The following is a 57671-nucleotide window of genomic DNA, read 5'->3' as shown; positions in this document are numbered from 1 at the left end:
ACCACGCTGTGGCAGGCCAGGTGGACGACCTGGTGGCGGGGCAGCGCGGCGAGCGTGGCGTCCCGATCTGCCTGCTCCCCCCGCAGCACGGTCGTATCCGGCATGATGGCACGGACTTCCCGGGTCTCGAGGTCTGCGGCCGGCAGTGGGGCCGCTCCCGCTGTCTCGGGCATGCCCACCACCAGCGGTGGCGTAGTGCGCACCGCCGCGCTGGCGAACCGGCACGCGTAGTGGAGCGAGCGCACCGTGAAGCAGTACGACGAGACGACCCGGTCGAGTACGGTCGCGCCCGGCTGATCGGTGCCCGCCGCGTGCAACGGGAACAGGGCCAGCAATCCGGTCGGGCACCACCACACGCGCGGCAGGTCGGTTTCGTGCGATAGATCCAGTCGATCGAGGACAGGCTCGGCGACCACGTCCCAAAGCCAGCGGAGGGTGTCGAGCATCAGCAAGTTCGGCACCTCAGGGTCTAGGCCGTCGAGCGCGAGGTCATCCGAGTGCCGGAACAGGACGACGGTCTGGGCGCGCTCGATGAGGTCGTCGAACGTCAGACGGGGCAGGGCGACGACAAACGGGTCCTGGCCAGGCGCCAGGATAATCGCGTCGCAGCGTCGACGTGCCACGTTCAGCACGACGACCGGCCCGTCGGCGTGCACGCCCACCTGGGTCGGGTCAACCGCTTCGACGGTGTCTGCAAACAGCACGCCGCGGGCCCGTTCCAGCAACTCCAGGGCGCGCTCTGGGTCGTCTGTCTCGATCGCCGCCGCGGCCGCGTCGGCGCCCAACCCGAAGATGGCGGACAGACGGTATTCCCGGTCGCCGCGCTGCAGCGTCGCGGGCGCCAGCATCGGGATCAGCCGGATCCCGTACGCGTAGGCTGCCACGGCCTCGGCCGCGCTCGTCGTGGCATGACCCCAGCCCCGCGCCGCCTCAATCCGCCAGTGCACGGGCACGGCCGTGTCCCGGGCGGTCTCCTCGAACAAGCTGGCCGCCTCAGCGAGGACGGCGGCGTCGCCAGTGCGCCGACCGACCGTGTTGAGGATCCGTCCCAGGTTCGACCGGTACATCGGCGCCTCGTAGTATCCAGCCGGGACAAACGCCACGGCTGCCCGGTTCGACTCGAGTGCTTCCTCAAGCAGGTCCAGGTCGTCGTCGGTCTGCTCGCTCAGCAGCTGGAGAGCGCCAGAGAGGTTGGACAGCGCCCGCGCCCGGTCAATGGCGCCAGCTGGCTCTGCGGCCGCCTCCCGGCCCACCTCCACGGCCTCCCGCAGGGGCGCCAGGTCACGGGTGACCTGGTACAGGCTCACAAGCATCCCGGAGAGGTTGGCCAGCCGCAGGCTCCGGTTGGAGCCTGCGGTGGCGGCAAGTTTGCCGTTCTCCACCGCCTCGGCCAGCACTGCTGCGTCCTGGGTCCGTTCGCCCAGCAGACGAAGTCCGTTCGCCAGGTCGGCGGTTATTCTCCCGCGTTGGCGGTCGTTCTCGGGACAAGCCGCCAGCGCCTCCCGGCCCAGCGCGACCGACTCGGTGAGCCTGCGCAGATCGCCGGTCCGTTCATACTCCATGCGGCGCAGGACACCAGCCGCGGCCAGGGCCCGCACTCGCCCGTAGTGCCCCGGCGGAAGCGCCGCCGCGATCGTGCGGACCAATCCGATCGCCTCCTCGAGCAGACGCATGTCTTTGGTCTCCTCGAAGGCGACCCGCAGCGTCTCGGCCAGGTTGAAGGCGTGCAGCGGATAGTCGGGATGCGTCTTGGCGAGGGTGGCCAGCATCGCGCGGAGCTGGTCAATAGCCCGCATCCGCTGCTCGTGGTCGCCAGTGTGCTTGGCCAGTTCGAGCAGGTTATTGGTGTAGGCGCTCACCACGTTGGGATACATCGGGTCGTCGACCGGGACGGTTTCCAGCAGCCGCCGGGTACGCGCGACGGCCTCACCCAGCAGGTCGGCGTCGCCCGTGGCGACGCCGAGCATGCGGAGGCCGATGGTCAGGTTCGTCTCGTGCGCGGTGTGGTCCGCGTTACCGGGCTGGAACGTGGTTTTCCGGCCAGCGTCCACGGCGTCGGCAAGCACGGCCGGGGCATCGGTTCGCTCGTAGGTGCGCAGCAGCATTACGGTCAGTACCGACCAGGCTTCGGACAGCCTTGGAGCGTAGCCGGTCGCCTCGCGGGCGGTCGCTGTGGCCTCGTCGAGGCTGGCTGCGTCATTAGTACGGGTGAATCTGCGTAGCAGGGTGCGCGCCAGGACCAGCCGGGCCTGCGCTGCGGCCTCGGCCGTGTCACCCGCCGCTGTAACGGCCCGCCGCGCCCAGTCGACCGCCTCGCCGAGCATCTCGACGTCCCCGTCGGCCTCGCCAGCCAGGCTGGTCGCCTCTGCCAGGTTGGCCAGGTGCGCCGGCATGTCGGGGGAGTCTGTCCCGGCCGCGGCGACGGCCGCATGCGCCACCCTCACGGCCTCGGCCAGGTAGCGGCGGTCCGCGGTGCCGTCGTGCAGCCGGATGAGCTTGCCGATCCGGGTAGAGAGCTGCTCGGCCGAGCCGTCCGGCGGTCCGCCGGACGTACCCGCCTCGGTCTGCAGCTCTTCCGCGGCGAGCAGCACCCGGGTGCGGCTTGCCCGCTCGCTGTGTCCTGGCGGGGTGTCAGCGACGGCGGCCCGGGCCGCCTCGACCGCCTCGACCGCCTCGACCGCGTCGCCGGTCAGCCGGTACGACATCTGCAGCAGTTCGCTGAGGATCGCGCAGAACCGGGGTCGGTTAGGGTCCTGCCCGCTCGCCGCCAGCACCGCGGCCCGCCCGGCCCGAACCGCCTCGGCCAGTACCTCGGCGTTCTGCGACGCGATGTACAGGCTACGGAGAGCGACACTGTAGTTCGACACGTATCCCGGGTACTCCGGGTGGCGTTGCGAGGTGAGCCGGACCGCGTCCGCGCCCGCCTGCGCGCCCTCCACAATCAGCTCCATCGAGCCGGTGGCGCCGCCCAGCTCCAGCAGAGCCAGCTCAAGGTTGGACAGCAGGCGGCCCTTGCCCGGGTCGTCGTCCAGCACCGACGCGACGGCCTGCCGTCCGACGTCAACCGCCTCGCGTAATACGTCGACGTCGTCGTCTGCCTCGTACAGGGCGCGCAGCGTGATGGCGAGATTGGAGAGTGTGTCGGGGTGGGCCTTGGCCTCCCGGGCCTTTCGTCCGGCATCCACCGCCTCGAGCAGTGCGTCTTTGTCGCTGGTTCGCTCGTAGAGCTCGCGAAGCGTCATGCACAGGTTGGACAGCGCGGGGCCACGCAGTTGATGGCCCTCGGGCACGGCGGTGGCTGCTTGCCGACACACATCGGCGGCCTCGCGCAGTGTGTGGACGTTGCCGTTGTACCGGGACAGCTGCCACAGGGCGATGCCGCGGTCGGACTCCCAGGCGGCCGCTTCGAGAGTGCCGGGCAGCTCTGAGCCGGCGGCCCGCCTGAGGACCTCGACAATGTCCTCCAGCCAGGACTGATCGCCCGTGCCCCTGTGCATGGCCCGCAGCACCGCGCAGGTCACCCCGGGGTCCAGCGGCCCGTGGCCGAGCACCGCGTCGGTTAGGACGCGCTGTACCTCCGGACGCAGCTCAGCGACGGAACGCACGGCCACCGGATCGGGCACCGGGCTGATCAGTATGTCCGGTGTGAGTGTGCCGACCGGGGCGAGCAGCTCGGCGGCAAGCCGCGCATCCTCGGCGCCGCCCCCGCTCGGCGCCGCCGCAGTCCGGAGACAGAACAAGCAGCCGAGCACATGGCGGACGACCAGGTCATCGGAGTCAAGGAGCGTGCCGGCCGAGGTTGCCAGCTCTCCACCGTGCAGGGGCTGCGCGGATTGCGCCACCGCCGCCTCGTGGAGCCGGGCCAGGACAAAGGAAAGCGCATCGCCCCTCATGTATCCCCCAGCGTGATGCAGAATACTACACGTAACATTATCAACCCGTAGCGTTACCTCAAGCCGTCGAACTGGGTGATGGCGGCGATGGCGCCACCGGCGCACACCATCGCACCGGCGACCGCGGACACCATGGACCAGACCGGGGGCGCCGCACCACCGGCCGCCCACCGCCAGGCCACGCTGGCCACCAACCAGCCGAGGGGCGCGCCAAGCAGGGCGGCGCCGATGGCATAGCGCTGCCGAATCCGCCGCGCGGGCCGCTCCCCACGTGGCCAGTTCAGCGCCGCCGCAGGCAGCACCAAAGCCACCACCGCAAGCACGCACACCAGCGGCGCGAGCAGCGGCTTGGCCAGCGGCACCCGGTATTCGAAGCTCTGGATCGCGGCGAGCGCCGTGACAAGCGCTCCGAGCAGCGATGCCTGGAGCAGGGTGAGCGCCTCCTGTCGGCTGCGCCGCTGCTCGTCGAGCACGGTGGACGCAAGCCGGGCCAGCTCACCGGCCTTGCGCCGGGAGGATTCGAGATAGGCCAGCTCGATGCCGAGTTGCTCCTCCAGCCAGCGTGCGGTGGCTCGATCGGTGTCCACCGGCCCGCCTGGTCGGCAGAGGACCACTTCACCCAGCGCCGCATCCATGTTGCGGCGCGCTGCGCGCACCGTCTCCACCATGTCTGCGGCGTCCGCCGCCGCAGCGATCAGCCCGCCCTGCCCAGCCTGCAGGGTGGTCAGCGCCCGGCTGGCCTCCAGCAGTTGCCCAATCGGAGGATCCCCGGCGCGCAGCAGATTGACGAGTGTGTCGCAGGCCTGCTCGGCCTCCTCTGCTGCGGCCCGCAGTCGAGGCATAGCCTCGACCAGCACGCTTTCCTGATAGCGCAGCTTGGCCGAGTGCAGCAGGTAGCGGGTGAGCGGCGGCAGCGCCCGCCCGTCGGTTAACCAGGTCCACCGGTCCACGACCGCCTCGTCCCGCGCGTCACCCATGACCAGCAGCCGCCGCCCGGCGCCCGGCGGCAACTCCCCGAGAAGCAGCTCATCGCCGATCCGGCACCAGCCGTCCACGCCCTGCCCCCCAGGCAGGTACCGGCGCAGATCACCGGGATCACGCCGGGCTCCGTCCCGCCGCCTCCGCCGCCGACCACGATCGCCCCGGAGCCCTAGAAAGACCGTCGCCCCTCCAAGCGCTTCAGTCGGCACGGGCCTGGTCCACTGCTCAGCCAGTTCACCCCAGCCAACCTCATCGTCATTGGGTGCCAGCAGCAGGCTGATGCCCACGACGTCGTGGGACCGGTAGGCGAGCGCCTCATACACCGCGCCCGGCACCACCCGCCGCCGCGCAGCAAGCACTTCAAGGCGGTCTCCGCCCACCCCGTCAACCGGCGGCAGCGTGACCGGACGTCGCCCGATCGCGTCGTCCAACCCAAGCCGCCCGACCGCGTCCCAAAGACTCTCCACTGCGGCCGCCGTCTGCCGGTCCACCCGAAAAAACGTGTGGACGACCAGCGCGGCCTTATGCGGCGCCGTCGTCACGCGGTTCCCCGCTGACTCCACCGCCGGATTCTCCGCCAGCCTCGCTATCGGCCGATGGCGGGCCCAGCCGACGCAGCAGCCGGTTCACTAGCTCGCGAGTAGGCTCAGAAACCTGCTTCGGCCTCTGCGTATCCAGCACGTCGGCTAGCCCCTTCTCGACCCGGCGTGGCCCGGCCATTATCAGCATCCCCTCGGCGCGGTGCAGCAGCTCCGTCCGACCGTCGAGCGCCAAGTCAAGCAGCCCAAGCGCCTCGTCCACCCGGCGCCACCTGCTCTCCGGCAGCTCCCACACCACCACGCTCTCAAGCAAACCGATGAGGCGCTCCTCGCCCATACCGCTCCTTCCGCACAGGAAAGTGAGGTTACCCATCCACGGCCGCGAGCACCCGTGAATCCGCCTCTGACGGCTGCCACCCGCAAGCGCGGCCTTCACCCAGCCCGCAGTAGTGGACGAGCCGACGGACGGGCGGTGGCTCCAGCGGTGAGGTGGGAGCCGCGCGATGCGGCGGCGTCCTGCTGGCCGACTCCCGCAGTGAGGGATGTATCGCTGACGGTGATCCCTCGCTCGCGCAGTTCCATCAGCACAGCGGCTCGGGCGGTGGGACGCCGTCCTCGGTCGCCAGCTCCAGGACGGTCTTGCGGCTGATCTCCCGCCGCTCCAAGGTGTGCTCGGTCGCGGCAAGTTGCTCGGTGAGCTCGGCCATCTGCTCACGCAGCCGTTCGACGGTCTCGCGCACCAGCCGCTGCCGGATCTCGACCTTGTCCAGAAGCTGTCTCACCGGGCGCTCCCGCCCGGGCGGGGTGCATCGTGCCAGGTCGGGGTTGGCGGTGCGCGTGAGGCGGCGGAGCACGACGTCGCTCATGGACCAGTGGATCACCGCCGCCGAACTGACCGGCAGCGTCTCGTAGTCCCGCACGAGTCTGCGGTGGAGCATGAGGGTGCCGAACGTCTGCTCCACCACCCTTCGCTTCGACTCCGGCGTGAACCCTCTTGCCCCGGGCTCACGTTGGACGATCCCACGTCGATGCCGAGATCGGCGCCGTGCTCGACCACGGCCCGCTTGAACCCGGCAAGACAGGGATCGCCCTGCCCGCCGAGGTAGCCGATCGTGGAGTGCCTGCGCCGGTGGTTGTAGAAGCCGAACCAGTGGAAGACTGCGAGCCGTGCGGCTGGTTCGGTCGGCCAGCTGCGCCGGTCGGGCAGGATCTCCCCCTTGAGTGAGGCGAAGAACGACTCCGCGGCGGCGTTGTCCGCCGAGGTGCCGACCGCTCCCATGGACCGGCGGATCCCCGCCCGGTGGCAGGCGTCGGCGAACGCCTTCGACCCGTATTGAGCCCCGTGATCGCTGTGGAAGATGACGTCGTCCACCCGGCCGCCGCGGATGCGGACGGCCGCCTTGAGCGCGTCGGTGACGAGTTCGACCCGCATGTGATCGGCCATCGACCAGCCCAGTAGGCGACGGGAGTGCACGTCGATCACCGTGGCCAGATACAGGAACTTCCCGCCGGCGATGGGCAGGTAAGTGATGTCACCGGTCCAGGCCCGGTTGGGGACGGATGCGGTGATGTGCGCCGCAGCAGATCGGGCACCGCCTGGGCGTCGGGTTTCGGGATGGTCGTGCGGTGCCGGCGCTTCAGCCTCCGTCCCTGGATGGCGTGTTGGCGCATCAGCCGTTCGATGCGTTTCCGGTTCACCACCAGGCCGTTCGCGCGGAGTTCGGCGGTGATCCGCTTGGCCCCGTACGTCTTTCCGGACTCCGCGTGGACCTTGCGTATCCGCCGGGTGAGTGCAGCGTCCGCGGCCTGTTTCGCGGCGCGGGCCGGGGCGGTCTTCAGCCACCGGTAGAACCCGGACCTCGACAGGTTGAGCACGGTGCACAGCCGCTTCACGCCGAAGGCGCCACGGTGGTCGGCAACGGACTCGAAGCGGCTCACCAGTTCGTCTCGCCCGCAAAATACTTGGCCGCCCGGCGCAGAATGTCACGTTCCATCTCCAGCTCGCGCACCTGCTTGCGCAAGGCCGCGATCTCCGCGTCCTTCGCCGACTCCGCCACGGCCTCGGGCCGCGCGGCCTCGTCCGCCACCTTGATCCACTGCCGCAGCGTCTCGTGATTCACACCCAGTTCGGCGGCGATACGCGAGACAGACCGGCCCGACGAACGAGCCAACGCCACCGCGTCGGCCCGGAACTCCGCCGAGTACTTGTAGGTCCCCACCCGGGACTCCTCTCCCGGGACTCAAGATCCAGTGTCGAGGTGTCCACGATCAAGGTGGAGGGCCCTGTCTCGCAATGTGCCGACAGCCGTCTGCACCTCGTCTCGTTCTGGCGAGTACTGCGTGACCTGTGCGTGGCGGACGCGTTCATCGGCTGTGCGAAAGATCATCACGTGTGGCCGCTGGATCTGGTGTGCTCCGGGGACCGGCATTCTCGGTAGCGTGACCATCTGCTGCATGGAGTGTCCATGTGTCCGGCTGGTCCGTGCGACGGCTTCCGACGGAGAGTGATGAGGCTGCAATGAGTGAACTGACGAAGCCCGAGGTCGACGTTCCGGAGGGTGACGCTCCTACCGGGCTGACCATCCGGGACCTGGTCGTCGGGGACGGGGCTGAGGTGAAGCCGGGCATGGTGGTCAGGGTCCACTATGTCGGGGTGACCTTCGAGTCCGGGAAGGAGTTCGATGCCTCCTGGGACCGGGGCCAGCCGTTCAAGTTCGCCCTGGGCAGTGGCAAGGTCATCAAGGGCTGGGACCGGGGGGTGAGGGGGATGAAGGTCGGCGGTCGGCGCGAGATCATCGTTCCCCCGCGTCTCGGCTACGGCAATCAGTCGCCCTCGCCGTTGATCCCGGCGGGCTCGACCCTGGTCTTCGTGGTGGACCTGCTGGACTCGTATTCCAGCACAACCGGGTGGAGCAACGCCTAATGACCCTGGCCGCTCCTCCCCTACGACGTGCTGCGTCGTCCCTCGGGGTTGGCGCCGCCGCGCTCCTCGCTGCCGCTCCTGCTTCCGCCTCCGCAGCGTGAACCGCCCCGGGTTCGGTGGATTCGAACTGGGGTGGTTCGCCTGGCGCACCGTCAGTGACGAGGTCGAATGCGCTCACCGTCACAGCCCCCCTCCGGAGTTCAAACGTGGGGACGCGCTCCTGGGGGCTCCGTACCATACGGCGGGACGCAGCAGACTGGGATATCTGTCCGCGAGCTTCACAGGCTGTGCCCCGTGGCCACCATGAGCACCATGGCCTCGATGCAGCAACGTGCGGCGAAAGCGTCCTGCTGGTCCTCCAAAAGCACGGTCGGCATGACGAACAACAGGCACCAGGAGTTGAGCTCCTGTTGGATCCACCAGTCGAGCCCCATCAAGGCAGCGACCACCATGGCTGATTCTCGTGTGCGGACTCGCATCGGGTTCCTCGCCTTTCTCCTGGGGTGGTCCAGAGCCTTTCGGCGTCAAGAACGGCGATGGCCGCCAACGTGGGCGTTCTTCAACGGTGTGCCGTGTGCGCATTGCTGAATCGCCGTACCGCGATCACACACGTTCAACGCTTCCACCGGCCAGCCGCTCGGCGGAACCCGGACGAACCCGGACGGGCACGGAGGGGCTGAAGGAGGACTTCCGCAGCCTCTACACTGGTGGGCACGTTCGCACACGACACCGGGGAAGCCGAGGGGCGCAGGTGGCGAGTCCAGAGCCAGTAGATGACTTCCCCTTGCCGCAGGACGACATGGACGTGGCGGACTTCGTCCGCGGCCTGCGCTCGATCAAGTTCTGGGCCGGCGACCCGTCGCTCGAAGTGCTGCACCGCCGGACAGGCGTGGCCACCAGCACACTGTCCGACGCATTGAACCCGCAGCGGCGGCGCCTTCCTTCACTGGAACTGGTCCGGTCCCTGGTTCGTGCCTGCGGCGCCAACGCCATACAGGCAGCGCAGTGGGAGCGGGCGTGGCGTTCTGCCAGAGCCCGTGACAGCCGCTTCGCTGCAGCCAGACCGCTGACAACAAGGGGCTTGCTTCCGCTGGCCCAGGACTGGACGCCCCGTCAACTCCCCCCAGATATCAGTGGATTTACCGGTCGCGCCGACGCCCTCGTGTTACTCGCCGGGATACGTCGGGACGCGCCCGCCACCGTGATCACCGGCACGGCCGGCATCGGCAAGACGGCGCTCGCCGTGCATTGGGCGCACCAGGTAGCTGCCCACTATCCGGACGGCCAGCTGTATCTCGACCTACGCGGACGCGCCACCGATCCCGCGCTCACCGCCTCCGAGGCATTGTCGTTGCTGCTGCAGTCTCTGGGGGTGCAGGGCGAGCGGATCCCCCTGGACCTCAACCTGCAGATGGGCCTGTATCGGTCGGTGCTGGCCAACCGGCGGGTGCTGGTGGTTCTGGACAACGCTCTGGACGTGGCGCACGTTCGCCCGCTGCTGCCCAGCGGCCACAACTGCCACGCCCTGGTGACCAGCCGTGACACCCTGACAGGTCTGGTTGTCCGCGAGGGCGCGGCCCGGATCTCGCTAGACACCCTCGCCCCTGCGGAGTCCGTCGACCTGTTGGCGGTCCAGCTGGGCCGGGACCGCGTGGACGCGGAGCTGCGAGGCGCCGAAGAGCTGGCCGAGCTCTGTGCCCATCTACCACTGGCTCTCCGTATCGCCGCGGCCAACCTGGCGGCCCGCCCGGCGCAGAGCTTGGCAGGCATGGTCGCCGAACTGGGTGGTACGGATCTGCTGGCACGGCTGCAGGTGGTCGGCGACCCGGAGAGCGCGGTCGCGGCGGCCTTCGATCTCTCCTACCGCTCGCTCACGGCGGAGGCACAACGCCTGTTCCGCCTCCTCGGAGTGATCCCGGGCCCGGAAGCGAGCCGCGAGGCGGCAGCCGTCCTGCTCGGCCGCGAATTGTCGGCGCCGGTGCCGGAGCTCGACGAGTTGCTGGCGGCGCACTTACTGTCCGAGCCAATCCCGGGGCGCTACCGCAGCCACGACCTGCTGGCACTGTATGCAAAGCAACTTGCGGGCACCGAGCCGAAGGAGACGCGCGCGTCCGCACTGCACCGGCTGCTGTCCTGGTACCTGCTCAGTGTGGACGCCGCCAACAGGATCAGCATGCCGAGCGGCTGGGTCCTGTTCCCTGACGAGTTCCCCCTGACCGGTGAGCCTCAGGCATTCTCCGGCCCGCACGACTCCCAGGCCTGGCTCGCCGCCGAACACTCGAATCTCATCACAGCAGTCATCCACGTCTCGGAGCACGGGCCCTCCCCCTTCGCCTGGCACCTGGCCCACGCGCTGCGCGCACACGTCTATGCCCAACGCTCGGACGGGGGCGCGCTCGCCGCCAGCCAAGCGGCACTGCGTGCAGCCGAAGCACGCGACCACCCGCTCGGACGGGGAATGTGCCACATGTGTCTCGGCTTCATCGCATGGGACAAGGGAGCCCTGGACGCGGCACTGGAAGAGTTCAACTCCGCGAAGATCCAGTTCGATCGGATCGGCTACACCCGGGGACTGGCAGCCGCCTGGAACGACTCTGCGGAGGTTTGCACCAGAGCCGGCCGGGTCGCTGAAGCCCTCCATCACGCCTCCACGGCCCTGACATTCCACACGGATTACACTCCGAGTCGTGCTGTGCATCATGCCAATCTCGCCGAGATCTTCCGGATACAGGGCGACTACGTGGCCTCCCAGTGGCACGCCCGGGAAGCCCTGGCCATCGCCGCTGGGAACGGCAACCCTCAGACAGCCGCGGTCGCCAAGTTCGAAGCAGGCATGACGCATCTGGCCATGGGTGAATTGGCCACGGCGGAGGAACTGCTGTCCGAAGGCAGGACCGCCGCCGAGCTTGTCGGCAGCCAGAACAACCTCTACGACGCTCTCTCCGCCCTGGCTCTCCTCTGCGTTCGCGCCGGGCGTGTGGCCGAGGCACTGAACTGGATCGAGCCGCTTCAAGATCTGCTAGACCTGGGTACACCCGGCTTCGCACCGGAGGATCTCGCAGAAACGGCGATCGTCGAGACGTACCTCGCCGCAAACCGACTCGACCACGCAATCGAATTCGGTGCTACCGGGCTGGCCCGCCGCGTGGCCGCGGGCCACGGTCTGACGGTCACGCGTCTGCGCGTGGTCCTGGGACGCGCGCACGCTGCCGCAGGCGACTTCGTGGCCGCCCGGTCACTCTGGGAGGCCGCGCTCCCTCACACCATCGAAGAATCCTTACCCGAACGCGCTGACATCGAGGGCCTGCTGGCAGATCTACAGAACTGTGCAGGTGCCGAATAGTCATCCGACTTGGTCAGGCCGCATGTTGGTACTCGTGCAGGGTTCCGCTGAGTCGGTCTCGTCGGTGGATATCCAGGTGCCGGACCTGTGCCGGCACATGAATCGGTTCGGGTAGCGGGTTGAACGGAGCGGCCTGTTTGAGCGTTCGGTGTGGGCGGTGCCCGTTGTAGAGGTCCTCGAACTCGCGGAGCGCGTGGAGGAGGTGGCTCTGGTTCCAGATCAGGGTTCTGTCCAGGAGCTCGCGCCGGCAGGTTTGCATCCAGCGCTCGATGAGGGAGTTCATCCGCGGTATCCGGATGCCGGTGGTGACGACCTTCAGTGCGCCGTCGGACATCAGGGCGTCGAAGGCGGCGGTGAACTTGGAGTCACGGTCGCGGATCACGAACCCGGCCCCGCTGCCGGCGTCCTGGAGGTCCATGAGGAGAATCCGCCCGAGCTGCGCGATCCAGTCCTCGGTCGGGTGCGCGCCGGCGCCCAGGATCCGCACCCTGCGGGTGGCGTGCCCGATGACGGCGCAGACGTAAGCGTGCCCCGATCAGTGCGGACTTCGAAGAGGTCGCAGGCGAGCAGGGCCTCGGCCTGGCCGCGAAAGAAGTCGGCCCAGGTGGCGCTCTGCCGTTCGGGCGCGGGCGGGATGCCGTGCTCGCGGAGGATCACCCCGACGGTGGAGGCGGCGGTCTTGATGCCGAACGCTGCAAGCTCGCCGTGGATCCTGCGGTAGCCCCAGGAGGAATTCTCTCGCCCAAGGCATAGGACCAGGACGCGGACCGAGCGGACAGTGGGCGGGCGTCCGCGTCGTTTCGGCACACAGGTCGCAGCGTGGCGACGGTTGAGCAGGTCGCGGTGCCACCGCAGGATGGTGTCCGGGGCGTACCAGCAGCAGGAGGCGCCGCAGTCTCGCTGCCGGGAAGTGGTGGAACAGGCCGGCAAGGACCGCGCGGTCGGTGCCGGCGAACACAGGCCGGCCGACCTGGCACTGCAGAACGAGCAGCAGGTGCCGCAGCGCAAGGATCTCAATGCCTTTATCGCGACCGCTCATCGGCAGCAGGCGCAGGAGCGCCAGAGCACTGGCCGCGGCGAGGAAGGCCAGGCACAGCAGCACGACAGACCGTGATGCCGCCCGTGGGCCCGTACAGATGAAAACCCCGGGCGAGAGTCGCAGGCAGCCACACATCCAGCGATCAAGGCCTCGACCAACACGGATGCCTTACCAGCACCCGCAATGCCGGGTCGCCTGGTCCACCGCGCTGATGCGGCCTGACGTCGTCCGGGGGTTGTGGACTTCAGTGTCCCGCCGCCGCAGCGTGGGCCGGTTCCTCCACTGCAGGCGATGCGCGAGCGCTTCGGCGGTCAGTTCTCTGGAATTACTTCCAGGCACCCGGCGTCGCGGACGCCGAGCTCGCGAAGGACCCGCACCGCACCTTCCGCCGCGTGATGTACGGGCTCTCCGGCGACAATCCGCACAGCGACCCGCCGGTCGAGCCGTTCGTCCCACCGGGCAACGGATTCCTGGACCTCTTTGAGGACCCTGAGGAACTTCCCTCCTGGCTCGCCGAAGCCGACATCGACACGCTCGCGACCGAGTTCACCGAAGCTGGGTTCACCAGCGCCCTCAACTGGTACCACAACTGGCAGCTGACCGCCCCGTGGGAGGGCGCGCAGTACCGGATGCCCGGCCGCTACGTCACCCGCGACCGTAACCTGGTCTACGGGTTCCCGGGGATGGACCAACTGATCCCCGCCCTGCCCACGCTTCACCCGGGCATCGGACCGGCACACATCCTGCCCGACTGCGGCCACTGCATCGCCGAGGAGTACTCCGACCAGGTCAATGCGACGCTGCTGGAATTCCTGGGTTCGCTGAAAAGTTGACCGGCTGACAAGTTGACGGGCACCGGATAGCACGCTTCCGGAATACCGCCTCTCCACCAGTTCGCCAGTCACCCCGACCGCGAGGCGATCGTCGATCGCATGTGCGAGCCCGAAGCGCTCACCGCCGGCAGGGCCTGAACCATGGGCAGGTGCGCCGCCGCAACGACTGCCGCGCCCTGGATGGTCGCGGCGCCAAGTCAGCTGCATCACCGCCCGAGGTCGGATACGTTTATAAAGCACCTGGTCAGAGGGGGGTAACAAGCCGTAACCCACCCGGGACACTCTATGACCGGCCTGACCGTCATCCTGCTGCTCGTGGTTCTGGCCACCGCCGTGGCGACCGGTGCCCGACGCTGGAGCTTGCCCGCCCCCTCGCTCCTCGTAGTTGCCGGTCTGGTCGTGGGGCTGATGCCCTGGGTTCCAGAGGTGCGCCTGCCGCCTCACGTGATCAACGTGCTGGTGCTGCCACCGCTGCTCTACGCCGCGGCCGGGGAAATCTCCGTCCGCGACCTGCGCACCGTGTGGCGGCCTGTGACCGGCCTGGTCTTCGGCCTGGTCCTCGCCTCGGCCATCGCCGTCGGGTACGTGGCCCACGTGATCACCCCGCTCACGGCCGCGACCGCGTTCATCCTCGGCTCTGTCCTGGCCAGCACCGACCCCGTGGCCGTGACCGCGCTTGGCCGGCGCCTGTCTCTCCCACCGCGCGTGCAGGCCATGGTGCAGGCGGAAAGCCTGTTCAACGATGCCACCTCACTGGTCCTGTACAAGGTCGCCGTGGCCACCGCGGTGTCCGGCAGCGCCATCAGTGTGCCCGGGACCGTTGAGCAGTTCCTGATCCTTGCAGGCGGAGGAGGTCTCATCGGCGCGGCGGTCGCCGCAGTGGTGGCCCTGATCCGCAGACGGACCGAGGACCCCATGCTGGAGACCGTCATCGCATTGGTCACGCCGTACGCCTCTTACGTCATCGCGGAGCAATCGCACACCTCCGGCGTGACCGCCGTCATCGTGTCCGGGGTCGTCCTCGGCAGCACCGGCCACAAGCTCAGCAACGCCCCCGTCCGCCTCCAGGTCCACGCCGTCTACGACACCGTGACCTTCCTGCTGGAGAGCGTCGTCTTCGCCCTGATCGGCCTCGAGCTCCCCTCGGCCGTCCGTCATCTCGCGCGCGACGAGCACGGCTGGCCGCTGTGGGTGCCGGTGATCGCCTTCACTCTGCTGGCGATTCGCCTGCTGTGGATCTTCCCGCTGTCCGCCCTGATCCACCACCGGCACAGGGAGGTCGACAACCGCCTCTCCTGGCGCGTCCCGGCTGTCCTGTCCTGGGCGGGCACCCGAGGCGTCATGCCGCTGGCAGCCGCGCTCTCCATCCCCCTGGTCACCCACACAGGGGCGCCGCTGCCGCACCGGGCGCTCATTCTCACGCTCACTACCGGGACCATCGCGCTCACTCTGATCTTCCAGGGTTTCACCCTGGTCCCCGTCGTCCGCCGCTCCGGCATCGCTCTGGAACCGGAGCGCACCGCCCGCGAGGAGGCCCGGACCCGCCGACACATTGCAAACGCCGCTCTCGAAGAGCTCAAACAGCTTGGCGATCTGGATCAGCTCGCTGATCTGGGTGCCGCCGCCGAGGCCGCCTTGAAACAGGCCCGTCGTCATCTGGAAGCGCGCATCCACCAGGCTGAAGACGCCCACTACAGCGACCCGGACGCCCGTCCTGCCGACGCCTACCGCGAGATACGCCGGACACTCATCTCCATCGAGGCGGCCGAGCTCCAGCGCCTCTACGAAGCGAACAAGATCAGCAACGTCACCCGGCGCCGGATCCAGCACGAACTCGACCTCGAAGAAGCCAGTCTCCGTGACCGCGGCTGACTGCCAGTCCCGGTAACCCCTAGGTCGAAGCCTTCCGCCCCGACCAATGGACGAACGAGAGCGGCCGGCTTTGTCGGCCTCGTGCGACCAGCGGGCTGCTGACATGACCGAGGGCATGTCCTGCTGCTCGCATGGCGATGGTGTGCGGCCGATATCGACACCGGCACCTTGATCGCCGGCTCACTGCCCTGGCCGCCTCGCGCGCCCTTCCAGCATCGGAGGCATGCGGCGGCGACCAGGAGGAGGCTGGGAGTGGAGGTGATGGCCTGTGACGCGCGACGCCCCGCTTCCGGTTATCCGCGCCGGGTCGGGCGTCCGACCCGGCGGGTAGCCGGGCATGGCCGCTGCGCGCCGCTCCCAGCCCCGTGCCGCAGAAGTGCTGTTCAGCATCGTCGGCCGTCCACAGCCACCCTCGCTCCCGGGTGAAGCTCTTCGCGTCCGTCGAGGCGAACCGCGGCGCGACCAGCTGAGCAGGACATCCTGGCCAGTCGCAGCAGAACACCGTGACCTGCGTCTTCATGGACCGCACCATACGTGGATGACTCGCCGTCCTGGAGCAGTCGCGAACCGGTTCACCCGCAGAGGGGATGCAGGCCCTGCGAGCCGATCACTCCGAAGCGGTCACGCCTGCCGAAGCCGATGGTCGTGGCCCTCTTAACGTGCGCTGCTACCGCAGTCACGATCACCTCGCGTCTCGCCCCCGCCCGCCCGCGCTGATCGACCCGCCCTGGCATGGGCATCTGGCGATGCCCACCGTCTGGCAGTGTCCCGCGGATGGCATGGGCCTCACGCAAGAGCGGTCAGAACCTCCGAGTTGGCGGGCTGTGCGACTCAGTGACAGGTCCCGCTGCCGCTATAGCAGGGCGAGTACCCGACGCGCGGGGTAGGCGCAGGGCGTGGGTGGGTGCGGTCGTAGTCGTGCTGCGAGAGCACGAGCAGCACAGCCAGCGTTCCGGCAGCGAGGAGCTGCGACAGCACTGTCCACGGTGCGCGGGTCAGCGTTGCGAGCCCGGCAAGGAGGAGCGTGGCGAAGAGGACCTGTTCCGTCCAGGCGATACTCGCGAGTCGCGACGCGTCGATCTCCGCTTGCGCCCCCTGCGCAGCCCATATCTGCATGCCATAGCCGAAACTCTTCCCCCCAAATACAACAGCCTCGACTATGAACAACACAAGCCCAGCGGCAACGTCCGAGGCGAGAGATGTCCTGCTTGACCAGGGCCATCTGCGCCGAGGTGGAGGTTCGGGGAGTGCGTCCGTCATGGCCACACCTTGCCGGGCCGGTCGCAGGGTGCGCATGAGTACGCGCACTCAGCCCGTGTAGTCATCTCTGGAGTGGTGGCTGGCCGGTTCCGAGGTTGTGACCGCGCTTCCGTGATGGCTACGGCTGGAGGAGGATGCGTGCCCTGAGCAGCACGGCCGTACATCCCTGTTACGCCCCGCCTGTTCCGGGCAGGGCAACGTCATGCCTGGCCGTGTGCCATCAGGGCCGCATGCGGCAACACCAATACGCCGCCCGGACCGGTGAAATCGGCGCACAGCGACTCGAAGTGGTCTTTGATCTCGGCGATGACCATCGGATTCTGACTTGTCACGATCTGCCCGATCGTCGCCACTCCGGCGGCTGGTCCGCTCCACCACTCCTCCAGAGTCGTCCGATGGTCCCAGACCAAGGTGTCGCAGACGACATCCGACAGGCCCGCGTCGCCCAGCAACGTGGCCATGCCCTGTTCAGTGCGCGGAAAGTCCTCTTCAGGAGCAAGAGCCGGCAGGTGAGCCGGGCGACTGGCACCAGCTGCCTGGACAGCCCTGCCCAGCAGGGCCTGTCCGGCGGCCGCGGGTACCGCCCAGATGGTGACGGCTATCCGTCCGCCGGGACGCGTCACGCGGCGCAGTTCCCTCAGCGCTGCCCGGGGCCGTCCGACGTGGTTGAGAACGAAGTTGCCGACCACAGCATCGAACTCGTGGTCAGCGAAAGGCAGGCGGGGCAGAGCAGCAAGCCGCACGTCAGCTTCCGGGGCTGCCTGCGCGGCGCAGGCGACCATGCCCGGTTCGGCATCCACCGCCGCCACTCTCGCACCCCGCTCACACGCAGCAGCGGCGATACTGCCCGTGCCTGTCCCCACATCGAGGACCCGTGCACCCTCCCGAACCTCGGCAGCATCTAGAAGCCGAGGCACCGGATACGCGCAGAGTTTGGCAAAACTCGCAGCATAGGCATCGGCCTGCCCCGCCCATGTCCGCCGCTCGGACTCATCAAACGCCGTCTGCACTACCCGTCCCCTCCCTTGAGTAGCCACCACCGCGACAACAACACGGCAGGTCCTGACGCTAACCCATACCGCAACGGCGGCCAGGATCAGGTACAGGCTTCCGGCATCGATCATCGGACGTCCGAAACCCGGCTGTGCTCCGTCAGAGGTCGTAGTCATCACGGAAATGCGGTCACAACCCCCGACTTGGCGAGTTGAGCAATCTCGGCCGTACGACTGTCTGTGTCGGTTTCAGGCGGAATCACCGCCCACGTCCGAGGCTGCTTCGGATTTCCGGCCTAGCCTCCAGACATGACCGACGAAGCCCATCAGGCGTGGCTACAAAGCCAGCCGCCGCAGGTGCAGCGCCAGTTCGAGCCCGTCCCCGAAGCGGTCCGGGCGGAGCGGGCCCGGCGACGCCAGCTCCGCACCGCCGTGACCGAGCACCCGATGACCGAGGCAGAGGCGGAAGCGTTGACCGAGTTCCTCGAGGATTGGCGACGAGACGGCCTCGGTCAGCTCGTCGAACTTCCCTGCGGGCATGCCGGGCGCGGCGACTGCGAAGCAGGCTGCACAGTCCCGTAAGCCCGACGGAGCAGCGTGTTTAACTCACCAGGCCACGACAGCGCCCCGGCGGGCTGCCCGGCGTCCTTGGCCGCGGCCACGATGCTGCGCGGCGTCGTCACCAGCTGCGCGTACATGCCGAGGTACCGGGCGAGGTCCGCGGGGTGCATGGTCGGGATCTTCGGGTCGTTCTTGTCGTCCCACTCCCGCGCGTCCAGCGCGTTCCAGGACGGGATGCACAGCTGCACGCAGCGGCGCTTGGAGCCCTCGGGTTCACGGAAAACACGCGCCCACGGCCCGAACCCGCGCTGGGTGAGCTGCAGTTCAGCCTTCTTGATCTGCTTGACCACCTTGTGGCTGTCGTTGAGCCGGCCCGCGCGCCGCTCCTCATCCGACAGGGCGGCGGGCAGGCCATAGCGCTCCAGCGCGGACGGGGTGAGGACCAGGACGGGGTCTGCGTCCTTGCCGTTGCGGTGCAGGCGGGCCTGACCGAGTTTCGCCTCGGCAAGCGTCCAGTCGACCAGGGCCGGGAGGGACTTGGCGGGCACGTCCAGGACCAGGCCGCCGACGCAGTACGCCGACACCTGCCCGTCCTCGCAGTCGACGACCGCCAGTGGGCCGTTCTCGAAGCGCGGGTCGACCGCGGCCGCCGTCGGCGCGGTGGCCTTGGCCGCCTTCTTCGCGCCCGGGCGTCGCGACGTCGACGGCGGCCTGGCGGTCGTCGCCGGTCGGGCGGGCGCCTTCGGGGAGGCCGACGGAGCCGCAGTCGCAGGGGCGGGCGCGGGCGCGGCGGTGAGCGTCTCCGGCACGGCGGGCTCGGGGGCCGACTCTCGCTGAGCTTGGAGGAGTCTCACTGATCTGAGTAGGGCGGCCTCGAATCTCAAGTTCGGTGGCTGTTGTCGAGGGTGCGGTCACCCACGGGGGAGACCCGCGTCCCGTTCCATGTGGCTTGTCTCACTGCATCCGTGATGGTCGAGTCATGGGCGGGGTACAGGTCCTGCAGGGTGGGGCTCCGCCGGAGGTCTCCCTCGCCGAAGCGGCGCGGCGGCTTGGCATCGCTCCTCAGAAATGGGTGGCGATCCCGAAGACTCGGCGGAGTTGAGCCATGTCGTGCCGATCGGGGTCCGTGGGCTCGTATCCCTGATGGAAGTAGACCTGCTGCTCGGCGGACAGACACGGGACAGTCGTCCCCTTGATAGTGCCTGTCACGAAGCATGGGGAGGGATAGGTGAAAGGACGTTCCGGTTCGGGTGATGCCTGCATCGCCGAGCCGTCGTCTCCAAAGACGAGGGGATGAAGGTCGATCTCTCGGCCGTCCGGAGCCGTGACGACGAATCGGATGGGCCTCCAGCTCAGGCTCTCCACGAAACCCGCCTCAGAGAGAGCTGTCATGACGGCGGCTTCTTGGTCTTGTCGATGCATCAGGTCCAAGTCGCGGTGGTCTCGGGTCTGTTCGCCGATCAGAGCGTCGATCCCCCATCCTCCACCGATCCAGACATCTACCTCTGCCCGTCGCAGCAAAGTCAGGACAGACAACACGTCTTCAGCCGTCATCACGCGACGCAGGCTAGAAGCGATCGCCTCGGACAGCGAACGAATTCCTCCCGAGCCCACCAGGAAACTGCCACCTTCAATGAGAAGGCCGGAAGCCAGCGTCTCAGCATCCTGACGCAGCCCAGCTCAAGGCCCACCGACCTCGACATGATCGACGAGACGCGTCCCCGGAATCCGTGAACCGGCAGTCGAGACGTCCCTCGGCGAAGCGGCTGGAGCAGGAGATCAAGGCCAGGATGCCGGAGCGCTCCCTGATGGGGATCGTGGCCCGGACCGCGTACTGGGTGGAGTGGTGGCGCCGCTTCTGCCCGGCCTCGGGCAACGAGCCCAAGCTCACCGACCCCGTGGGCCTCTACGTGATCACCACGTTCGTCAAGGGCACCAACACGGGCCCTTACGAGGCCGCCTGGCACATCCCCGGCGTGAGCGGGCACGAGCTGTCGTACACGGGTCTGCCCCGGCGGCTCGATAGGCCGAACATGCCCTGTTGCCGCTGCACGAGGCGGAACCTGACGAGGCCGACTGACGGCCCCGGTTCAGTCGCCGCCGGTCTTGTCCTTGTCCAGCTCCGGCGCGTCCGGGTCGCGCAGCGGGCGCAGGGCGCCGGCTTTTCCGGCCTTCCGCCTTGGCCGCCCCGCGCAGGCGCTTGCCGTCGGCTGCCATGCCGCGCAGTGCGGCGGGCGCGGTGTCGACGGGACGGCGGTCCGCCAGCCAGCAGCCGACGGCCCGGTCCAGCGCATCGCCGTCGATGCGGGCCAGCAATCGGCGGACCGTCGACTCTGTGGGCAGGTGCCTGCGGGGAAGGAGTGGATCGGGACGGATGCCGAGGTGTTCCAACATGCAGGGCGGGGTGTCGGCAATCCATTCGCCGATCACCAGGAGCGAGCTGGCTCCCGACAGCACGGCGCACGCGGTCAACGCGAACCCGAGGGGCAGGGCATGCCGGATCCGCGCGGATCACGCGGATCCGGCACCGGCAATCGCTCCAGCAGGCCCGGGACTTCCTCGGGAGCGCCCGGAGTGCGCGCGCCCTCATGCGGGATGATGAGACCGAAGCCCTTCGCGTCGTTGAACCACTTCACCGTGCTAGTAGCCATGTCCCCTCCAAGAAACGCCAGTGGGCTGCCGCGGCCGGGTGGCCCAACAGCTGCGCCCGGTAGGCAGTTCAGGTCAAGCGTCGCCGTACTGACCGCAAGATCGGCATCACCACCGTCTACATGGTCACCAGCCTGACCGCCGAGCCGGCCTCCCCGCCCAGCCCGGATCGCGAGGCTCATCCGCGACCGCTAGAAGATCGAGACCCTGTATCACGTCCGCGACACCACCTTCGCCGAGGACGTTTCCCGCCTGCGGACCGACAACACGCCCCGCACCATGGCAACCAGACACAACCTCGCCATCGGTGTCCTGCGGCTGAGCGGCGCCAACACCATCGCGGCTGGTCTCCGCCTCACCGCGTGCGGTGCCGCCGACCCCTCGCGCTCCTCGACCTCGCCGGACGTCAGCCAACTACGCCGAAGCCCTGCCAGTGCTCCCTGCGAAAACGCAGCAGGGAGCACTGTTTAGGGCGGGCAGTTAAACCCGCCCTACAACCGGTTGGAGTTGCCTCGCGGTCGTTGGTCAACGCCGGTACCGGACGCTGCGGTAGGGACCGTCGGGTGTGGATCCTGACTGCGCCGGCCGCTCGGGGAGCGGTGTCATCAGAGATGACTAATAGGGCTGCGAGTGTGATCTTGCAGTGGGACCCGGGGATGGCGTGGATCAAGATCAATTAGTTTACGTTTCCTTGACATCCAGTCACCATGGAGGACGTACGGTCATGCCTTCCCCTCGCTGGACCTCACGCGCCGCCTTGCTCGTTGCCGGCGCCATGACCGTGCTTGTTTCGAGCGGCGGTTTCACTCATGCGGCTCCTGGACCCGAAGTGTTCAGCTGGGGGGCCAACAACAGCGGTCAGCTGGGCAACGGCACCAGCACCGACCGGTGGGCTCCCGGCCCTGTCACCTCACTCGCGCGGGGTGACACCGCCCAGATCGCGGCCGGCGGTTCCGGCGACGACAACGTCTTCGCGGTCGCCCGGCTGGAGGACGGCACGGTTCGGGCGTGGGGGCACAACTCGCTGGGGCAGCTGGGGGACGGGAGCCGCTCCGATCAGGCGGTGCCGGACACGGTGCCCGGGCTGACCGGCGTCACCGATGTGGCGGCCGGGGGCGGGCATGCGCTGGCCGTCCGGCAGGGGCGCGTCCTGGCGTGGGGCGACAACAACTTCGGGCAGCTCGGCAACGGCCGTACCGGTGACGACGCCACGATCCCGGTCCGCGTCCAGGAAATCACCAGCGCCAAGCAGGTCGCCGCCGGCTGCGACTTCAGCCTCGCCCTGCTCCAGGACGGATCGGTGTGGGCGTGGGGACGGGGCAGCCAGGGCCAGCGCGGCCAGGGCGACGCCGACCTCGCCACCGATGCCGTGCCGCAGCCCGTCACCGGGCTGACGGAAGAGGTGGCGCAGGTCGCCGCGGGCTGCCACCACGCCCTGGCCCGTACGGTCTCCGGGAAGGTGTATGCCTGGGGTGACAACCTGTACGGCCAGCTCGGCAACGGAACCAACACCAACAGCGGAACCCCGGTGCAGGTGCGGCAGCTGACCGGTGTGCGCACGGTCGTCGCGGGCGCGGACCACAACTTCGCGATCCGCAACGACAACACCGTCCTGGGCTGGGGCGCCGGCGGCTCCGGGCAGTTCCTCGAGGATGACGCGACCAACGGTCCCAACGTCACGCGGACGAACCGCAATTCCCCCGTGCCGGTCGACGCTCTCGCCGGTGTCCAGAAGCTGGCGGCCGGCCGCGACCACGATCTGGCCCTGTTCGACCACCGGGTGGATGCCTGGGGCGACAACGGGCACGGCCAGCTCGGCAACGGCACCAACGAGCCCCGGTACCGCCCGGTGACCGCGGTGCGCGGGAGTTTCGAGAATGTCGCGGTCTCGCTCGGCGGCGACAGCAGTTACGCGTACTGACCGCGTCCCGCCTCGAGACCACCGCCCCTACCGGCGCCCCTTTTTGCCCGCATCAGCAATTCCCGCCTCCTCCGCGGCAGACCCTGGTCTGCCTCTGCGGATTCCCGCCCGCACCGGCAGATCGGCAGTTCCTCATGCGCACAGCACCCCTCGCCTCCTTCGCCGCGCTCGTGGTGGCCGGCGTCACCGCCCTCGGCACAGCCCCGGCCGCCTCCGCCGGACCGTCCGACCCCTGGGTCTACAGCTGGGGGCACAACGCCAGCGGCCAGCTGGGCAACGGCTCCACCACCAACGCGACCACCCCGGGCCAGGTCCTCGGCCTGGCCCGGCAGGACGTCAAATCGATCAGTACCGGAGGCTGGCTCACCACCACCAACTCCTTCACCGTCGCCCTGCTCAAGAACGGGACCGTGAAGTCCTGGGGCAACAGCCAGTACGGGCAGCTCGGCAACGGAACCACCACCACCGCCACCGCCACGCAGAACGTGCCCGGCTCGGTCGCCGGCCTGACCGGCGTGCGGGCTGTCGACGCCGGCTGCTACCACGGCGTCGCGCTGCGCAACGGGCGGGTGTGGACGTGGGGCCGGAACAACAACGGGCAGCTCGGCAACGGTCAGCCGTTCCCCACCGGAGCCAATCCAGCGGAGCTGACCGCCGCGACCGTTCCGGCGGAGGTCCAGAGTCTGGATCATGTCAAGGCGATCGCGGCGGGATGCCAGTTCACCATGGCCCTGCGTGAGGACGGCACGGTGTGGACCTGGGGCTACAACGACTGGGGCCAGCTGGGCAACGGGACCAACACCCGGGCCAACACTCCCCAGCAGGTACAAGGGCTGAGCGATGTAGAAGCCATCGACGCGGGCAACGGACACGCAGTGGCCGTGACCAAGGATCACAAGGTGATGGCCTGGGGCCTCAACACAGAGGGTGAGCTCGGCGTTGACAGCACCACCCACAGCAACAAGCCGGTGGAGGTCAAGCACCTCACGTCCGTCGCCCGCATCTTCGCCGGCCCCTACAACACGTTCGCCCTGCTGGCCGACGGCACGGTCAAGGCGTGGGGCTGGAACGACAAGGGCCAGCTCGGCGAGAACACGACCACCAACCGCACCACACCCCACCTCGTACCCGCCCTCGCCGGAGCACGTGAGATCAGCCCCGGCCACAAGCACACCCTGGCCGTCCTGGAAGACCAGTCGGTGATCGCCCTGGGCAGCAACGACCAGGGCCAGCTCGGCAACGGGACCACGACGGACAGCCCCCTGCCCGTTACCGCCCTGCCGCCGGGCAGCGGAGTCGTCCACGTGGCAGGCGGCAACACCACCCCCGTCATCTTCGCCTACTGAACCCGCCGACCGGCCCGACAGCACCGAAGGGACACCGCATACCCCGTGGGAACCAACCGTCACCGCAGAACCACTCTGATCCTGCTCGCCGCGCTGGCCGCCGGCCCCGCTCCCCTCGCCAGCGTCGTCACGACCGCCCACACGGCGGCAGCGGACTGCCCGCAGAACGACACTCAGTGCGAAGAGAACGACAAGGACCAGAAGGAAACCGCCAAGGAGCGCCAGGAGGTCAACGACAGCACCAAGGACGCCAAGAAGGACATCGCCAAGGCCCAGGCCCAGGTCGACGAGTGCAGGCCGGAGTCGGCCGCCTGCATGCAGAAGCTGGCCGGTGACGGCGCCGAGGAGAAGAAGGGCATCACCGACACCGAAGCCGAACTGGCCGACTTCGAGGGCGCGCCGAAGAACAACGCCGCAACCGCCGTCGCGGGCTCCTGTGACGTCTACGCCGCCACCCTGCCCGTCTCCGGTGCCGACGCCAGGGACCTGACCGAGCTGTGTGAGGTGATGTCCCGGTGAGCGCGCCCGCTGCCCGTACGCTCCTGGCCGCCACTTCCGCCTGCCTCGCCCTGGTGCTGCCCGCCGCCACCGCCGCGGCCGACGGCGGTCTCGCACTCGGCCCTGCTCAGCCGGCCATCCCCACCGCGCGCGCCTATGGCAAGGACGGCCGTCCGCTGAAGTCGTTGCGGCCGGTTTTGGAGTACTGCCGTTCCAAGCGTGGTGGCTGCCGGTTCGCCATCGACAAGAAGGCCCTTCCTCTGCAGTTCTTCAGCGCGGTGAAGTCCTTCGGGAACTCCGTCATCAACTGCACCAAGTCCGATATCAATGTCGACCGGCGTGTGGACCTGGAGACCGGAAGCCAGGACAACATCCTCGGCGAGATCACCGGCAGCATCGCCCTCGAAGGGCAGGTCCAGGTCAGCGGCGAGGTCTCCGCGGGTGTCAGCGGCGAGGGCGGTATCACCTTCAAGACACCGAACATGAAGGAAGGCCCGATGTCCGAGACGACCGCCAAGGGCGGCGCGCAGGGCAGCGGCAAGATCGGGGGCTCGCTCTCCGCCAAGGCCGCCTTCCAGATGGCGTTCAAGGCCCAGTACCAGCGCGCCTGGACGACCAAGCACACGGAGTCCACGACCTACAGGATGACGGTCAAGCCCGGCGATGCGCTCGTCTTCGGGGCCAGCGCCGCCATGCAGCGGATCCAGGGCACCCTTACCACCAACCAGGGCCAGGCCGTGCACAACGTCACCGTGGACAGCCCGTCGACCGTCAACACCTCGTCGTTCATCGCGACCACCATCACCGCGCCGGGCAACACCTGCGACCGGCTGCGTCCCTCCGGCAGCACGCCGTGACCGCCCCCTGACGACAAGGCCGGAGTATCATGCGAACGACAGCACACCCCGCGACCCGCCGCGCCCCGGGCCTGCTCGTGGCGGCCCTGACCGTGCTCGGCACCCTGGGCACCGCCCTCCCGGCCGCCGCCGCACTCCCGGCCCGCAGTCTCACGGCCCCCCATGCCCGGGGCGAGTCTGCCCCCGGACCCGTTCAGGTGGCGGTCATCAACGGCGACTTCAGCCAGCCGGCGTTCACCGCCGACACTGACACCAGCCAGGTCAAGGGCTGGACCATCCGCTACCCCTACCGCTACAGCGGCACCGCCTCCGGCCATCCCGACAAGGCACCGGCCATCCTCCTGCGCAACCGCAACACCGACGATCACACCGTCAGCCAGCGGCTGCGCGGAGTACGGGCGGGTGCCGAGGTCACCGTCACTTTCGACGACGGCTTCGGAGGCGCGGCCGGCAACTGCCCGAGCGACCAGCTCACCCAGGGCCAGCCCTTCACCGTGCAGGCAGAGGGCGGCGCACGCCAGGAGTTCCGCACCGAACCCAAAGACCGGGGCTGGCATCTCGGCCGCGAGTACACCTTCCGGGCCTCCGTCCACGAGCCCCTGATCATCTTCGCCTCCACCCGCTCCGCCGGCAGCTGGAACTGCGGCCCGCTGCTCGCCCGGGTACGCGCCACACAGGTGCCGCCGCCGGTGGACAAGTCCGTTACCAAGGACCGGCTGCCCGAGTCCGTCGCCTACATCGGCAACGACACGGCATCCACGAAGACGGTCGCCGATTATTGCGCGACGGGAGCGCAGGCGTGTGTCTTCCGGCCCGAGGAGGCGTACTCCTACCGCTACTACGACACCGCCCGCACCGTCGGCGAGACGTACATCAACTGCACCCGCAACACCCTCAAGCAGGACCGGCCGGTCGCCTACGGCGACCAGACCCTGGACAGCCTCAGCCAGAGCGCCGGCATCGACCGGCTCGCCAACGCCCAGGACAACCTGCGCCAGCAGTTCACCCGCGGCACGGCCTGGCGCTGGTCGTCCACCTCGAACCGGAAGATCACCGAAACCATCGAGCCCGGCGAGGTCTCCTGGATCGAGGCCCAGGCCGGACGCCAGCGCACCGAGGGCTGGTTCGTGAGCACCGGCGACAACCCCGACCAGCAGTACCGGCTGCATGTCACGGTCGACGGCCCCTCCCTGTTCCTCTCCGACCGCATCTATCAGCGCACCGGCCCGATGACCACAGCAGAGAAACAGCGCTGCCGCGCAGACCGCCCCAGCGACACCACACCCAACGGCGCGGACGCCCCCGCCAGTTCAAACGACCGCGGCGCCTGAGCCAGAACGGATTCCCTCCCTCCGCTGGAAGCTCGTACGACGTGGAGAAGGTCGCCGAAAAGATCCACCAGGGCACCTTCCACACCCCGACCGGCGACCTGAGCCTCGACGAGAAGGGTGACCTCAAGGACTTCCGCTTCGTCGTCCACGAGTGGCGCTTCGGCAAGAAGACAGAGGTGGCCCCCTAGTTGGAGCCGGTGCCCGGTTCGCCCCTGGACCGACCGATGCCATGTCGGCGGTGCCCCGCTGTCACGACTCGACGGCGGGGCGCCAGCATCTGCATCAGTCCGGCTGGAGTACTAGCCGTAGTTAACACCCGTTCGGATACTCGCCGTTCCCGGTCCTGTCGGGCCGTAGGAGAATCCGAGACCCCGGGGCCTGTCGTTTCCCTTTCCTTCGGCCTTCACGTCACCCTGGGCGACGGGGGTGAGGGGTTTGGCTTCGGGCGAGTAGCGTCCGGCGGTTCGGGACCAGTCGTAGTTGCCGCGGATCAACGCGCTCATCAAAGCCGCGTACTGCCGGACCGCGGCGCTCTGCACCAGGGAGAGGGACAGCCTCTCGCACAGCTGTGGGATCTGCCGCTCGTGGTCGAGGAACCGCATCACCGCGGTGTCGGCCTTCTTCACGAGCTTGTCGATCGCCTGGGTCCTGGTGAGGTCGTGATGGTCCATGAGAGTGAGGATGAGGTTGGCCTCGCCGGCGGCCTCCTCTTTCTCCAGGGAGACGACCTCGTTGACGAAGATGGTGTGGTCGGTGGTGATGAGGCGCATCTGTTCGAGGTGGCTGCTGGACCAGGCGAGAGCGGGTACTTCGAAGTGTCCGACGCGCTCGCCCATGGCGAGGGAGATCCGCACCCCGACTGTGCTGCGGTGCAGTTCCATCATCGCCCCGGGGCCCAGGACCGTGCCGCAGCGGGCGTCGGCGACCTCGGTGAGGTTCCCCCACAGGTATTCCAGGAGGGCCTCGGCTGTCCTGGCGCGCCACAGCGGTGACATTCCGCTGGCCATCCGAGCCCAGACGTCAGCGAAAGCGGCGACGAGCGGTGAATCATCCTGGCCGTGGCTGCTGGGGGATCCGATGGTGTGGCGGATCATTTCCTGGCAGTCGGCCGCCGCGGCCGTGGGGTGCTGCCCGGCGGGGACGGTGAACTTGTCGTCGAGCTGGAAGAACCATGTCATCAGGTCGTAGGCCAGAGCGAGGTCGTCGGCGTCGGCGTCCGGGTAGTAGTAGGCGGCGAGATCGGTGACCTGGGAGAACAGATACCGATCGGCTGCCTCACTGCTGCTGATGGCGCCCAGGGTTCGCGCCCACTGCAGGTTGCGTTCGCGTACGGCAGCCAGGTTCGGGTTGACCTGGAAAGGGAACGGAACGGAGAACTCCACGTCCTGCGGCATTGAATCTTCGCTTCCTTCCTGGGTGCGGCCCTGATACGGGCCGCCTGGCGTACTCAGGGGTGCGGCACGCCGACGTGGCGCTCGCGGTCAAAGGCGCGGTCTCGGCCGGTTCCGTAAACCCCCTTGCTCCCGTGTCGGGGGCAGGCGCTAGAGCCCGATGTGTTGCGTGATGCTCACAGCAGCCGTACAAAGAGCGCGGCCGGCCTCCGGATATCCGGGGCAGCGGGGCCGCGCCATTCCCGTGGGGGGAATCCAGCAGTGAGAACACGCTCTTTGGTGTCGGCGGCCGTGTCCGCCGCACTGGGCGCCGGTGTAGCTGCTCAAGGGGCGTGAGCGCGCGGATGTCTGCCCGGGGCGTGCACTCGGGAACCGGCCACTGCCGGCACCACACGTCTGCGTGCGTGCCGGTTCCTGAACGGGCATTGGCAGGAAAGGGACGGTATGTGATCAACGAATGGGGCGGCTCCAGTCCGGCCGCAAGTGCGCCTCCAGGCCGTGAGGCCCACTGCCTCGGCGCAGAAACGTTCGCGCGTTACGCCCCTTGAGGGCAGCGGACCCTGTTGTCCGGAAGTTGCCGATTCGCAGCCTGAAGTCCTATTCCTTACTCCCTCGCCGACATGTTCGCCCCGCCGCCCGTCCGAATTGAAAGCGGAACTTTCGCGTCGACCGTCAGCCGGAGCCAGGACGATCGGCTGTGGCGCAGTGTGGCCCGGACGTCCGGCTTGGGTGGCCCGGCGTGCCGCGCCGTCGGCAGACGTTGGTCTCTGGAGCAGAAGGGCACCATGCATTTCACTCCCCATGAGCAGGAGCGCCTGTTGGTCCATGTGGCGGCCGGCGTGGCGCGGCAGCGCAGAGAACAAGGAATCAGGCTGAACTACCCGGAGGCGGTGGCGCTGCTCACTGCCTACGTCTACGACCAGGCGCGGATCGGCCGGAGCGTTGGCGAGATCATGGACTCGGGGCGGGGGGTTCTGACACGGGACGACGTCATGGCCGGTGTTCCGGAGATGATCGACAACGTCCAGGTCGAGACGACGTTCCCGGACGGCACGAAGCTGGTGACGATCCACGACCCGTTCGACGAGCCGCGCGAGGAGATCGAACTCCACCCCGGCAAAGTCGACTTCGTCGACGAGTCAGTGCCTTTGAACCCGGGGTTGGACGTCACCGAGATCGAGGTGCACAACCCGACCGACCGCCCGGTGCAGGTCGGGTCGCACTACCACTTCTATGAGGCCAACGAAGGCCTCAAGTTCTGCCGGGCGCAGGCGTACGGCAAGCGGCTCAACGTCGCGGCCGGCACGTCCGAACGGTTCGAGCCGGGTGATCGGCGCACGGTGGAGTTGGTGCGCATCGAGGGCGAGCGGAAGGTGCTGGGGCTGCGCGGGCTGGTCGGTGGGGAACTGCAGGACCACGCCCCGGACGACTCCAACGATGCGGGAGCTGATGACCGTGGCTGAGCGGAAGAACACCAGGACGACCGCGCGCGAGGACTACGTAGACCTGTTCGGCCCGACGACCGGGGACGAGATCCGGCTGGCGGACACCGCGCTGCGTATCAAGATCACCGACGACTGGTCAGGCGGTCTCACCAAGGATCTGGCAGACCCTCCGCCAGATCCTGCGCCCGAGAACGAGAGCAAGGTCAGCCTGCTGGCGAGCAGGAGCGGGCACGAGATGGTCTTCGGCGGCGGCAAGGTGATCCGTGAGTCGATGGGCCAGTCGGCGGCGCCACGCGATGACGTCGAGGCCAGTCCTGCGGACACGGTGATCACCGGCGTGGTGATCCTGGATCACTGGGGCGTGGTCAAGGCGGACGTCGCGATCCGGGACGGGGAGATCAGAGCCCTCGGCAAGGCGTACAACCCGGAGACCATGGACAAGATCCACGAGGGCCGGACGGACGGCCCGACGGATTTCGTGATCGGCCCGGACACCGAGGTGATCTCAGGCAAGGGCCGCATCCTGACCGCGGGCGGGGTCGACACCCACGTCCATTTCATCTGCCCGGAACAGATCGGCGAGGCCCTCGCGTCCGGTGTGACGACCCTGATCGGCGGTGGCACCGGACCGGCCGAGGGATCCACCGCGACCACCGTCACCCCGGGCAAGTGGCACGTCGAACGGCTCTTCAAGGCGCTGGATGAGTTCCCTGTGAACATCGGGGTGCTGGGCAAGGGCAGCACCATGTCCCGCGAGTCGATGCTCGGCCAGGTGAAGGCCGGCGTGATCGGCTTCAAGATCCACGAGGACTGGGGCGCCACCCCCGCGGTCATCGACACCTGTCTGAAGGTGTGCGAGGGCAGGAACAACCCAGGGGACGACGACCGGACGGTCGTCCCCCTCTCCAACAACGTGCAGCTCGCCCTGCATGCGGACTCGCTGAACGAGGCGGGCTTCGTGGAGTGCACCAAGGCCGCTTTCCAGGGCCGTCCCCTGCACATCTTCCACATCGAGGGCGCCGGCGGCGGCCACGCCCCCGACATGATCACTCTGTGCGGGGAGGAGAACGTTCTGCCCGCCTCCACCAACCCGACGCGCCCTCTGACGGTCAACACCGTCAAGGAGCACATCGACATGATGATGGTCTGTCACCACCTCAACCCGGAGCTGCCCGCCGACCGGGCCTTCGCCGACTCCCGGGTACGACCTTCGACGATGGCGGCCGAGGATCTGCTGCACGACATGGGCGCCATCTCGATCATGTCGTCCGACGCGCAGGCCATGGGCCGCATCGGCGAGATGATCATGCGGACCTGGCAGACCGCCCACGTGATGAAGACCCGCTACGGCCAGTTGCGCGAAGGCACCGCCGATCAGCAGGAACAGCAGCGCAAAGAGGCGGACAACTTCCGCGCCCGCCGTTACGTCGCCAAGTACACGATCAACCCGGCCATCGCCCACGGCGCGGACGGCCTGATCGGCTCCGTGGAAACCGGCAAACTGGCGGACCTGGTGCTGTGGGAGCCCAAGTTCTTCGGGGTGAAGCCGCACCTCGTCCTCAAGGGCGGGCAGATCGCCTACGCCCAGGTCGGCGACGCCAACGCATCCATCCCCACGCCGCAGCCCGTCCTGCCCCGCCCGATGTGGGGTGCCAAAGGAAACGCGCCAGGCGTCAACTCGGTCAACTTCGTCAGCCCCCAGGCCACGGTCACCGCGCAGGGACTTGGCATCAGCAAGTCCCTGTACGAGATCAAGGACACCCGCCAGGTGTTCAAACGGCACATGGTCCTCAACGACGCCACCCCCGACATCCAGGTCGACCCGAACACCTACGAGGTGTTCATCGAGGACACCTGCATCACCGAACTGCGCCGGCAGAAGGAGGAACAGGCGCAGGCCGACGAGGAGCTCTGCCCACAGCGGCCCGCCCCCACGCACTACGCGTCGGAACTGCCCATGGCCCAGCGCTACTTCATCTTCTGACCGTGTAGCGGACCACGGGGCGGCCGGCCCAGCAAGCCGGACATCACCCGCCCCGACTTTCCCGCCGCACCCTCGAAAGGCATGGCCGCCCGTCCATGAGCCGTACTGCTCTCCTCGTCCTCGCCGACGGCCGTTTCCCGGCAGGAGGCCATGCGCATTCCGGCGGCGTCGAGGCCGCCGTCGCCGCCCGCGCCGTCCACGATCCCGCCACCCTCTACGCGTTCTGCCGTGGCCGCCTGCACACCGCGGGCCTCACCGCCGCCGCACTGGCAGCCGCGGCCGCCGCCGGATGCGACCCGCTCGTCCTGGAGGAGGCCGCCGACGCCCGTACACCCGCCCCGGCCTTGCGGGCCACGGCCCGCAAGCTGGGCCGGCAGATGCTGCGGGCGGCCCGCGCAGCCTGGCCGTGCGAGGCACTGGAGCGGCTTGCACGCGATCTGCCGGGCGGCGCCCACCAGCCCGTCGTGCTCGGTATCGCCGCACACGCGGCCGGCCTCACCGCGTTGGACGCGGCACACGCCGCGGCCTTCGACAGCATCGGAACCCCCGCCACCGCGGCCGTGCGGCTGCTCGGCCTCGACCCGTTCGACGCCACCGCGGTCCTGGCCCGTCTTGGCGACGACGTCGACACCGTCGCCCGCCGGGCCGCCGACGCCGCCGCTCGCGTCGCCGAGGAGGGGGTCGGCATCCTGCCGGCCGCGGCGTCGCCACTGCTCGACATCACCGCCGAACAGCACGCCGCCTGGCCGATGCGTCTGTTCGCCTCCTGACCGAAAAACCCGGACTCTCCGCACACACCCGAAGGAGCTCACGCCCGTGCACCTCGACCACACGCACGACGGCCCCGGCGCCGTCTCCGCCGACGTCCACCGCCCTGACGGCACCCGACGCGCCCTCAGGATCGGCCTCGGCGGTCCGGTCGGCTCCGGCAAGACCGCTACCGTCGCCGCCCTCTGCCGCACCCTGCGCGAGCGGTATGCGCTCGCCGTCGTCACCAACGACATCTACACCCGCGAGGACGCCGACTTCCTGCTCCGCGAGGCCGTCCTGCCCCCCGAGCGGATCACCGCCGTGGAGACCGGAGCCTGCCCGCACACAGCGATCCGCGACGACATCTCCGCCAACCTGGAGGCCGTAGAAGAGCTTGAGGACCGCCTCGGCCCCCTGGACCTGATCCTCGTCGAGTCCGGCGGCGACAACCTCACCGCCACCTTCTCCAAAGGCCTCGTCGACACGCAGATCTTCGTCATCGACGTCTCCAGCGGCGACGACATCCCCCGCAAGGGCGGACCCGGCATCACCACCGCCGACCTCCTCGTCGTCAACAAAACCGACCTCGCACCATACGTCGGAGCCGACCTCAACGCCATGGCCTGCGACGCGGCCCAGCGGCGCGGCGACCTCCCCGTCGTCTTCACGTCCCTCACCGGCGACGACGGCGTCCGGCCCATCGCCGACTGGGCACTGGAACGACTCACCGCCTGGCGCCAGGAGACCACACGGCCCGAACCCGCCGTCGCCACGCACTGACCCCGCTCGGACCCGGCAGGAGACATGAGCACCCTCGCCCAAGACCTCACGCCCCTTCCGGACGCATACAACGTGGTGGCAACCGCCCGGGTGCGGGCCGGCCACAACGGCCGTACCACCACCCTTCCGCTACTCAGCAGCGACGGCCCCTTCCACCTCCAAAGGCTCCGCCCGCGTGGCGGCCTGGCCCGTGTCGACGTCATCGGCGCCATGAGCGGCCCCCTCGGCGGAGACCGGCTCGCCCTCCATGCCGACGCCGGCCCGCACGCCCGCCTCCAGATCACCTCAGCCGCCTCCACCATCGCGCTGCGCGGCCCCACCGACGACCCCGCCACCTACGACATCCGCCTGACCGTCGGCGACGACGCCACCCTGAACTGGCTGCCGCAGCCCCTGATCAGCACCGCCGGCAGCAACCTCCGCCAGACCTGCACCGTCACCCTCGCCCCCACCGCACGCCTCGTCCTGAGGGACGAACAGATCCTCGGCCGCACCGGCGAGACCAGCGGCAACCTGACCACCCGCCTCACCCTGCTCCGCTCAGGCCGCCCCCTTCTCGACCAGCACACCGCCTACGGCGACCCCCACCCCGCCTGGGACGGCCCCGCCGTCGTTGGCTCGCACCGCGCGTGCGGCCAACTCCTCATCGTCGACCCGTCCCTCACCCCGGCAGCCCACCCACCGGTCCTCCTCGGCCACCCCGACACCCCCGCCCACGGAGTGCTGGCCCCCCTGGCCGGCCCAGCACTCCTCGCCACCGCGGTGGCCGACACCGCAACCCAGCTACGACACCTCCTCGACGAGGCACTGCGACGAGCACTCACCTGCTCGCTCGCGGCCTCAGGACCGTCTCAGAGCTGAAATCGCGTTGAGTACATACCCTTCCAATCGAGAGAAACTCGGCACAATGAAGTCTGAGGCCGCGAACGTTCTCCCCGTCGCCGTAATCCCGCGCTTCGGTGGGCCAGAAGCCAACGGAACACCCGGCCACGACCTGAAGTCCCACCAACGATGGATGACGGCGTTCTGGGCGTGTGCGAGGGCGGTCTGGAACACCTTTCGTGCTTGGACGACATGACCGGTCAGGGCGAGAGCGTGGGCGAGCCAGAAGGTGCACAGCAGGAAGGCTCCTTCCGCTTCCTCGATCTCGTCGCCGAGGTAGCGGCGGACCAGGCCGTTGCGGTCGGTGAGGTGGGAGGCGATGGCCAGCACGGTCGACAGGACGCGCGGGTCGTGCGGAGGCAGGAAGCCCGCGGCCGAGCGGCAGTCGGACAGCAGGGCATGGTCACCGATCGGTCGCGCGCTCACCGACCGCGGCCCGTCTGCCCCGGACTCGGCCAGGACGGTCCGAGCCGTTGCCATCGGGGCAGGCCCACATCAGGTGCCGGTCGGTGATCCATCACAGCCTCCCTGCGCAGCGAACTGACCTCACTCGAGCGGCACCACCGGCGGGCCGCACCTCCCGCCGCCGCTGTTGTCATGACGGAGTGCCACGATCCGGCGAGGCCACCTGCGCGCTAGTCACCGGAGCCCGACCGATGTCCTCGCAACCGGATCGCCGATCCCCCATCAGCTGGGACGCCCCCGGGCAGTGCACCGAGGGCTGAGCGCAAGGAAGCTCCGGTGATCGCTCCGCCACTCGTCGGTGACGCCGAGGCCGAGTTCTGGCGCGATGCGGCGGAGCGCCGGAGCGCCCAGACGTGCCCAGGGAAACGGTGGACCCCGATGGCCATGGGTGTCTTCCACCCATGCGGTACAGCGCTCTGCCACGTCGATCTGCTCGACTTCGACGAGCAGGACACCCGTTGGTGCGATGAGCTGTGTACACCGTCGGAGCAGGGCCCGGGGGTCGCCGCCGATACCGATGTTCCCGTCGGCCAGCAGGAGCGTTTGCCAGGCTCCCTCACCAGGAAGGGGGGCGAACACCGACCGGCACAGTGCCGTCCCACCGAGAGCGATGGTGCGGGCGACCGCCCGCGGGGCAACGTCGATACCGACGGCGAAGATGCTCTGGTGCAGGAGTGCCCTGCACAGCCGGCCCGGTCCGCAGCCGACGTCCAGAACGGGGCCGGCGCAGCGCTCCAGCAGGGTTTCGTCGGCCCTGGTGGGCTGTGCGTACCAGCGGTGCACCGGCAACCAGGTCCACCGTCCGTCCGTCAGCCGTAGGTACACCGGCCCGCCGGTCCGCAGGGCCAGTGCGTAGGGGTCCCGGCGTTCGGGTCTGTTCTCCTCGGTCGTCACGGGGGGCCATCACGATCGGGCGGTGGGCGTTCCCCGTCGGCGCGGGCGGCCAGGAGGACACGGCGCAGTCTGAGTGCGAAGGCCAGCGCCGAGGCACCGAAAAGCACACCGGTGATCGCCAGCCATCGGCCGAGGTAGACGCTGTCGGACAGCCCGGTGTCTCCGGGGTAGGGGACCGCGAGGCGGAAGATAAGGGGGAACCAGACCAGCAGGAGCAGACCTGACAGGAAGGTGGGGACGCGAAGATAGTTGATCCATGGCACCGTCGGGCTGTCGGCGGCGCGGTGACGGAGTACGTAGAGGGCCGACAGGTCGGCCAGCGAGTACAGGGGCAGCAGGATCAGGTCGTGCAGGATCGCCGCCCCCACGAACCAGATCGCCACCTCCCAAGGCTGGACCGCGAACAGGCGCACCATGGCGTAGCCGGTGAGGGCGAACGAGGCGATCAGGACGAGAAGGTGCAGGGGGCCGGAGCCGTACCAGTGGACGAATCGTGCCATGGTCACGCCCTGAAGGTGAGCCGGTGGACCCACTTGGTGTTGTTCACGCCGGGGTTGGCCGGGACGATGATGCGGGCCGGGTATCCGTGGTCGAGCGAGAGATGTGCGCCGTTGACGCGCAGGGCGAGCAGCGCTCGGGGGTCGTGGATCTGGTTGCCCCGCAGCACCACCCTGGTGAAGGGGCCGGGGGGTTGAATCGACTGGACCAAGACGCTTCCTGCATCGGGCATACCGGCCATGGCGGCGAGGTCGGCCAGCCGGAGACCGCTCCAGTGCTGGTCGTCGGTGGACCATCCCTCCACGCAGGCGATCGGGAGTGCGGCGGCATGCTGCGGCATGGCCAGGAGCTGCTCGCGGGTGAAGACCTGTGGCGCTCCGCGCCCGTGGACCTCCAGTCGCCAGGTGGGGCCGACGAGTGCGGGGGTGACGCCCACTTTCGCCGCCGTCTTGTTGATCTGGAAGGCGTTCGGGCCACTGCCGGGGTCGCGGTTGTGCGGTGCGAGGAGCGCGGTGGCGCGCATCCAGCCGCCGATGCTCTGTCCGGCGGTCATGGCGAGGAGGAGGAGCGAGCCCGCTCCCACCATGCCCACCGCGCCGCGGCGGGTCATCGTCGGCGGGGCGGGGGCGGCTGCCACCAGGCCGTCGGGGTCGGGTGGTTCGGGCACGGTGTGGGCGAGGTCGGTGCGCAGTTCGGTACTCAGGCTGCGCGAGCGCAGGGCCCGTGTCATCCGGGCGAGTTTGAGGCACACGTGGACGATGAAGGCGGCGATGAACACCCAGGCGCCGTAGAAGTGCAGGCGGTAGAACGAGCCCGGGAAGACGTAGTAGAGCTGGATGTTGATGATCCCGGTGACGAATTCGAAGATGACGCCGCCGACCAGCAGCAGCAGGGACAGCCGCTCGAGTCCGTGGGCGACGGAGCGCACCGGCAGCCATTCGAACAGCTTCGGGATCACCGACCACAACTTGGCCAGCAGCACCGGCACCAGAACCACACCCAGCGTCACGTGCACGCCCTGGAGCAGCCGGTACAGCCAGTACGGGTGGGTAGGCCAGCTGAAGAGATAGAAACCCAGTACGCCCTTGTCGGGTGTCTCGTCATTGAGGGGGCTCAGCCCTGGGTTGTAGGAGGCGTAGGAGAGTAGCCCGGTGACGAACAGCAGCGGAATACCTACCAGGAGGACCAGGCCGAACACCGAGGTCAGCCAGGGCCCGCGGATCGGGCTGCGCCAGAATCCGGGCCGGAACGGACCCGGTGGCGGGGGCAGCTGCCCGACACGCTGTGCCGTTGCACGAGTCCGAGCACGGCCCGCAGCCGCGGCGGCAGCCACAGCTCCACGTACGCGCTTCAGTCGCTTCGGCGCCGACTTCTCTTCCGATCTCCTGCGTCGCCACCCACCGGACGGTGCCGGCCCCGACGGCCGTCCGCCACTTTCCATCGGCCCTCGCCTCCAGTCGCTGAGCGGCCCCAACGACGGGGCGGTTCCATGCCTGGCCCCGTGCCTGACGGACAAGACATTCACAAGCTGACACACACCAGGCCGGCTGACCGGGCCTGAGGTGCAAGCGGGTGTCTGCCACCAGCCGAACGGTCGAACAACTGCTTCAGGCAGTCCCCCAGATCCCCCGTGCCCCGGGTCATGATGAAAAGGTGCGACGCCCCAGCGCCTCCGACCGGCCCGGCCACGCCACCCTGACCAGACAGGCCGGCTGGTTCGCCGTGATCGGCGTCGCCTCCACAGCCGGTCAGGCCCTGCTGTACTGGGGGCTGCGCCACTGGTCGCCTCCTCTCGTGGCCAATCTCGCCTCGCTCGGCGTCGTCACCGTCCTCAACACCGAGGCGAACCGGCGGTTGACCTTCCGCGGCTCTCCAGTCCGTGCCGTCCGGGCACACCTGGTGGCAGGCGTCCTGTTCGTCCTTGCATACCTGGTCACATCCGGAGCAGTCCTGCTCTTCCGCCACTACCGGCCCACCGCCTCACCTGCACGCGAGACCCTGGTGCTGGTACCCAGCTTCGCCCTGGTGACCGTGGTGCGCTTTACCCTGCTGCGACTGGTCATCGGCGGAGGCCACCGCCGCTGAGTCCTCACACATACGTGCCCGCCACACCGTCAGGTGGTTTTATCAGTGAGTCCAGACACCGGTTGTCGATGGGCGGCGACACCAGCCGGTGTTGTCGGAGAGTGATATCGCTGAGTTTTGGTTCTGGCTCAAGTTCCGTGACCTGCGCACGCTGAGTCACGGTCCGTGGTCGTGATGGGCTCCTGAAAGTCGCCCGAAAATGATCAGTGGTGACCTCAGGTACCTGACAGTTCGGGACCGTGGAAGAAGTGGTCCTCCGGCTGGACGAGTTGCTGTTCCCGTCAATCGCGGACGTGTCGGTGGACGTGAGCAACGAGACGATACGAGTCGAGGCCCGCAGCACAACGACCGGTTCGGCGTGTTCAGGCTGCGGGAACTGGTCGATCCGGGTTCATAGCTCCTACATGCGGTTTCCTGCGGATGTTCCCAGCGCGGGGCGCCGGGTGGTGCTCTGTCTGCGGGTCCGCCGCTTCGCCTGCCCGGTCGCTTCGTGCGGGCGACGGACGTTCGTTGAGCAGGTGCCGGGATTGACCCGGAGGTACGGCCGGTGGACCGAGCGTCTGCGTTCGACGCTGGCGGCGGTCGGCCTCGCCCTGGCCGGCCGGGCGGGAGCTCGGATGGCTGGCGTCTTTGGAGTGTCCGTCAGCCGCAGTACGGTGCTGCGGCTCGTCGAGGCGCTGCCCGAACCGGATCTGCCAGCCCCGAGGGTGGTCGGCGTCGATGAGTACGCGACGCGCAAAGGGCGGCACTACGGCACGGTGCTGGTCGACGTCGAGACGCGACGGCCGGTTGACCTGCTGCCGGACCGGGAGGCATCGAGCCTGGCCGCCTGGCTGGCCGAGAGGCCAGGGATCGAGGTCGTCTGCCGGGACCGAGCCCCGTTCTTTGCCGAAGGCGCCACCGCTGGGGCACCTCAAGCGGTGCAAGTCGCGGACCGCTGGCACCTATGGCACAACCTCAGCGAAGCCGCTGAACGGTGTGTTGCCGACCATCGGAAGTGCCTGCGTGGCACTGCGCCCGAGCCGCCCCGGCAGGTCAAGGAACCGGAAGAACCGGCCGACCCTACTGGCTCACCGTGGCCGACAGGCCACCGGTTCGCCGACAGAACCCGGGCCAACCACGCCGCTGTCCACGCTTTGCTGGCCGCCGGCCACAGCCGCCGCGCGATCCAACGCCAGCTCGGCATGACCTACCGCACGGTCAAACTCCTGGCCGACGCCACTGCCCCGGAGGACCTCTTTCACGGCCAGTGGCAGGGCCGCCCCTCCGTTCTCGACGAGTACAGGCCCTACCTGGACGACCGCTGGAACCAGGGCTGCACCAACGCCTGGAAGGCATGGGAGGAGATCGTGCCACTCGGCTACACCGGCAGCTACCAGCGAGTTCGCGCCTACTTCCGCACCAAGCGCCTCTCAGCCGACCCGGTCACCGCACCCCCGCCCTCACCCCGCACGGTTGCCGGCTGGATCCTCCGGCATCCCGAGTCCCTCTCCGAGGGCGAACAGCTCCGGATGAAGGCCGTCTTGGCCCACTGCCCCGAACTGGAAGCCCTCACCAGACACGTCCGTTCGTTCGCTCAGATCCTCACCGCGCGACAGGGCCAACGGCTGCCCGAGTGGCTCAATGCCGTCCGCCAAGATGACCTGCCCGGTCTCCACACCCTCGCCGCGGGCATCGACCGCGACCGTGACGCCGTCGTCGCCGGCCTCACCCTGCCCTGGAGCTCGGGAGTCGTAGAAGGGCACGTCAACCGCATCAAGATGCTCAAGCGCCAGATGTTCGGCCGCGCCGGCTTCAACCTCCTCCGGAAGCGCGTTCTCTTGGCGTGATGAGCCCCGGGAGAAATTGCGAAGCGGGCTGAACCGCCCCAGGCGAGAATGACGCGGTGTTGATCGTGAATGCCGTCCTGGAAACCCCAGACACCGTTGACTTCTCTTTCTGGCCGGTGGCTGACCTGCCTCCGTACCAGTTCATGGCTCTGTCGAGCAGTATGTCCCCGCTCGAAGTCGGCAGCGCGCTGGCCATGCTGGCTGACTACAACTCGCGGACAGGTGACGACGATCGCCCTTTGATGGACGCCAGCGAGGCGATTCGCCGCCTGCTGGAGACAGACAGAGTCATCGCACCAGGAGGGCTGCGCGTCCACGACACCCGTACCAACGTCACCGTCCAGCCAGGATGTTGTTGTGGGCTGGAGGACTGGCGCGAGTGGCTCGATGTCGCAGACGGAGAGACCCTGTGGCTCGGCCATGACCCTTCACCAAGACTTGAGCATGCCGACGAGGTCGTGCAGCTGTGGCCGGACAGCGTAGACGCTCAAGAAACTCCTTCCGGGCAGCCCATCGAGATCGTGGTGGGTGACCTACCGGGGATCCTGCATTCCGTGCAGGAGGGACTGCAAGGCTTTCTCTCTCTGACCAAGCAGTGGGCCACTCGCCATGTTCCGACTCTCGCCGAGGACCTGGCAGCCAGACTCGACGAAGATCTGGCCATCAGTGCACCACTGCCGGGTACCAGTGGCCAACACGCACCGTAACCGATCACGAAATCTGTGCCAGAGCCTGAGTTTTGACACCACTTGGGCTCTTGCGGTGGGAGGCTGGCCTCGCGTGGTGAGGGGGCGCCGATGCCACCGAGGTCCAAGGTCGATCTCGCACCCGGCCCTCTCCCGTAGATCGGCTGATCGATCACTTGGCCAGTCCTCGGGAGAGCGATCATCATGTGGGGATGTCTGAGAATCAATCCTCTGTAGCACCAACTGCAGTGCGGCTCCCTCGGTACACAAAGACAGACCAGGACGAGATCCTCGGCGACGGCGATGATCCCTTCGGTGTTGCCGCGGCCGGCTTGATCTGGCTGCCCAAAAAGGAACACTTCGGCATCAGACACGGCGACCGGCTTGTGGCACACGCCGGCCTCCTACGGCTGCCTGTTGCGATCGGCGATGTCGAGACAGAGGTAGTGGGCGTCGGTGGAGTGGCTGTGGCACCCGACCTGCAGGGTCAGGGGTTGGCCCGGCGTGTGGTCACAGCGGCACTTGACCACGCTCGCACGATGGGTCCTCAGCACGCGCTCCTGTTCTGCCGGCCTCCCCTTGTGCCGCTGTACCAGCGCCTCGGATGGCACCCCCTCGACAAGGCGGTACTTGTCGAACAACCCGAAAACCGCCTGGTGACCATGCCGCTGCGGACCATGGTGACGCCCCTGCGCGACAACGCGCACTGGCCTTCAGCGCCAGTCCGTCTGTTCTCCCTGCCGATGTGACGGGCCCCTTCCGCGACGGCCGTCCGGCGTGGCGACAAAGGCCCCGCCCCGGCGACACCGATGTCAGTTCTCGCTGACATTTTCCGGCTCTGTGATCAACAAGTGCTGCTCGAACTCGACGACAAACGGTGTCAGCTCTCGATTACGAAGCCAGTCAGGAGACCCCGCGAGTGAGAGCCCGCGCCGGTTGGCGTGTGGTCATGGTCGGCGGTTCGGGCGTTCGGCCCAGCGGTGAGTCGTCTGGCTGTGGCGGTCCCCTCGGGAGTCGTTTCGCGCTGACTCTGGGAGTCATTCGGTGACCCGTTTCAAGGTCAACACCGATGAGATGTAATGTCGCTCTGATGTGCGGAAATCGGGTGTGGACCGCGCGGCAAGGCCTGGTGGTTCGTCGGCGAGGTCACCGGCGGCAACCACAAGCGGGTGGATGCCCTGTACTGCTCACCGAGGTGCCGCAGCCGGGCCTACCGCCACAGGCAACCACGTTCAGAAGGCGTCACGCCGTGACGCCTTCATATGACGCTATGGGGTTCAGGAACCGGCACTGCCCGCACCCCCCCGTCGCTCGGGGCGGTCTCATAGTTGCTCGGCTTGATTCCCCAGGCAGTTCCGCGCCGATCTGCGGACAGGCGTCCCTCCTTTGTGGCGTCCGTGCGCAGACCGGCGCCACACAGGAGGGGCCACTCGATTGCCCGCCAACACCGAGGTTGTGGTGGCCAGTTCGTCAGGAAGTCCCCCGGACAAGGGAGCCGGCCGACTGGCGGTTGAGCATCGGATCAAGTCCCCCTCACCGTTCGAAGCTGGAGGGCACAGAGCAGGGCTAGCGGGGGGTGACTTCTGCGGTGAGGCGGCCGGTCCAGGGGCACCAGTAGAGGCCGGGGAGGAAGGGGCCGCCGGCTTCGTCCAGGTGGTCCTCGACGTAGGGGATGGTGGCGTCGCAGACCTCGATGGCCGCGTCGGCGAAGCTGATGGTGTCCGGGTTGTAGTGGAAGTCCCACTGGGGGTTGTAGAAGGCCGTGCGCTTGATGATCCGGCCGATGACGATCTTGGGTTCGCCGCCCTTGACGATGTCGCGGGCTTCTTTGATGACTTCCGGCCTGGTGATCTCGATGACGAAGTTGTGGCCGGTGATGTCCCGCATGTTGAAGTACGCGGCGTCTCCGGCGGCTCCGGCCTGTCCGCTCTGACCCATGGTCAGAGCGAGCAGGGTGGCCGCGAGGATGCCGATCCGGGTGGTGATACGTCGCATGAGGGCAGCTCCGTGCCTGGGGGTCGTGACACTCACGACCAATCATGACGCAAAGTAGCCGAATGACTACACTAAGTAAACGATCACACTCGGAACCCCGTTTCCCAGGATCCCGACAGCCCCACCGCGAGCGGATCGCCGCGTACGGGAAGGAACCAGGAGCGCCAATCACCCCGGCCGGCCTCGGCCTTGCCGATCCCCGGCGGGGTGGAAGGGGCCGTAACCACCTGCCGGACGGCCCCTTGCTCAAGTGAGCCTGGCGACGTGCCCACCGTACGGCGCCAGGCTTCCCGCTACCCTCCGGCCAAGAGCCGCCCTTACGATGATCACCGTGACCACCCGCCGCACTCTTGGCGCCGGCCCCGAGGCTCCCACGCAGAACATCCGCGCCGCCCAGGCCGACCTTCTCGACGCACTGCCCGGCGTCCGTCTGCCAGACCTCGGCGAGTTGCGAGCTCGCGGAGTCCTCGGAGCCCACCCCGCAGCGCCGCCGAGCCCGCGACGAACCCTCGGCGCTGGCCGCACGGACGACGCGGTGCCGGATCCCTCCGACCCGCTCCACGCGGGGTAGAAACGACGGCGGACCGCCTCTCCCCGCCGCCCCGGACGGCCAGCCGTCCGGGGCGCTGCTGCGTCTTGGTGCCCTCACGCCCTCAGGGCGTGCTGTGCCGACGTTGTGGCAGTACCTGCGCGAGCAGGCCGACGCCGGACAGAGGTCACCCGAACGGCTTACACGCCCTCGCCTCGCGCATGCGGCCCTCACCCGTTCGGCCCACACTGACACTGGACCTTCTGCCGTCGCGCCGTTCCCGTGGTCACCGCTTCGTCGGGAGGCATCGTGGTCGTGCTGGCTCTGCTCGTGCCGGGAATGCTCCTGCTCCTGATGCTGGCGCTGGACCTCTTCGAAGACGTCCTGTTCCCCTCACCACCACCGCCCCCTCCAGATGACAAGTCCACGAAGCAGGTCGACAGCCACGATCACGGACAGCAAGACACCTAGCGATCAACGCTCCCGGGTTTGCGAACCTCGAATCCGCAGTTCATGCGGATTGCCCCGTCTCATTTGATCTTGCCGCCGAGCGGTGCCCTGACCTGCGGCGGGAGCAAGGTCGAGTCTGGCGAACGGCTCCCTTGCGCAATGGTTGCCGTCAGGCCAGCCAGAGTCAGGGCCAGATGTGCTGCAGAGTGAATTCAGGCGTCGCATATGGTCCGGCCTGAGGCGCCGAGGGATCGGCAGGAACCTCGGCGTCGGTTACGCGTGAGGCATACGCCTCGGCGTTGTCGACAGGTGTGTAGGCCAGCACTGACTCGTCAGGGAGTTCCCAGAACCGTCGGGAGTTGGCGGAGACCGCATACACCGTGGCGAAGCGGGTGGACTGCGGGGCGGTAAGTGCCGCCCGGACATACCCCACGGTGTCACGCGGGCTGAGCCAGGTCGCCAGGTGGCGAGGTTCTGTGGGCGCATCCTCGAAGCTGCCGATGCGCAGGCATATGACTGAGAGGCCGAACTTATCCGCATACAGCTGACCCAGGGCCTCAACGGCTACCTTGCTCACGCCGTACAGGCCGTCAGGCCGCGCAGGCTCCAGCGGACGTGTGCGATGAGCCGTGGGATAGAAGCCTGTGATGCGGTTACTGCTGGCCAGCACCACACGCCCGCTTCCCACACGCCGCGCTGCTTCCAGCACATGGTGGGTGCCCAACACATTCGCTTGCAGGAGATCGGCAAGAGGCGCCTCATCCGGCACTCCGCCCAGGTGAAGCACCGAATCCACACCGGCCAGCGCCGACTCCACAGCTGCCGCATCCCGCAGGTCGACGATGCGCACCTCTTCCGTTGCCGTCTCCGCCCGGAGCGGAACACGGTCCAACAGGACCAGCCGATCCGCATCGCCTCTCAGAGCCACCCGGACCACAGACCCGATGTTGCCCGCTGCACCGGTGACCGCCACCGTTCCCAGACCCACTACGCCCCCACAGGCTCGACAATGCCCCGATTCTGCCAGCCACCCCATCCATTCCTCATCCCAGTGCGCCGTCCCGGAGTGGTGTCAGTTCTCACCGATATTTCGCTGCCCTGTGATCGACAAGTGGTGCTCAAACCCGTCGACAAGTGGTGTCCGTCCTCACGAACGAAACCAGCCTGTCGACGGCGGACGTCGTTTCACAAGAGATCGCGCACTCGAGCCCGATGCGCGACGGCTGAGGACCTGACTTCCGCTGCCCGGTCTAGGGTTCTCAGCCGTAGCCCGGCCCCCGGTGTCGCTCTGGCGGGGCCGGGCTACTTGCTGCGCCGGCGGCGTCCGAAGACCGCTTGGCGCAGCGTCGGGTACTGCTGGCGCAGGTCGGTGCGGCAGGAGGGGCAGTGTCGGCCGTCCTCCGGTGGGGCGAACTCCAGGTCGTAGCCGAGCGGGCCGGTGATCGGCCCTCCGCATCGCTCACACGACGCGGCCTCGGGGGCCGGTTCGGGTTCCGGGTCAGGTTCCTGTGCCCAGCGTTCCCTCTCCGCTGCCCACTCCCGGTGTTGCTGCTCGCGCTCTTCGTCGCGTTGGCGGCGGCGTTGCTCGTCGTGGGTGTGCCAGGCGTCATGGTCGGCGGGGTTGGCGAGGGCGTTGGGGAGGGTTTCCCACTGGCCGTGTCCGCATCGCCACCACACCGCAGTCCGGGGGCCGCTGGGCTGGAGGCGGTCGAGGGTGGTGAAGAGGAGGGGGATGGTGTCGTCGTAGTCGTGGTAGCCGTCCCGTTCTTCGGCGCCGGACCCGCCGCCGGCGCCGTGGTAGCTGCCGGACCAGACGGGACGGGTGAGCTCCATGACGGTGTTCATGCGGTTCTTCAGGGCCTGCGGGCCGGTTCGGGTGCCGGGGTTGAAGACGACCACGACCGGCGGGTGTGCCTCCCGCTCGGTCGTGGGGTACTGGGTGCGCCACACCGGACTCTCGCTGCCGAGCGGGTTCTTGGACTTCAGACGGAAGTGGCGCAGGTACTTCTCGGACTTGGCCGCCAGGGTGTCGGCGGACTCGGTGCGGCTGTCGACTTCCACGAACAGACAGCACCGGCAACCCGGCTTCCGGCGCCTGGAGGACGGGATGAGACCCGTCCCCACCATTGACCTAGACATCGGATCTATGGACACTCTGCTCGGAGATCTGACGGGGTAGCGGGCGGCAACTCCGCCTATTCGTTGGGTGTTTCGTGACTCATGGATGCTCCGGAGGGGCTATGTCAAAGTCTCGGTTCGTGTTTCTCGGGTTGGCACTCGCCTTGCTCGGAGGTGCTGCCAGTCCTGTCGCCGCAGCACCAAGAGCGAGGCCGGTGGTCGTCGACGTGGACGACTACGGCGCCGACCCCACGGGCCGGACGGACTCGACGCCCGCCGTCACCGCGGCGATGCAGCACGCCAAGAGCGTCGATCGGCCGGTCAGGATCGTCTTCTCGAAGGGCACCTACCAGCTCTACCCCGAGCGGGCCGAAACGCGTGAGCTGTACGTCTCCAACACCGTTGGCGCCGACCAGCGTTACCGGGACAAGAAGATCGGGCTCCTCGTCGAGGACATGCACGACGTCACCATCGACGGCGGCGGGGCCAAGCTCGTCTACCACGGCCTTCAGACGGCGTTCGCGTCGATCCGCTCGACCGATGTGACCTTCACGAACTTCTCCTTCGACTACGCGGCCCCCGAGGTCATCGACGCGACCGTCGCCGCCACCGGTGTCACCGACGGGCATGCCTACCGGGTCCTGTCGATCCCGGCCGGCAGCCCGTACCAGGTGAACGGCACACACATCACCTGGCTCGGCGAGAAGAGCCCGGCCACCGGACAGCCGTACTGGTCGGGTGTCGACGGACTCCAGTACACCCAGTTCCACGACCCCAAGGCGCAGCGGACCTGGCGCGGAGACAACCCCCTGTTCACCGACGTCTCCTCGGTCACCGACCTCGGCGGACGCCGGATCCGCATCGACTACACCAGCGCGGCACGGCCGGCGGACGCCGGGCTCGTCTACCAGATGCGCCTCATCGAGCGGACGGAGCCGGGCGCCTTCATCTGGCAGTCCAAGAACGTCACGATGCGCTCGATGAACGCCTGCTACCTCCAGTCCTTCGGCGTGGTCGGGCAGTTCAGCGAGAACATCTCTATCGACAAGGTGAACTTCGCACCCGATCCGAAGTCCGGCCGGTCGACGGCATCGTTCGCGGACTTCGTGCAGATGTCCGGCGTCAAGGGGAAGGTCTCGATCACCCGGAGCGTCTTCGACGGCCCGCACGACGACCCGATCAACATCCACGGCACCTACCTCGACGTCGTCGGGAAACCCTGGCCGAACACCCTCACCCTCGCCTACGAACACCCCCAGACCGCCGGCTTCCCGCAGTTCGCCCCGGGTGACGAGGTCGAGTTCACCACCCAGCGCACGATGACCCCGCTGGCGGACCCGCATGCGAAGGTCACCGCGGTCGACGGGCCCAGCGGCATGGACCACACGAAGTCGCTGACCTCGATGACCGTCACCTTCGACCGACCGGTTCCCGTGGGCGTCGAGATCGGCGGCACGGTCGTCGAGAACATCACCGCCACCCCGTCGGTCGTCATCTCCGGCAACGTGTTCCGCAACGTGCCGACCCGCGGCATCCTGGTCACCACCCGCAAGCCCGTCCTGATCACCGGTAACCGGTTCGACGCGATGTCCATGGCCAGCATCTACGTCTCCGCCGACGCCTACCAGTGGTACGAGTCCGGGCCGGTCGCCGACCTCACGATCCGCGACAACACCTTCACCCGGCCCAGCGGTCCGGTCATCTTCGTGGAGCCGACCAACCAGGTCGTCGACCCGGCGAACCCGGTGCACCACAACATCGCGGTCGAGCACAACACCTTCGACATCAGCGACGTCACCGTGGTCAACGCCAAGAGCGTCGGCGGGTTCACCTTCACCGGCAACACCGTCCGGCGGTTGGACGAAGCGGATCAACCTCCTTACACCTCCCCGCTGTTCGTGTTCCACGGCAGTTCAGGCATCCGGATCGCGCGCAACCACTACGACAAGGACCTCAACACCTCCGTCGTCACGGACTGAAGCGGGTGGTTGAGGGGTCGGCGTCCCGCCCTCCCCTCAACTCCCCCAAAATCCTATGTGATCCTTCACTGTCACAGTGGAGGGGCAATCGCTGCACGGGTCTTGACGTGGAAATCTCCCCTCCCCCAACATCACGGACATCCGAAATCCTATTTGATTTAAGTGGGGCGAGCACCATGACCCGTCGTAGATCAGTGCTGTCAGCCACCGCCACCCTCGTCCTCCTCACCGGCTCGACCGCCGCCTGCACCATCAAGAACTCGGACGAACCGAGTGCGGCCGCTGCCGCTTCGGCACAGACCGGTGTCGGATCGGCCGAGCTCGCCGACGGTTCCGGGACCAGGGTCGCGCTGGTGCCGGGCGGGGCCCACCCCTACTTCCAGCCCTGGAAGCAGGCCGGCGCGGAAGCCAAGAAGACCCTCGGTCTGGGTGACGTCACCTTCGACGAGACTGCCGAATGGGACCAGCAGAAGCAGAACGACCTGCTCTCGACCCTGGCTGCCCGCGGCTACAACGCGTTCGGCATCTTCGGCGTGTCCCCGACCGACATCAACTCCACCTTCGCCGACCTCAAGTCCCAGGGCTTCGCCGTGGCTTCGCTCGCCTCCTGCCCCGCCGGCGGGACCAACGAGGCCGACTTCTGTCTCTCGACCGACGTCGAACTCGCCGCCTACAAGGCCGCACAGGCCGCCATCAAGGCGATGGGCGGCAAGGGCGCCCTCGTCCACCTCACGGGCAACAACGTCGACGCCAACACCCAACTGCGGATGAAGGGCGTCCAGAAGGCGGTGAAGGAGACAGGCGGCAAGGTCACCCTGCTCCAGACCATCACCGACATCGACAAGGACCTCCAGACCGCGCAGAAGGCGGTCTCCGACCTGATCGCCGCCAAGGGCGCACAGATCCAGGGCATCGTCTCGACCGCCTACAACCCGGCGGTCGCCGCCGCCGAGGCCGTACACGAGACCGGTTCGAAGGCCAAGGTCGTGGCCATCGACGACGACGCCAAGATCCTCAGTTCCATCAAGAACGGCTCCGTCACCGCCACGGTCGTGCAGAACCCCGTCGGCCAGGCGGAGATCGGAACCTGGGCCCTCGCCCTGCTGCAGACCAAGCAGTGCACGATGGCGAAGCCCGGACAGATCGTCGACTCCGGTTCCTTCGTCGTCACGAAGGCGAACGTCGCCGACTACGACAGCGCACGGCAGGCCAAGACCGCCGAGCTGAAGAAGCAGTTCGCCGACACCTACCTCTCCTGCCGCTGAACGCCCGGGCCACGGACGACAGAAAGCCGCCACACGACATGAGCATCATCACCAACGCCACGGCCCTGCTGGCCGACATCGCGGTCGAGACGGACCGCACCGACGCCATGCAGTCGTTCGTCAAGCAGGAGACGATCCTCGTCCGGCTGACCACGGCGGACGGCATCGAGGGCACCGGCTACGCGTACACGATCGGCACCGGCGGAACCTCCGTACTGGCGCTGCTGCGCGACCACCTCCTGCCCCTGCTCGCCGGGAAGGACGCACGCAACGTCGAAGCGGTCTGGCAGGAACTGTTCAGCCTGACCCGCGCCACGACCACCGGTGCCATCACCTCGCTCGCGCTCGCCGCGATCGACACCGCCCTGTGGGACCTGCGCTGCAAGCGGGCCGGCGAGCCCCTGTGGCGGCTCGCCGGCGGTCACCGGCAACACGTCCCGGTGTACGACACCGAGGGTGGCTGGCTTCACCTCGGCGCCGAGGACCTGGTCAAAGGGGCCCTCGCGGCGAAGGACGCGCAGTGGGCCGGAGTCAAGATCAAGGTGGGCAAGCCGCACATCGCCGAGGACGCGGAGCGGCTGCGCGCGGTGCGCGAGGCCGTCGGTCCGTCCCTGCACATCATGACGGACGCCAACCAGTCGCAGTCGCTGTCCCGTGCCGTGCAACTGGCGGCCGCACTCGAGCCCTACGACCCGTACTGGCTCGAAGAGCCCATGCCCGCGGACGACATCAGCGGCCACGCGACACTGGCCCGCTCGACCAGGATCCCGATCGCGGTCGGCGAGTCGATGTTCGCGCCGATGCAGTTCCGCAGCTACCTGGAGACCGGCGGTGCGTCCGTGGTCCAGGTCGACGTCGCCCGCGTCGGCGGCATCACCCCGTGGCTCAAGGTGGCGCACCTGGCGGAGACCTTCAACGTCATGGTGTGCCCGCACTTCCTGATGGAACTGCACGTCAGCCTGGTCGCCGCGGTCAGCAACGGCGCATACGTGGAGTACATCCCGCAGCTGCGCGCAGTGACCCGCACTGAGCTGACCGTCCAGGACGGCCTGGCCGTGGCTCCCGACCTGCCGGGCATCGGCATCGACTGGGACATGGACGCCGTCGACGACCGGAGGGTGTCGTGAAGACGGCCGTCACCGAGCCCGACAGCAGGACGGACCGCCCCACCGACGGAGCGCGCCCCGCCCACCGGCTGCCGTTCTGGGTCAACCAGCGGCTGGGGCTGCTGGTGCTCGTCGTCGCGCTCAGCGTCTTCTTCGGTGCCCTGCGGCCGGCGTTCTTCGACGCGCGGCTGGTGCTCTTCCCGCTCCTGAGGGACATCTCGACGCTGACCGTGGTGGCCCTCGCGCAGATGGTGGTGCTCTCCATCGGGCACATGAACCTCGCCGTCGGCCGCATGGCCGCTTTCGGCGCCTTCTTCGCAGGGTTCGGCTACGACCGGCTCGGACTCCCGCTCGCGCCGGGCCTGTTGCTGTGTCTCGTCGCCGGCTGCGTCATCGGTGCGCTGACCGGTTGGATCATCGCCCGCACAGGCGTGAGTTCCTTCGTCGTGACGCTGGCGATGGACTTCGCCCTGCTGGGCCTGGTCTCCCTGCTGTATTCGTCCCTCACCGAGAACGCCGCGTTCACCACCCGGCCCGACGGGCTCGCGGAGCTGCGCTCCTACTCGCTCGCCGACATCTGCCTCGGGCCGGTCTGCGGCTCCCCGGCCGTACCGCAGATGGCCCAGTTCACCGTGCTGGCCCTCATCGGCCTCGGCTTCCTGTACGCCCGTACCCGCATGGGACGCGAGCTGCTGCTCACCGGTGCGAACCCCGCTGCCGCCGAGCTGTCCGGCATCCCGACGGGCCGCCGGATCGTCCTGGCGCACGCGCTGTCCGGACTGCTCGCCGCACTCGCCGGTTTCATGGCCGCCGTGGGCACGGGCACGTTCAGTGCCTCCATCGGTGACGACTTCATGCTGCCCTCGTTCCTCGGGGCGGTCCTCGGCGGGACCCTGCTCACCGGTGGCGTCGTCTCCGTCATCGGCGCCCTGCTCGGCACCTCCCTGGTCGGCGTGATCCGCAAGGGCCTCGATCTGCTCGGGGTCGGCCTCGAAAGCCTCAACATCTACCTCGGCTGCATCCTTCTGCTGGCTCTGTCCGCGGACCGGGTACGCACCGTCGTGTCCTATCGCAAGGTGGTGCGCTCCACATGACCACACTCCACGACCGGGGAGCAGCCGCCCTCCCCGCGCTACGGCGCTTCTCCCGCTCCACGACGATGACGCTGCTGTGCGTGGTCGTCGCGGGCTATGCGGCACTGGGGATCTCCTCGTCCGGCTCCTTCTTCGAGGGTCCGTCCCTGCGTACGTTCCTGCAGTACCTCGCCACGCCGATCCTCATCGGACTGGCCCAGATGGTCGCCCTGTGCGTCGGGCAACTCAACCTCGCCGTCGGCGCCCTGGGCGGCTTCAGCGCCTGCCTGATGGGCGTGTTGATGGCCGACAGTGGCGTCCCGGCCCTCCTCGCCGTGCTGGTCGGGGTGCTGAGTGCCACCCTGATCGGTCTGGTGACGGGCGTGTTCATCGTCGCCACGCGCATCAACGGCTTCATCGTCACGCTCGGCACCATGACGATCCTGCTCGGGGCGCAGTACCGGCTGTCAGGGACGCGCACCATCGACGGATACTCCGCCACGCTGCGCGGCCTCGGGCGCGATGCGCCGCTGAACATCCCCCTCGTCTTCGTCACCGCGCTCGTCGCGGCGGCCCTGCTGGCCGCGTTCATGTACCGCACCGTCGCCGGGCGCCGGCTGCTGGCCGCCGGCGGCAACCCGCTCGCGGCCAGGCTGTCGGGCATCTCCACCGACCGGCAGATCGTGCTCGCGCACACCCTGTCAGGACTGCTCGTCGGCATCGCCGCGCTGGCCGCCACCGCCTCGCTGCCCGGCGTCAACCGCAGCGTCGGCGGCGACTGGCTGCTGCCCAGCTTCGCGGCGCCCATCATCGGCGGCGTCGCCCTGACCGGGGGCTCCGTGGCCGTGTTCGGAACGGTGCTCGCCGCGTTCGTGATGCGCCTGATCGACACCGCACGGGCCCAGTTCTCGCTCGACCCGAGCTGGGTCAACTTCCTCATCGGTGTGGTCGTCCTCGGCACGGTCGTCGGCGGCCGCATGCACCAGACCCATCTCGACAAGAGGGGCAGGGCGCCCGGGCGCACACCGCCGGTGCCGCCGGAGAGCGACCCGCAGCCGGCCGGCGCGCTGCCCACCACGGGAGGCGCACGATGAGCGAGGTCCTGCCGGAAGACGGACTGCCTGGAGGCGGCATGCGGAGAGACGGCCTGCGGGGAGACGTCTTGCTGGAATGCGAAGACATCGTCAAGGTCTTCCCCGGTGTGCGCGCTCTCGACGGCGTGGGCCTACGGCTGACCGCCGGCTCCGTGCACGCGCTGCTCGGCGTGTACGGCGCTGATCAAGGTGATCCCCGGCGTGCACCCGCCCGCCGGCGGCCGGCCCCTGCGGGGCGGCGAGGAGATCCACCTGCGCCCCCCGCTGGAGGCCGCGCGGGCCGGGATCGGCGTCGTCCACCAGGAACGTAACCTGATCCCTGGCTTCTCCGTCGCGGAGAACATCACACTCCAGAGCCCACCCTCGCGGCGCGGTCTGGCCGACCGGGAGGCGATGACCGCCCCGGCCAGACGCTGCCTGGCCGAGCTCGGCCTGGACATCGACCCGCACCGGCCGGTGCGTGAACTGTCCGTGGCTCAGCAGCAGTTGGTGGAGATTGCCAAGGCGCTCTACACCGAGAGCCGAGTGCTCCTGCTCGACGAGCCCACCGCCTCCCTCTCCCCGCAGGAGGCCGAGCGCCTCTTCGACGTCGTCCGCCGGCTCACCGAACGCGGCACCTGCGTCGTCTTCGTCAGCCACAAGCTGGAGGAGGTCTTCGCCGTCTGCGACACGGTCACCGTCCTGCGCGACGGCCACTCCGTGCTGGAGTCGGCGCCGCTCGCCGAGCACACCCAGGACGACGTGGTCACCCTCATGGTCGGCCGCGCCCACGCGGTGACGGACATGGTCCCGCGCACCGTGGACACCTCCACGGCCCCGGCACTCGCCCTCGCGGGCGTCTCCACGGCCGCGGGCCATCAGGACATCTCACTCACCGTCCGCCCCGGGGAGATCGTCGGCCTCTACGGACTCGTCGGCGCGGGCCGCAGCGAACTGGTCAAGGCCGTCCTCGGCCTCGACCGCGTCACCGGCGGTGAGATCCAGGTGTACGGCAGGACCGCGAAGATCGGCTCGCCGCGCGAGGCTCTCCACGAGTACGGCATCGGGTACCTGACCGAGAACCGCAAGGAGGAAGGCGTCTTCCTGGAGCAGCCCATCGTCCGGAACATCACGGTCACGGTGTGGAAGAAGCTCGCCCGGGCCCTGGGCTACGTCTCGTCGCGCCAGGAGAAGGACGTCTCCGAGGATCTCGTCGAGCGTCTCGGCATCCGTGTCTCCGGTCTCGAACAGAACGCCGGTGAACTCTCCGGTGGGAACCAGCAGAAGGTGAGCCTGGCGAAGTGGCTCGCGGCCGACACCCGGCTGCTCGTAGTGGACGAGCCGACCGTCGGCGTGGACGTGCGCACCAAGCACGCCTTCCACGAACTGATCTGGGAGTTGGCCCGCGGTGGTCTGCCCATCCTGCTGATCAGCAGCGACCTGGCGGAGATGATCACTCTGGCCGACCGGGTGGTCGTCATGGCCGATCACCGCATCCGCGGGGAGGTGGACAACGACCATGACTACGACCGGATGAGCGGGAAGATCATCCGCATCATCCACGAACGGTCCGTATCGGTGGTGCCGGCGAAAGGTTCCGCCGCATGAGGCGCGTCGCTCAGGTCGTGCGCATCCGCCCGGAGAAGGCGGACGAGTACCGCGAACTGCACCGCGAGGTGCCCGGGCCCGTCCTCGAACGCTTGCGGCGCTGCCACATCGCCAACTACTCGATCCACCTGCTCGGAGACCGGCTGTTCGGCTACTTCGAGTACCACGGGGATGATCTGGCAACCGATCTTGCCCTGATGGCCGACGATCCCGCCACACAGCGGTGGTGGGAGCTGACCGCACCTTGCCAGCAGCCCGCTGAGGAAGCCGGGGCGGGCGAGTGGTGGACCTCAATGGAGCAGGTGTTCCTCATGGAGTAGGTGTTCCGCAGGGAGCAGGTGGTTGGGTTTCGGCGCACCGTGCGGTTACGCGCGGGTCAACTCGGTTCGAACCGGCCGAGCTGGCGCTCCAGGCTGCGGGTGAGATGTTCCGCCATCGCCTCGGCCGCGCGTTCGGCCCTTCGGCGGAGTATCGCGCGTACCACCCGCCCGTGCTCCGCCAAGGTCGGGTCGCCCTCGCTCTGAAGGCTGCTGAGTCGGAAGACATGCAGATGCGAGTGGAGCCGCTGTACCGCGTCCGCGAGCAAGGGCCGGTGGGCGGCCTCCGCGACGGCGTCGTGGAACCGCTGGTCCAGGGCGGCGAAGTCACGATAGGCGGCGTACGTCCCGGCGGGGCCGGGGTGAGCTTGCATGTCTTCCAGGATCGCCTCGATGACGTCGAGTTGGGAGTCGTCGGCGTGGAGGGCAGCCAGGGCTGCGGCTCGCGGCTCCAGGAGCAGCCGCATCTCGAACATCTCCTCCACCCCCTGCCGGGTCAGCAACTCGGTCGCCCGGTACCCGGACAGGGAGCGCTTGACGACGAGACCGTCGGACTCCAGCCGGGCCAGGGCCTCGCGCACGGGGGTCGGTGAGACGTTGAGCGTGCGGGCCAGGGCTTCGATGCCGACGCGGGCCCCGGGGGCGATCTCATGGTCCATGACCATGGCCTTGATGCCCTCGTAGACGCTGTCGGACAGCACCTGGCGGGCCGGCGCCGCGGACAGCCCGTTAAAGACGGACGAGTCGTGTGCCGGCATCCGGTCTCCTCGGGCTCTGGAGGTTACTTCGAATGGCAGTTTACCGAGGTCGGACGGCCGGTCGAAGGCCTACGACGCGGTGTGAGCGCGGGACCCGCCTTGAACTTTGGCGGGGAGTGCTTCAGGACCACGAGATGTCCGTTCTCAGTGGGCGTTAAGTCCGATCTTCCTCGGTCTGCGATCGCTCGATCGTGGTAATGATCGCTGCACGGGGCCACCTGATGGGCATGTCCATATTCGGATGCGGGCGTGGAGAGAGAGCCGTACCCCAGCGACTTATCGGATGCGCAGTGGGCGTTGATCGAGCCGATGATCACGGCCTGGAAGCAGGATCGGGTGGCGCGTTCGGCGACCGGGGACCCCGGGTCCTGCGACCTGAAGGAGGTCGTGAACGCGATCTTCTACCAGAACCGGACGGGCTGCCAGTGGCGCTATCTTCCCCATGATCTGCCGGCCTGGTCGGCGGTGTTCTACTACTTCACGCTGTGGCGCAAGGACGGGCTCGACCAGCGGATCCAGGAACTCCTGCGCTGCCAGGTGCGGGAGAGAGCGCGCCGGTTAGAGGACCCGTCTCTCGTGATCCTTGACACCCAGTCCGTGCGCGCCGCCGCCGGTGTCCCCAAGACCACGACGGGACTGGACGCCAACAAGAAGATGTCCGGGCGCAAGCGGGGACTGGCCGTCGACGTTCTGGGGCTGATCATTGGCGTCGTCGTGCTGGCCGCTTCCGCCCACGACAATGCCGCCGGCACCACCCTGCTCGACCAGGCCGCCGAGCGGTGCGGGATGCGTCTGGAGAAGGCCCTGGTGGACCAGGGCTTCAAGGACGAAGTCGTCATCCACGGCGCGTTGTTGGACATCACTGTCGAGGTCGTCCGCCGCAACCGGGCCGACCAGGGCAAAGGCTTCGTCCCGCAGCCGAAGCGGTGGGTGGTCGAGCAGACGAACGGCACATTGCTGCTGCACCGGCGTCTGGCCCGTGAGTACGACCACCTGCCCGACACCTCCGCCTCACGCGTCTACTGGGCCTCCACCGCGAACATGACCCGCCGCCTCACCACACCGAGTCCCACCTGGCGCGACACCCTCGGGCTGGCTGAGTGAACGTCATCGGACTCCTCACCGGCCTCCAGGCCCAGCACGACGAGGCCACCGCCCGGGCCGCGGAACTACGCGGTCAGATCGAGTACCTCACCGCTGCTCTGGCCGAGAGCGAAGCGCGCCTTGCGGATCTGGCCACCACTCGAAGAATCATCACGGAGCTCGCACCAGCAGGAGCCGAACCCGATCCGCCCGGGGCGAACACCGCCTACCAGGACATCGTGAACGCGTTCAACCAGCACCCCGGGCAGGTGTTCAGAGATCGTGAGCTGCACGAACTCCTCGACATGCCCATCGACGAGGCGTCCGTCAACGTCACCCGCAGCCGCCTCGGACGCCTCACCCGGCAAGGTTTCCTCACCCAACCCGAACGAGGCCGCTACCAGAAACGGACTTGATGACCTTGCACATGACGCAGATAGGGTGCTCTCCGGCGATGGCGGGGTGAGGGCCGTGCCCAGTCCGCAGTGGCAATCTTGATGTCTGTTGTCCGCCCACGGCGCCGATGGCGATGGCGGCTGTCAGGGGCTGCCAGGGCCGGCTGCTGCCAGGGCCTCCGCCGCCACCTGCCGCAGTGCACGGATGGTAATCCAGCGGTTCTTCCCGCCGGCCAGGTACGCCGCGGCACGACCCACCCATTCCGGGTCACCGAGGAGATGTAGCTTTCCCTCAGTGGTGAGCTGCCGCAGCAGGGACTCCAGCCGGAGGGCGTCCACCGCCCGGTACGGGCGCGTGTGCTGGTCGAAGCGCAGCTGGTGGTCCTCGTACGGGTGGCGCAGTGTCGTGTGCATCCAGCCGCCGTTGCGCGTGGCGACCATTCCCCTCAGCGTGTATACGCCTCTGCTGTTTGTGTTCCAGGAGTGCTTGCCCCAGGTGATCCAGATGCCATTCATGATCCTGGACCACGGGATCAACTGTCCCTCGGAGTCTGGCTCGTGCTGGTAGAGCCCGTCCGGACGGAACTCCACCCAGTGGGCGTCAGGTCGTGTGGCGTCCCCGACTCCCCAACGGCCGTTGGTCAGTTCCAGCGGCCCCAGAAATGTACGGTCCTCCACCATGCGGTCATTGAATCACGTGTTCTATGAACTGTTGCTCCGCCTCCGCCAGTACCTCCCCTCCCGCCGCTGTCCCGGGAAAACGCCAGGTCGGAGTCGGCTTACTGGAGGCGTGGCCAGGGCCGCTGAGCGCCTGCCCGCAGGCGGTCAGCGGCAGACGGCCCGGGCGGCGATCAGTACCACGATCGAGCGATCACGAACCAAGGAAGATCGGACTTAACGACCTCTCAGATCCTCAGGACCTGGCGGCCGAGCTCGTGCTCGATGAGCGACGTGGGCATGCCGGTCTCCAAGTCCAGCAGGAGCAATTCGCCTTCAAAGAAGTAACCGCCGTCATAGCTGCCCGTGTCGGCAACGAGGAGGGGCAGCGCGGGATGGAAGGCCATTGCGTGTACGGGGTAGCGCGCACGGAGAAGGGCTCGGCAGGCCAGATCATCGGTGCTGTAGACACCAACCGGCGCAGTGCTGCCGAACTCATGCATGCCCGCCACCGCCGTGTGTGTGCCCGCTACTGCCGGCGCCCACTCCCGCTCGAAGGCCGGCACCCGGGTGTCGGCGCGCGCCGGGCGTGGATCAACTGACGCGATCGGTGAACCGGCTGATCGATTACGCGTGAAGCGGCGCGGGAGCCAAAGGCCGCGCCGGGGCCGCCGACGGTCCCGGAGAGCCGTCGGCATGGCCGACGGGCAGTCACGTCATCACGTCAGGAGTGGCCGA

Annotated in this window: 50 protein-coding genes and 6 pseudogenes (1 of these 56 running past the window's edge); 30 read left to right on the top strand and 26 right to left on the bottom strand. The window is 68.3% G+C overall.

The genetic code is table 11. The features are described from left to right. The 5 genes and pseudogenes from KVT44_RS27700 to KVT44_RS27675 all read right to left on the bottom strand — a co-directional run. Positions 1-3893: the 5' portion of a CHAT domain-containing protein gene (locus tag KVT44_RS27700; RefSeq protein WP_217569451.1), read on the bottom strand. The gene continues 391 nt to the left of window position 1, outside the view; 3893 of the gene's 4284 nt are visible here — the first part of the coding sequence; the start codon lies at positions 3891-3893; its stop codon lies off the left edge, out of view. Positions 3894-3946: 53 nt separating this feature from the next. Next, positions 3947-5416, bottom strand: a complete 1470-nt coding sequence (locus tag KVT44_RS27695; protein ID WP_217569449.1) for a CATRA conflict system CASPASE/TPR repeat-associated protein — start codon at positions 5414-5416, stop codon at positions 3947-3949. After that, a complete protein-coding gene (locus tag KVT44_RS27690; RefSeq protein ID WP_217569448.1) occupies positions 5397-5750 on the bottom strand; it encodes a CATRA system-associated protein in 354 nt (117 codons plus the stop codon). Before KVT44_RS27690 ends, KVT44_RS27695 begins: the two co-directional genes overlap by 20 nt. 499 nt (positions 5751-6249) lie before the next feature. Beyond that, a pseudogene (locus KVT44_RS27680) lies at positions 6250-6485 on the bottom strand (IS5/IS1182 family transposase); the annotation flags it as partial. Positions 6486-6512: 27 nt separating this feature from the next. Further along, positions 6513-7632: pseudogene (locus KVT44_RS27675) on the bottom strand (IS3 family transposase); the annotation flags it as partial. A 299-nt stretch (positions 7633-7931) separates the two neighbouring features. Between KVT44_RS27675 and KVT44_RS27670 the strand changes: the two are divergent. Continuing rightward, a complete protein-coding gene (locus tag KVT44_RS27670) occupies positions 7932-8336 on the top strand; it encodes an FKBP-type peptidyl-prolyl cis-trans isomerase (protein WP_302832108.1) in 405 nt (134 codons plus the stop codon). 278 nt (positions 8337-8614) lie between these two features. Here the strand turns inward: KVT44_RS27670 and KVT44_RS27665 are convergent, their stop codons facing one another. Further along, on the bottom strand, positions 8615-8788 hold the full coding sequence (locus KVT44_RS27665) for a hypothetical protein (protein ID WP_217569446.1): 174 nt from the start codon (positions 8786-8788) through the stop codon (positions 8615-8617). 332 nt (positions 8789-9120) lie between these two features. Between KVT44_RS27665 and KVT44_RS27660 the strand changes: the two genes are divergently transcribed. Next, positions 9121-11679, top strand: a complete 2559-nt coding sequence (locus KVT44_RS27660) for an NB-ARC domain-containing protein (protein ID WP_217569445.1) — start codon at positions 9121-9123, stop codon at positions 11677-11679. Between the two features lie 13 nt (positions 11680-11692). On the opposite strand, the pseudogene KVT44_RS27655 reads toward KVT44_RS27660, so the two are convergent. Next, positions 11693-12781, bottom strand: a pseudogene (locus KVT44_RS27655) (integrase core domain-containing protein). A 329-nt stretch (positions 12782-13110) separates the two neighbouring features. Here KVT44_RS27655 and KVT44_RS27650 point away from each other — a divergent pair. Together KVT44_RS27650 and KVT44_RS27645 are read left to right on the top strand one after the other, a co-directional pair. Continuing rightward, entirely contained in the window at positions 13111-13551 is a 441-nt protein-coding gene (locus KVT44_RS27650; protein ID WP_217569444.1) for an alpha/beta fold hydrolase, read from the top strand. 285 nt (positions 13552-13836) lie between these two features. Next, complete coding sequence (locus KVT44_RS27645; protein WP_217569443.1) at positions 13837-15423, top strand: Na+/H+ antiporter; 1587 nt, start codon at positions 13837-13839, stop codon at positions 15421-15423. Between the two features lie 831 nt (positions 15424-16254). Here KVT44_RS27645 and KVT44_RS27640 read toward each other — a convergent pair. From KVT44_RS27640 to KVT44_RS58360, 8 genes and pseudogenes are all read right to left on the bottom strand, one after another. After that, a complete protein-coding gene (locus KVT44_RS27640; RefSeq protein WP_217569442.1) occupies positions 16255-16683 on the bottom strand; it encodes a DUF6234 family protein in 429 nt (142 codons plus the stop codon). Between the two features lie 200 nt (positions 16684-16883). Continuing rightward, on the bottom strand, positions 16884-17807 hold the full coding sequence (locus tag KVT44_RS27635) for a class I SAM-dependent methyltransferase (RefSeq protein ID WP_217569440.1): 924 nt from the start codon (positions 17805-17807) through the stop codon (positions 16884-16886). A gap of 204 nt (positions 17808-18011) precedes the next feature. Further along, positions 18012-18215 (bottom strand): hypothetical protein, encoded by a 204-nt coding sequence (locus tag KVT44_RS27630; protein WP_217569438.1) that lies wholly within the window; start codon positions 18213-18215, stop codon positions 18012-18014. A gap of 128 nt (positions 18216-18343) precedes the next feature. After that, a pseudogene (locus tag KVT44_RS27625) lies at positions 18344-19045 on the bottom strand (transcriptional regulator); the annotation flags it as partial. 253 nt (positions 19046-19298) lie between these two features. Beyond that, positions 19299-19790, bottom strand: coding sequence for a nucleotidyltransferase domain-containing protein (locus KVT44_RS27620; protein ID WP_217569680.1), 492 nt, complete (start codon positions 19788-19790; stop codon positions 19299-19301). Positions 19791-20326: 536 nt separating this feature from the next. Further along, positions 20327-20530 carry a hypothetical protein gene (locus KVT44_RS58370; protein WP_254650001.1) on the bottom strand — a complete coding sequence of 68 codons (204 nt, stop codon included), beginning with the start codon at positions 20528-20530 and terminating at the stop codon, positions 20327-20329. A 28-nt stretch (positions 20531-20558) separates the two neighbouring features. Further along, a pseudogene (locus KVT44_RS58365) lies at positions 20559-20693 on the bottom strand (ISAs1 family transposase); the annotation flags it as partial. Between the two features lie 11 nt (positions 20694-20704). Then, on the bottom strand, positions 20705-20887 hold the full coding sequence (locus KVT44_RS58360; protein ID WP_254649962.1) for a cold-shock protein: 183 nt from the start codon (positions 20885-20887) through the stop codon (positions 20705-20707). Between the two features lie 827 nt (positions 20888-21714). Between KVT44_RS58360 and KVT44_RS27600 the strand changes: the two genes are divergently transcribed. The 6 genes from KVT44_RS27600 to KVT44_RS27575 all read left to right on the top strand — a co-directional run bounded on the left by KVT44_RS27600 (position 21715) and on the right by KVT44_RS27575 (position 27026). Then, complete coding sequence (locus tag KVT44_RS27600) at positions 21715-22806, top strand: sialidase (RefSeq protein ID WP_308314129.1); 1092 nt, start codon at positions 21715-21717, stop codon at positions 22804-22806. 134 nt (positions 22807-22940) lie between these two features. Then, complete coding sequence (locus KVT44_RS27595; RefSeq protein ID WP_217569434.1) at positions 22941-24152, top strand: chromosome condensation regulator RCC1; 1212 nt, start codon at positions 22941-22943, stop codon at positions 24150-24152. A gap of 45 nt (positions 24153-24197) precedes the next feature. Beyond that, positions 24198-24671 (top strand): hypothetical protein, encoded by a 474-nt coding sequence (locus tag KVT44_RS27590; protein ID WP_217569432.1) that lies wholly within the window; start codon positions 24198-24200, stop codon positions 24669-24671. Then, entirely contained in the window at positions 24668-25507 is an 840-nt protein-coding gene (locus tag KVT44_RS27585) for a hypothetical protein (protein ID WP_217569430.1), read from the top strand. Before KVT44_RS27590 ends, KVT44_RS27585 begins: the two co-directional genes overlap by 4 nt. A gap of 29 nt (positions 25508-25536) precedes the next feature. Then, complete coding sequence (locus KVT44_RS27580) at positions 25537-26838, top strand: hypothetical protein (RefSeq protein WP_217569428.1); 1302 nt, start codon at positions 25537-25539, stop codon at positions 26836-26838. Positions 26839-26879: 41 nt separating this feature from the next. Next, positions 26880-27026: a hypothetical protein gene (locus tag KVT44_RS27575; protein WP_217569426.1), complete on the top strand. Its 147-nt coding sequence runs from the start codon at positions 26880-26882 to the stop codon at positions 27024-27026. 111 nt (positions 27027-27137) lie between these two features. On the opposite strand, the gene KVT44_RS27570 is transcribed toward KVT44_RS27575, so the two are convergent. Beyond that, positions 27138-28232, bottom strand: a complete 1095-nt coding sequence (locus KVT44_RS27570; RefSeq protein WP_217569424.1) for a hypothetical protein — start codon at positions 28230-28232, stop codon at positions 27138-27140. A 617-nt stretch (positions 28233-28849) separates the two neighbouring features. Between KVT44_RS27570 and KVT44_RS27565 the strand changes: the two genes are divergently transcribed. The 5 genes from KVT44_RS27565 (at position 28850) to KVT44_RS27545 (ending at position 34049) form a co-directional block, all read left to right on the top strand. Beyond that, positions 28850-29692, top strand: coding sequence for an urease subunit gamma (locus KVT44_RS27565; protein ID WP_254649961.1), 843 nt, complete (start codon positions 28850-28852; stop codon positions 29690-29692). Beyond that, positions 29685-31658, top strand: coding sequence for an urease subunit alpha (ureC, locus tag KVT44_RS27560; RefSeq protein ID WP_308314128.1), 1974 nt, complete (start codon positions 29685-29687; stop codon positions 31656-31658). The genes KVT44_RS27565 and ureC overlap by 8 nt, the downstream gene beginning before the upstream one ends. 95 nt (positions 31659-31753) lie before the next feature. Beyond that, complete coding sequence (locus KVT44_RS27555; RefSeq protein WP_217569420.1) at positions 31754-32428, top strand: urease accessory protein UreF; 675 nt, start codon at positions 31754-31756, stop codon at positions 32426-32428. Positions 32429-32474: 46 nt separating this feature from the next. Further along, complete coding sequence (gene ureG, locus KVT44_RS27550; protein WP_217569418.1) at positions 32475-33188, top strand: urease accessory protein UreG; 714 nt, start codon at positions 32475-32477, stop codon at positions 33186-33188. Between the two features lie 24 nt (positions 33189-33212). Next, positions 33213-34049 carry an urease accessory protein UreD gene (locus KVT44_RS27545; protein ID WP_217569416.1) on the top strand — a complete coding sequence of 279 codons (837 nt, stop codon included), beginning with the start codon at positions 33213-33215 and terminating at the stop codon, positions 34047-34049. Here the strand turns inward: KVT44_RS27545 and KVT44_RS27540 are convergent. The 4 genes from KVT44_RS27540 to KVT44_RS27525 form a co-directional block, all read right to left on the bottom strand. Next, a complete protein-coding gene (locus KVT44_RS27540) occupies positions 34029-34550 on the bottom strand; it encodes a glycoside hydrolase family 15 protein (protein ID WP_364563549.1) in 522 nt (173 codons plus the stop codon). The two genes, KVT44_RS27545 and KVT44_RS27540, sit on opposite strands and share 21 nt — an antisense overlap. A 207-nt stretch (positions 34551-34757) precedes the next feature. Continuing rightward, on the bottom strand, positions 34758-35429 hold the full coding sequence (locus KVT44_RS27535) for a class I SAM-dependent methyltransferase (protein ID WP_217569412.1): 672 nt from the start codon (positions 35427-35429) through the stop codon (positions 34758-34760). Beyond that, positions 35426-35929, bottom strand: a complete 504-nt coding sequence (locus KVT44_RS27530) for a hypothetical protein (protein WP_217569676.1) — start codon at positions 35927-35929, stop codon at positions 35426-35428. Before KVT44_RS27530 ends, KVT44_RS27535 begins: the two co-directional genes overlap by 4 nt. 2 nt (positions 35930-35931) lie before the next feature. Then, complete coding sequence (locus KVT44_RS27525) at positions 35932-37368, bottom strand: molybdopterin-dependent oxidoreductase (RefSeq protein WP_217569410.1); 1437 nt, start codon at positions 37366-37368, stop codon at positions 35932-35934. A 212-nt stretch (positions 37369-37580) separates the two neighbouring features. On the opposite strand from KVT44_RS27525, the gene KVT44_RS27520 reads away from it, so the two are divergent. From KVT44_RS27520 to KVT44_RS27505, 4 genes are all read left to right on the top strand, one after another. After that, the gene (locus KVT44_RS27520; protein WP_054237246.1) at positions 37581-38012 is read left to right on the top strand and encodes a GtrA family protein; all 432 of its coding nucleotides are present in this window, start codon (positions 37581-37583) and stop codon (positions 38010-38012) included. A gap of 239 nt (positions 38013-38251) precedes the next feature. After that, entirely contained in the window at positions 38252-39841 is a 1590-nt protein-coding gene (locus tag KVT44_RS27515; protein WP_217569408.1) for an ISL3 family transposase, read from the top strand. A gap of 56 nt (positions 39842-39897) precedes the next feature. After that, positions 39898-40548: a hypothetical protein gene (locus tag KVT44_RS27510; protein WP_217569406.1), complete on the top strand. Its 651-nt coding sequence runs from the start codon at positions 39898-39900 to the stop codon at positions 40546-40548. Between the two features lie 191 nt (positions 40549-40739). Next, positions 40740-41276: a GNAT family N-acetyltransferase gene (locus KVT44_RS27505; RefSeq protein WP_217569404.1), complete on the top strand. Its 537-nt coding sequence runs from the start codon at positions 40740-40742 to the stop codon at positions 41274-41276. Positions 41277-42093: 817 nt separating this feature from the next. Here the strand turns inward: KVT44_RS27505 and KVT44_RS27500 are convergent. After that, entirely contained in the window at positions 42094-42522 is a 429-nt protein-coding gene (locus tag KVT44_RS27500) for a calmodulin-binding protein (RefSeq protein WP_217569402.1), read from the bottom strand. Positions 42523-42853: 331 nt separating this feature from the next. Between KVT44_RS27500 and KVT44_RS27495 the strand changes: the two genes are divergently transcribed. Next, positions 42854-43093, top strand: coding sequence for a hypothetical protein (locus KVT44_RS27495; RefSeq protein ID WP_217569400.1), 240 nt, complete (start codon positions 42854-42856; stop codon positions 43091-43093). A gap of 267 nt (positions 43094-43360) precedes the next feature. Beyond that, positions 43361-43522, top strand: a complete 162-nt coding sequence (locus KVT44_RS27490; RefSeq protein ID WP_217569399.1) for a hypothetical protein — start codon at positions 43361-43363, stop codon at positions 43520-43522. 163 nt (positions 43523-43685) lie between these two features. On the opposite strand, the gene KVT44_RS27485 is transcribed toward KVT44_RS27490, so the two are convergent. Together KVT44_RS27485 and KVT44_RS27480 are read right to left on the bottom strand one after the other, a co-directional pair. Continuing rightward, positions 43686-44537 carry an NAD(P)-dependent oxidoreductase gene (locus KVT44_RS27485; RefSeq protein WP_217569396.1) on the bottom strand — a complete coding sequence of 284 codons (852 nt, stop codon included), beginning with the start codon at positions 44535-44537 and terminating at the stop codon, positions 43686-43688. Between the two features lie 266 nt (positions 44538-44803). After that, positions 44804-45562 (bottom strand): hypothetical protein, encoded by a 759-nt coding sequence (locus KVT44_RS27480; RefSeq protein WP_217569394.1) that lies wholly within the window; start codon positions 45560-45562, stop codon positions 44804-44806. A gap of 272 nt (positions 45563-45834) precedes the next feature. Here KVT44_RS27480 and KVT44_RS27475 point away from each other — a divergent pair, with 272 nt between their 5' ends. The 7 genes and pseudogenes from KVT44_RS27475 (at position 45835) to KVT44_RS27445 (ending at position 54043) form a co-directional block, all read left to right on the top strand. Next, a complete protein-coding gene (locus KVT44_RS27475; protein ID WP_308314127.1) occupies positions 45835-47598 on the top strand; it encodes a glycosyl hydrolase family 28-related protein in 1764 nt (587 codons plus the stop codon). 176 nt (positions 47599-47774) lie between these two features. Continuing rightward, positions 47775-48863 (top strand): substrate-binding domain-containing protein, encoded by a 1089-nt coding sequence (locus tag KVT44_RS27470; RefSeq protein ID WP_217569390.1) that lies wholly within the window; start codon positions 47775-47777, stop codon positions 48861-48863. A gap of 38 nt (positions 48864-48901) precedes the next feature. Next, the gene (locus tag KVT44_RS27465; protein ID WP_217569388.1) at positions 48902-49990 is read left to right on the top strand and encodes a mandelate racemase/muconate lactonizing enzyme family protein; all 1089 of its coding nucleotides are present in this window, start codon (positions 48902-48904) and stop codon (positions 49988-49990) included. A 68-nt stretch (positions 49991-50058) separates the two neighbouring features. Beyond that, the gene (locus KVT44_RS27460; protein WP_254649969.1) at positions 50059-51063 is read left to right on the top strand and encodes an ABC transporter permease; all 1005 of its coding nucleotides are present in this window, start codon (positions 50059-50061) and stop codon (positions 51061-51063) included. Next, positions 51060-52136, top strand: coding sequence for an ABC transporter permease (locus KVT44_RS27455; RefSeq protein ID WP_217569383.1), 1077 nt, complete (start codon positions 51060-51062; stop codon positions 52134-52136). Before KVT44_RS27460 ends, KVT44_RS27455 begins: the two co-directional genes overlap by 4 nt. Positions 52137-52174: 38 nt before the next feature. Beyond that, a pseudogene (locus KVT44_RS27450) lies at positions 52175-53723 on the top strand (sugar ABC transporter ATP-binding protein). Continuing rightward, a complete protein-coding gene (locus KVT44_RS27445; RefSeq protein WP_217569381.1) occupies positions 53720-54043 on the top strand; it encodes an L-rhamnose mutarotase in 324 nt (107 codons plus the stop codon). Before KVT44_RS27450 ends, KVT44_RS27445 begins: the two are co-directional and overlap by 4 nt. A 56-nt stretch (positions 54044-54099) precedes the next feature. On the opposite strand, the gene KVT44_RS27440 is transcribed toward KVT44_RS27445, so the two are convergent. Beyond that, on the bottom strand, positions 54100-54798 hold the full coding sequence (locus KVT44_RS27440; RefSeq protein WP_217569379.1) for a GntR family transcriptional regulator: 699 nt from the start codon (positions 54796-54798) through the stop codon (positions 54100-54102). Between the two features lie 249 nt (positions 54799-55047). Between KVT44_RS27440 and KVT44_RS27435 the strand changes: the two genes are divergently transcribed. Both KVT44_RS27435 and KVT44_RS27430 read left to right on the top strand, forming a co-directional pair. Beyond that, positions 55048-55902 (top strand): IS5 family transposase, encoded by an 855-nt coding sequence (locus KVT44_RS27435; protein ID WP_217569377.1) that lies wholly within the window; start codon positions 55048-55050, stop codon positions 55900-55902. Then, on the top strand, positions 55899-56297 hold the full coding sequence (locus KVT44_RS27430) for a hypothetical protein (protein WP_217569375.1): 399 nt from the start codon (positions 55899-55901) through the stop codon (positions 56295-56297). The genes KVT44_RS27435 and KVT44_RS27430 overlap by 4 nt, the downstream gene beginning before the upstream one ends. A gap of 123 nt (positions 56298-56420) precedes the next feature. Here KVT44_RS27430 and KVT44_RS27425 read toward each other — a convergent pair whose 3' ends face one another. Both KVT44_RS27425 and KVT44_RS27420 read right to left on the bottom strand, forming a co-directional pair. Beyond that, the gene (locus KVT44_RS27425) at positions 56421-56957 is read right to left on the bottom strand and encodes a hypothetical protein (protein WP_217569373.1); all 537 of its coding nucleotides are present in this window, start codon (positions 56955-56957) and stop codon (positions 56421-56423) included. Positions 56958-57181: 224 nt separating this feature from the next. Continuing rightward, positions 57182-57436: a hypothetical protein gene (locus KVT44_RS27420; protein WP_217569371.1), complete on the bottom strand. Its 255-nt coding sequence runs from the start codon at positions 57434-57436 to the stop codon at positions 57182-57184. Positions 57437-57671 lie beyond the last annotated feature (235 nt).

The organism is Streptomyces sp. GbtcB7 (assembly GCF_019091445.1).
Lineage (GTDB): Bacteria > Actinomycetota > Actinomycetes > Streptomycetales > Streptomycetaceae > Streptomyces > Streptomyces mirabilis.
The sequence above is the reverse complement of the archived record's forward strand: the minus strand, read 5'-3'. Positions and strand labels throughout refer to the sequence as shown.

Bases quoted from the DNA above. Each gene is read 5' to 3' on its own strand.
- KVT44_RS58370 (WP_254650001.1), bottom strand. From the start codon at position 20,530: ATGCGCTGGACCGGGCCGTCGGCTGCTGGCTGGCGGACCGCCGTCCCG.
- KVT44_RS27525 (WP_217569410.1), bottom strand. From the start codon at position 37,368: ATGGAAAGTGGCGGACGGCCGTCGGGGCCGGCACCGTCCGGTGGGTGG.
- KVT44_RS27630 (WP_217569438.1), bottom strand. From the start codon at position 18,215: ATGCCCGCAGGGAAGTTCGACGAGCTGACCGAGGCCGTCTCGTCGCCA.
- KVT44_RS27425 (WP_217569373.1), bottom strand. From the start codon at position 56,957: ATGGTGGAGGACCGTACATTTCTGGGGCCGCTGGAACTGACCAACGGC.
- KVT44_RS27505 (WP_217569404.1), top strand. From the start codon at position 40,740: ATGTCTGAGAATCAATCCTCTGTAGCACCAACTGCAGTGCGGCTCCCT.
- KVT44_RS27670 (WP_302832108.1), top strand. From the start codon at position 7,932: ATGAGTGAACTGACGAAGCCCGAGGTCGACGTTCCGGAGGGTGACGCT.
- KVT44_RS27645 (WP_217569443.1), top strand. From the start codon at position 13,837: ATGACCGGCCTGACCGTCATCCTGCTGCTCGTGGTTCTGGCCACCGCC.
- KVT44_RS27455 (WP_217569383.1), top strand. From the start codon at position 51,060: ATGACCACACTCCACGACCGGGGAGCAGCCGCCCTCCCCGCGCTACGG.
- KVT44_RS27545 (WP_217569416.1), top strand. From the start codon at position 33,213: ATGAGCACCCTCGCCCAAGACCTCACGCCCCTTCCGGACGCATACAAC.
- KVT44_RS27690 (WP_217569448.1), bottom strand. From the start codon at position 5,750: ATGGGCGAGGAGCGCCTCATCGGTTTGCTTGAGAGCGTGGTGGTGTGG.
- KVT44_RS58360 (WP_254649962.1), bottom strand. From the start codon at position 20,887: ATGGCTACTAGCACGGTGAAGTGGTTCAACGACGCGAAGGGCTTCGGT.
- KVT44_RS27565 (WP_254649961.1), top strand. From the start codon at position 28,850: ATGTTCGCCCCGCCGCCCGTCCGAATTGAAAGCGGAACTTTCGCGTCG.
- KVT44_RS27485 (WP_217569396.1), bottom strand. From the start codon at position 44,537: ATGGGGTGGCTGGCAGAATCGGGGCATTGTCGAGCCTGTGGGGGCGTA.
- KVT44_RS27595 (WP_217569434.1), top strand. From the start codon at position 22,941: ATGCGCACAGCACCCCTCGCCTCCTTCGCCGCGCTCGTGGTGGCCGGC.
- KVT44_RS27580 (WP_217569428.1), top strand. From the start codon at position 25,537: ATGCGAACGACAGCACACCCCGCGACCCGCCGCGCCCCGGGCCTGCTC.
- KVT44_RS27640 (WP_217569442.1), bottom strand. From the start codon at position 16,683: ATGACGGACGCACTCCCCGAACCTCCACCTCGGCGCAGATGGCCCTGG.
- KVT44_RS27500 (WP_217569402.1), bottom strand. From the start codon at position 42,522: ATGCGACGTATCACCACCCGGATCGGCATCCTCGCGGCCACCCTGCTC.
- KVT44_RS27440 (WP_217569379.1), bottom strand. From the start codon at position 54,798: ATGCCGGCACACGACTCGTCCGTCTTTAACGGGCTGTCCGCGGCGCCG.
- KVT44_RS27470 (WP_217569390.1), top strand. From the start codon at position 47,775: ATGACCCGTCGTAGATCAGTGCTGTCAGCCACCGCCACCCTCGTCCTC.
- KVT44_RS27620 (WP_217569680.1), bottom strand. From the start codon at position 19,790: ATGACGGCTGAAGACGTGTTGTCTGTCCTGACTTTGCTGCGACGGGCA.
- KVT44_RS27635 (WP_217569440.1), bottom strand. From the start codon at position 17,807: ATGATCGATGCCGGAAGCCTGTACCTGATCCTGGCCGCCGTTGCGGTA.
- KVT44_RS27570 (WP_217569424.1), bottom strand. From the start codon at position 28,232: ATGCCGCAGGACGTGGAGTTCTCCGTTCCGTTCCCTTTCCAGGTCAAC.
- KVT44_RS27465 (WP_217569388.1), top strand. From the start codon at position 48,902: ATGAGCATCATCACCAACGCCACGGCCCTGCTGGCCGACATCGCGGTC.
- KVT44_RS27555 (WP_217569420.1), top strand. From the start codon at position 31,754: ATGAGCCGTACTGCTCTCCTCGTCCTCGCCGACGGCCGTTTCCCGGCA.
- KVT44_RS27665 (WP_217569446.1), bottom strand. From the start codon at position 8,788: ATGGTGGTCGCTGCCTTGATGGGGCTCGACTGGTGGATCCAACAGGAG.
- KVT44_RS27445 (WP_217569381.1), top strand. From the start codon at position 53,720: ATGAGGCGCGTCGCTCAGGTCGTGCGCATCCGCCCGGAGAAGGCGGAC.
- KVT44_RS27530 (WP_217569676.1), bottom strand. From the start codon at position 35,929: ATGGCACGATTCGTCCACTGGTACGGCTCCGGCCCCCTGCACCTTCTC.
- KVT44_RS27420 (WP_217569371.1), bottom strand. From the start codon at position 57,436: ATGCATGAGTTCGGCAGCACTGCGCCGGTTGGTGTCTACAGCACCGAT.
- KVT44_RS27540 (WP_364563549.1), bottom strand. From the start codon at position 34,550: ATGGCAACGGCTCGGACCGTCCTGGCCGAGTCCGGGGCAGACGGGCCG.